The following is a 57,671-nucleotide window of genomic DNA, read 5'->3' on the forward strand; positions in this document are numbered from 1 at the left end:
GGAGTCCTACAACCCCAATGAGCAAGCTCATTGGTTTGGGCTTTTCCCGTTTCGCTCGCCGCTACTCAGGGAATCGAATTTTCTTTCTCTTCCTGCAGGTACTTAGATGTTTCAGTTCTCTGCGTCTACCTCGTATACGCTATGTATTCACGTATACGTAACATCCTATAAAAGATGCTGGGTTCCCCCATTCGGAAATCTCTGGATCATAGCTTACGTACAGCTCCCCAAAGCATATCGGTGTTAGTCCCGTCCTTCATCGGCTCCTAGTGCCAAGGCATCCACCGTGCGCCCTTATTCACTTAACCTTATCAACCTTACGGTTGGGTTTTGATCTTTCTTCTAGCGATAGAAGTCCAATCAAGAAAAATAAGCAATTGAACTTATTAAAAAACTCATTCAACGCGGTGTTCTCGGTTTGTATTACTTACATTTTTACTTCAATATCCAGTTTTCAATGAACAAGTATATAACAACATACGTTGTTAATGGAGCCTAGCGGGATCGAACCGCTGACCTCCTGCGTGCAAAGCAGGCGCTCTCCCAGCTGAGCTAAGGCCCCGGGTTAAATTTTGAGTAGACCTCTCAAAACTGAACAAAGTATCGACAAACGTGTGTAGTCTCCGTAATATTCCTTAGAAAGGAGGTGATCCAGCCGCACCTTCCGATACGGCTACCTTGTTACGACTTCACCCCAATCATCTATCCCACCTTAGGCGGCTGGCTCCAAAAAGGTTACCTCACCGACTTCGGGTGTTACAAACTCTCGTGGTGTGACGGGCGGTGTGTACAAGGCCCGGGAACGTATTCACCGCGGCGTGCTGATCCGCGATTACTAGCGATTCCGGCTTCATGTAGGCGAGTTGCAGCCTACAATCCGAACTGAGAGAAGCTTTAAGAGATTAGCTTAGCCTCGCGACTTCGCGACTCGTTGTACTTCCCATTGTAGCACGTGTGTAGCCCAGGTCATAAGGGGCATGATGATTTGACGTCATCCCCACCTTCCTCCGGTTTGTCACCGGCAGTCTTGCTAGAGTGCCCAACTAAATGATGGCAACTAACAATAAGGGTTGCGCTCGTTGCGGGACTTAACCCAACATCTCACGACACGAGCTGACGACAACCATGCACCACCTGTCACTTTGCCCCCGAAGGGGAAGCTCTATCTCTAGAGTGGTCAAAGGATGTCAAGACCTGGTAAGGTTCTTCGCGTTGCTTCGAATTAAACCACATGCTCCACCGCTTGTGCGGGCCCCCGTCAATTCCTTTGAGTTTCAACCTTGCGGTCGTACTCCCCAGGCGGAGTGCTTAATGCGTTAGCTGCAGCACTGAAGGGCGGAAACCCTCCAACACTTAGCACTCATCGTTTACGGCGTGGACTACCAGGGTATCTAATCCTGTTTGCTCCCCACGCTTTCGAGCCTCAGCGTCAGTTACAGACCAGAGAGCCGCCTTCGCCACTGGTGTTCCTCCATATATCTACGCATTTCACCGCTACACATGGAATTCCACTCTCCTCTTCTGCACTCAAGTCTCCCAGTTTCCAATGACCCTCCCCGGTTGAGCCGGGGGCTTTCACATCAGACTTAAGAAACCGCCTGCGCTCGCTTTACGCCCAATAAATCCGGACAACGCTTGCCACCTACGTATTACCGCGGCTGCTGGCACGTAGTTAGCCGTGGCTTTCTGGTTAGATACCGTCAAGGGGTGAACAGTTACTCTCACCCTTGTTCTTCTCTAACAACAGAGTTTTACGATCCGAAAACCTTCTTCACTCACGCGGCGTTGCTCGGTCAGACTTTCGTCCATTGCCGAAGATTCCCTACTGCTGCCTCCCGTAGGAGTTTGGGCCGTGTCTCAGTCCCAATGTGGCCGATCACCCTCTCAGGTCGGCTATGCATCGTGGCCTTGGTGAGCCGTTACCTCACCAACTAGCTAATGCACCGCGGGTCCATCCATCAGCGGCACCGTAAAGCGCCTTTCAAAACGAAACCATGCGGTTTCGATTGTTATACGGTATTAGCACCTGTTTCCAAGTGTTATCCCCTTCTGATGGGCAGGTTACCCACGTGTTACTCACCCGTTCGCCACTCCTCTTTTCCCGGTGGAGCAAGCTCCGGTGGGAAAAGAGGCGTTCGACTTGCATGTATTAGGCACGCCGCCAGCGTTCGTCCTGAGCCAGGATCAAACTCTCATAATAAAAGTTAGAACAATCTTTCGATTGTTAAGCTCAATTGTTTGCTAGCATATTGCTTGCTTGTTAAAAATGTTTGTTGTCTTGAATTGAATCAAGACGCCCTACACATTTGGTTTGTCTTACTTTGTTCAGTTTTCAAAGGTCTACGTGATAATTGAAACACAACTGCCTCAACTTATCGTTTGTGATTGCCGTAGTAACTTTTATATCTTAGCAAACTCTCGGATGATTGTCAACTATTTTTTAAAAGTTTTTTCAACTCGTTTTTCACGAGGTCGTTTTAGCAACTCACTTATAATAACTTGTTGTTTGTTATTTGTCAATCACTTTTTTTGTTTTTTTCTTTGCGAAACTAACTTCAATCAGTGAATCACTCCAAAGCAACTTCGTTATCTTATCATGTGTTAACAAACATGTCAATCACTAATTTTAAGAATCGATTTGTTTGTTTTCCGTTCTTTCGAACAAATAATAATATACCAACATCAATTTTGAAAGTCAACTAAAAAAAGGCTGATTTATCAACATTTTTAAGAGAGTCGATCATTAAAAACAGGAAGCACAAAATCATTCGTTTTTACGTGTTTTTTCTCCTGTTTAAACTAGTTCCACCGAGATAATGTTCATCTTTTAGTTTGTTTGATCAAATTTATTTTTTCTTACTATTGCTGTATAAGTGTTCTCAATTTATTACTTCGTTTAAATGATGTTTCTCCTTGATTTAAATCACTTTCTATTTTTGTTTCCTCCTTTATCTTAGGTTTCCACCTCTTCTACCCCCTCTTCTTCTAAAATTTTCCTTAACAAAGCGCTGCTTTTATCTATTTATCTTTTTTTTTGCTAAAATATTAAGAGTAAACACATTAATCGATGGAGGATCTATTTATGAAAATATTAATCGCAGATGACGACAAGGAAATTGTTGAATTACTTAGTATCTACGTACACAATGAAGGCTACGAAGCAGTAAAAGCCTATGATGGAAAAGAAGCATTATCAAAAGTACGAACAATCCCTGATATTGAATTACTTATTCTAGATATCATGATGCCTGAAATGGATGGCATGCAAGTAGTAAAAGAATTAAGAAAAGAATCACAAATCCCGATCATCATGTTAACAGCGAAAACGACTGATATGGATAAAATCAAAGGATTAGTAGCTGGAGCGGATGATTACGTAACAAAACCATTTAATCCTCTTGAAGTAATGGCTCGTGTGAAATCTTTGTTACGTCGCACAAAAATGCAAGTGACACCAGATCAACCGGATGTCCTAGAAGTAAATGCCTTGATCATCAATAAAGATTCCCATGAAGTCAAAACAATCGATGGAAAAGAAATCCAACTGACTGCCTTAGAATTTGGTATTCTATATCTCCTTGCAAGTCATCCTAACCATGTATTCAGTGCAGATGAGATCTTTGAACGTGTCTGGAAACAAGAAAGTATCGTTTCTGCTAAAACAGTAATGGTTCATGTTAGTCATCTAAGAGATAAAATTGAAGAAGCAACTGGTGGAGAAAAAGTCATTCAAACCGTTTGGGGAGTGGGCTATAAAATTGATGCAAGATAAAAAAGTGATCGAAAAACGACGCCGGATCAATCTGACATCTAAAGAAATCAGTGAATTATTAGCAGAAGGAATCATTACGATCATCCTTCTGCTTCTATTGAATGTAGCGATGTTGGTTATTATCAGTTCGATCATCAGTAGTTCACCTTCTTTGACAAACGCTATTTGGGATTCTAAAAATATCTTTGCCCAGCGTTTAGATAGTGATTTGTTTTGGAATGGCCGAAATTTTATTTTTCCTGTGTTCTTTCTATTAGATGTCGGTGTATTATACTGGCGATTGATTCGTCGCTACCGACAAATGCAATTACGACACATTATTAGTGAATTGCATTATATCGCTAATGGCAATTATGACCATCGTATCCCTTTCGAATTAAGTGGCGATCTTAGTCGTGTAGTCAAAAGTATCAATGGCTTAGTGGACAGTACGGTAGCGGCGATTGAAGACGAACGTAAAATCGAAAAATCAAAAGACGAACTGATTACAAACGTCAGTCATGATATTCGCACACCTTTAACATCAATTATTGGCTATTTAGGTCTTATTGAAGATGGTCAATATCAAACAGAAGAAGATCTGTTGAAATATACTCACACTGCTTATGTCAAAGCGAAACAAATGAAATCATTGGTAGAAGATCTGTTCGAGTATACCAAGGTACGTCAGCCGGCGGTTCCTGTGAATTTTTCTGCATTTGATTTGATCCAATTGATTGAACAATTGGCAGCTGATTTTGAACTAGAAGCTTCTAAAAAGGATATTCAAATTTTTGTTGAATCTCCAATCAATTCACTGATCATGGATGGTGATACCGAAAAGTTGGTTCGCGTATTCAATAATTTATTAACCAATGCCCTAAAATATGGCAAAGGAGCTACTAAAATCATCATTGAAATTGAACAACTTGGTTCAGAAGTCATCGTTGTTGTCAAAAACAATGGTGCCATGATTCCTCAACAAGCCATTGACAATCTATTTGATCGATTTTACCGTGTGGAAGAATCCCGTTCACAAGAAACTGGCGGGACAGGGCTTGGTCTAGCCATTGCACAAAGTATCGTAGCATTGCACGGTGGCTATATCTATGCGAAGTCAGATCAAGATTGGACGTCTTTTATCATGCATTTCCCGCTTAAAAAAAATGAAAAGTTAGTCGGCAATCTGACAGAACATATTGACGGAAACTAAATTTTTCGCTATTCTTAGAATACAAATAGAAGAAAACAGTGAACCCAGTACATTTTATTTTTTTCAAGAGAGCTGATGGTTGGTGCAAATCAGTAAAAAATAATTTCGAAGTTCCAGTTCACCCAATGTGCCTTTCGAAATAAGAAAGGTCGGTAACAGCCGTTATCTGTTTACAAGTGCAGTCTCGATAGACTGAACTTGGGTGGTACCGCGAAACTCAAACCAGTTCGTCCCAAGATATTTCTTTGGATGAGCTGGTTTTTTTTATACAAAAAAAGGAGGAAAAGAAATGTTAGATATTAAAATGATCCGTCAAAATGTTGACTATGTACAAGAAAAATTAACGTCACGTGGCGTTAAAAAAGAAGTCTTAGCGGAGTTTGTGGAGTTAGATGAATCTCGCAGAAAATTGTTGGTTGAAAGTGAAGAATTGAAAAAATACCGTAATGATGTATCTGCTGAAATCGCCCAATTAAAGCGTAATAAAGAAGATGCAACTGCGAAGATCGCTGAAATGAAAGAAGTCGGTGGGAAAATCAAAGCACTAGACGAAGAAGTTGCACAAGTGGATGAAAAATTACAACAAATCGCTACAACTCTTCCTAATTTACCTCATGATTCCGTGCCAGTAGGTAAAGATGAAGAGGATAACGTGGAAGCTCGTCGCTGGAGTGAACCTCGTCAATTTGCTTTTGAACCAAAACCTCACTGGGAAATTGCTGAAAATCTAGGTATTCTTGATTTTGAACGTGGGGCAAAAGTATCAGGAAGCCGCTTTGTTTACTATAAAGGATTAGGTGCTCGCTTAGAACGTGCCCTTTATAATTTTATGTTAGATCAACACGTCTATGAACATGGCTATACTGAAATGATGACGCCTTACGCTGTAAATAGCCAAGCCATGTTTGGTACTGGTCAATTCCCTAAATTTAAAGAAGATGTTTTCCAATTAGCTGATACAGATTTAACTTTGATCCCAACAGCTGAAGTTCCTTTAACAAACTACTACAGCAATGAAATCTTAGCAAAAGAAGATTTACCTGTTTACTTCACTGCACTTAGCCCAGCATTCCGTTCAGAAGCAGGTAGTGCCGGTCGTGATACTCGTGGATTGATTCGTCTTCATCAGTTCAATAAAGTAGAAATGGTGAAATTCGCTGATGCAGAACATTCATATGAAGAACTTGAAAAAATGACCGCTGACGCAGAGGACATTTTGAAAAAATTACACTTACCTTACCGTGTTATGACATTATCAACTGGAGATATGGGCTTTTCAGCAGCGAAAACGTACGATTTAGAAGTATGGATCCCTGCACAAAATACGTATCGTGAAATCAGTTCTTGCTCAAACTGTGAAGATTTCCAAGCGCGCCGTGCGATGATCCGTTACCGAGATGCAGATGGAAAAATCCATTATGCACATACATTGAATGGTTCTGGTTTAGCAGTTGGCCGTACGGTTGCTGCCATCCTTGAAAACTATCAAAATGAAGATGGTTCAGTCACAGTTCCAGAAGTACTCGTGCCTTACATGGGGAACCTAAAAGTAATCAAATAAACAATAAAGCAGCTAAGTGATTCGTTGGCACGAATTGCTTAGCTGCTTTTTTATGTTCAAGAAGTTTGATTATGATTCTACAGAATAGTTTGGTGCTTCTTTCGTAATTTGTACATCATGTGGGTGAGATTCTTTCAAACCACTGCCACTCATTTGAATGAACTGTGCATCATCTCTTAATTGTTTTAGGTTTGCAGAGCCAACATAACCCATCCCTGATTTTAAGCCACCGATCATTTGGAAGAGAATGTCTGCTACGCTTCCTTTGTACGCTACACGGCCTTCAATACCTTCTGGCACTAACTTATTGGCTTCATTCGTGCCACCTTGGAAGTAACGGTCTTTTGATCCTTTTTCCATGGCGCCTAATGAACCCATTCCACGATATGTCTTGAAGCGACGACCTTGATAGATTTCAAATTCACCTGGAGATTCATCGGTTCCTGCCAACATACTACCTAACATAACCGCATGACCACCCGCTGCTAAAGCTTTGACGATATCACCAGAATATTTGATCCCACCATCTGCAATAATGGTTTTTCCATATTGGCGCGCAACTGAAGCTGCATCGTAAATGGCTGTTAATTGGGGAACACCCACACCAGCAACCACACGTGTCGTACAAATCGAACCTGGTCCGATACCTACTTTCACCACGTCAACACCTACATCGTATAACGCTTTTGTTGCTTCTGCTGTTGCTACATTACCAGCAATCAATGTTGCATCTTTAAATGTTGTGCGAATTTCTTGGATTTTACGGATTACACCTGCGCTATGTCCATGCGCCGTATCAATGACAATGGCATCTGCGCCAGCATCAAGTAAAGCTTGTGCACGTTCAAAGGTGTCGCTAGTGACACCAACTGCGGCAGCTACCAACAAACGACCATGTTCATCTTTTGCTGCATTTGGAAACTCGATTACTTTTTCGATATCTTTGATCGTGATCAAACCACTTAATCGACCTGCATCATCAACGATCGGTAGTTTTTCGATTTTATGTTGTTGTAAGATTTTTTCTGCATCTTTTAGAGAAGTGCCTACTGGGGCTGTTACTAAGTTTTCTTTTGTCATGACTTCGCTGATTTCGATATGGAAGTCTGTAACAAAACGCATATCACGGTTTGTAATGATTCCTACTAATTTGCGATTTTCCAATGTTTCGACGATTGGAACTCCACTGATACGGTATCTGCTCATTAATTCTTCAGCATCTGCGACCAAGTGTTGTGGTGTCAAGAAGAATGGGTCGATGATTACACCACTTTCAGAACGTTTCACTTTACGTACTTCGTCTGCTTGTTCGCTGATTGTCATGTTTTTATGGATGACACCTAGACCACCCTGTCTTGCCATAGCAATCGCCATTTTGCTGTCAGTAACTGTATCCATACTTGCACTGATGATAGGAATATTCAATTTGATATTTTTTGCTAATTGTACACTCATATCCACTTCGTTTGGTAACACGTGACTTTCTGCTGGTATCAATAAGACATCATCAAAAGTAAATCCTTTTTTCGTGAACTTTGTTTCCCAGTTGGACATTTTTAGTACCACTCCTCTTGTTTAGTTTATCTACTAAAATAATCGATTTTCTTTTGTAAGTCAACAACTTCTACTAATCCCTTGTTTTTTCTAAGGAACTACTCAGTGAATCCTAAAAAAAGAACGTACCAGCATAATGAAGCGTCTCCTAATGTTTGATCAAAATCAAATGTTAGTTAACGCTTTCGTCTTACACTGCACGTTCTTTTTTCTTACTCAATATTTTTACTAAACTGAAACGAGTACACTTCAAGAAAGAAAAGATGCAATTCACTTTTTAAACATTTGCTTCGATCGATTCTTTGATCTTTTCAATTTCATTCAAATAATATAGTTTATAGGGAATGCTTAAGCCTTTTTTCTTCGTCTCTTCGTCAAGATACTTTTCATCGACATCTGTATACACAAATAAATCAGCAGTTAGTGTCTCTGGGTTTCTTGTATTATAGCTAATGAAATCCAGCTCGATTTCTGGCCCTAAAACAGACCGCATTTCTTTTTGAAACTTTTTTCCATGCCCAAGAATAAATTGTCCAGTTTTGATTCCGGCATAACCAAACAGAGGCACTCCGTCAGCATTGATAGAAAATATCCATTTGACTTTTTTCATATTCATTCACCCCTTATCGTTTAACTATCTCGCTCAACATATTTTATAACATCAGTGATCATCTCTATTATTTGATAATAACACTCTTTTATTATTTTTTATAATAATAAAAAAAACGTTTTGAGATCATGGTCGTCACTGTCAAATCAATAGAAATAAACAATAAAAAAGAGCACGTGCAGCGTAATGCTAACACATTCTCTTTTTTTTGTTCGTCTCGTAAGTCACATAATTTCTAAGTCCAATAAATTATCTTCTTGGAACAGAAAGACTGCCAACGATGCCATATTTTTTCTTTAAATAGTAACGCAACGCAAGAGCTGCTGCACCGATGATGATGATCACCACTGGATCTAATAACGGGTTAACGATTGGTGGCAACAAGGTTGTTGCTGAAAAAGCAATGACCCAGATCAATGTCGTTCCACCCAAAATCAACAAGGTTTTACCCATTCCAGGTTTTTTACTACGATCAGCACCTGGATACTCATACTGGTAAATATACTTGTACATCAAGTAAAAGACCCATCCACCAATAGCTGAACCTAGTACAAGTGTGGTGATTCCATAAGCAGGTGTTGTTTCACGTGAAAACAATCCAGTGATTGCGATCATGACACTCAATAATCCGAGTAAGAGTAAGGTATTGTCCAACCACATCAACGTTGGTGTCGAAGAAGTTTTCACTTCAACCGGTTTATTGATGATTGCTTCTGTTCTTTCAGATACCGTTCCAAATAATTGGCGGGCTGTTTTCCCACCTTTTTGTTCGGATACTAAAACGGGTAACATCTCATGCAAAGCCGTTACTTTTTCTTCTTCTGATAAATTCGCTGCTTCTAGCGACTTTTTTAAGTCAAAAATATATTGTTGATTACGTTTTGTTAGTTGTTCTTCTAACTGCGCATTTTCTTTTACAATTTCGCGTAACTGTTCTGCTTCCATTATTTTACAGTCCTCCTTAGACGCTGACGGTTGTCACAAAAGACATTTTAACATATCACATACACCGTATGATAGCCTTTTTATACATTAAAACGGAATAACATAACGTCGCCATCTTGAACGACATAGTCTTTCCCTTCTAATCGTACACGCCCGGCTTCTTTCGCTGCGTGCATCGTTCCGTATTGGTCTAAATCTTCAAATGAGACTGTTTCTGCACGGATAAAGCCACGTTCAAAATCGGTATGGATGATTCCTGCAGCTTGTGGCGCTTTGATTCCTTTTTTGAACGTCCACGCACGAACTTCTTGTTCACCTGCTGTAAAGTATGTTGCTAATCCTAATAGGTCATACGCCGCACGAATCAATTGATCCAACCCTGACTCTTCAATGCCTAATGCTTCAAGGAACTCTGCTTTATCTTCGTCGTCAAGCTCAGCAATTTCTTCTTCTGCTCTGGCGCTAACGACAATCACTTCTGCATTTTCTTCTGCAGCAAAATTGCGGACTGCTTGAACATATTCATTCGCATCTGCATTTGCTACTTCATCTTCTGCCACATTCGCAACATACAAGATCGGTTTTGTTGTTAACAAGAATAAAGATTTAACGATTTTTTGTTCTTCTTCTGTAAATTCGATCGAACGTGCTGAACGTCCATCTTCTAATACTGGTTTGATTTTCTCTAACACCGCTAATTCAGCGACTGCATCTTTATCTTTTGTTTTTGCAATTTTTGCCACACGTGTATAGCGCTTCGTCACTGACTCTAAATCTGCTAAGACAAGCTCTAGATTGATCGTATCGATATCTGCTAAAGGATCGACACGTCCTTCTACGTGTGTGATGTTGTCATCGTCAAAACAACGAACGACATGACAGATTGCATCTACTTGGCGAATATGACTTAAAAATTGGTTTCCTAATCCTTCACCTTTACTTGCACCCTTAACGATTCCAGCAATATCTGTAAACTCAAAGGTTGTTGGTACAGTTTTCTTTGGTTTTACTAATTCTGTTAAACGTTGTAAACGCCAATCAGGTACTTCAACCATTCCAATATTTGGATCAATAGTCGCAAAAGGATAGTTGGCAGCCTCTGCTCCCGCCTTTGTAATTGCATTGAACAAAGTTGATTTTCCTACGTTGGGTAAACCCACAATTCCAGCAGTTAATGCCATAAATTCATTCACTCTTTCTCTACATTTTTTTCAAGTACTTTTTTCATTTTTTTCTCAAATTCTCGACGGGTCATCATCACGATATGACCGCAATTCATACATTTGATTTTGATATCAGCGCCCATTCGGATGATCTCCCAACGGTTCGTTTGACAAGCATGAGGTTTTTTCATTTCTACGATATCATGTAAGTCGTACATAACATAGCCTCCCTCTGTTTATTCTTCATCAAATTGAATATTTAGAATATCAAGAATTCTAGTTAAATCATTTTGTGAAAGATATTCGATTTCGATTTTACCTTTCCCATTCTTTTCTTGGATGGCGACACTTGTTCCAAATTTATCCATCAAGCGATCTTCACTCTCACGGATATAATACGGTTTTTCCTTTGCTAAACGTGGGATTTTTTTCTTTTCTTGCCCATCATTTTGATTCAGCTCGGAAACGATCTGCTCTAATTGTCGAACCGTTAGATTTTCTGTTACGACACGATTGGCTAATTTTAATATCAATTGTTTATTTTTTAATCCAAGTAACGTACGAGCTTGTCCCATAGATAATCGTTGATCTTGGACCATTTCTTTCACTAAATCAGGCAATGTCAATAAACGCAAATAGTTTGCGATATAAGGACGACTTTTCCCTAAACGACTTGCGACTTCAGCTTGTGTCAACTTTAAGTTCTTCATCAACATCTCGTAAGCTTCTGCTTCTTCTAAAGGATTCAAGTCTTCACGTTGTAAGTTTTCTAAAACTGCAACTTGCATCATCGCTTCTTCGTCGAAATCTCTGACAATTGCAGGAATCGTTTCTTTGCCAGCTAACTTAGACGCCCGGAAACGACGTTCACCTGCGATGATCTCATAACCTTTCACCGACGAACGACGAACAATGATCGGTTGAAAGACACCGGAGTACTCGATCGAGTTCGCTAATTCTTGCAATGATACTTCTTCAAATGTTTTACGTGGTTGATACGGATTAGGACGCAATTCGTTTAGTGGCAACTGAATGACAGTTTCATCTTTCACGTTGACTGTTTCTAAATTTTCCAAATCTTGAAACAGCGCGTCGATTCCCCGGCCTAGTCCTTTACTTTTCTTCACGATCGACCACTTCCTTTGCTAATGCTTGATACACTTCAGCGCCTCTGGAACGCGGATCATAATCAATGATAGGTTTTCCATGACTTGGTGCTTCTGACAAACGAATGTTTCGAGGAATCACTGTGTCATACACTTTTTCACGGAAATACTTCCGTACTTCTTCCACCACTTCATTCCCTAGATTCGTTCGAGCGTCATACATCGTCAATAATACCCCTTCGATTTCCAATTCAGGGTTGAAGTGTTTTTGTACCAAGCGAACAGTATTCAGCAATTGACTTAACCCTTCTAACGCATAGTATTCACACTGCACAGGGATCAAAATCGAATCACTTGCAGTAAATGAGTTGATGGTTAGATGACCTAAAGATGGCGGGCAATCAATTAAAATGTAGTCATACTGATCGTTGACTTCAGCCAGTGAACTTTTTAAACGTGATTCTCTTGCCATCATTGAGGTCAATTCAATTTCCGCTCCCGCTAATTGAAGAGTGGCAGGCACAATACTCAAGTTTTCATGTTCAGTAGCAATTGTCGCTTCAGCAATTGGTAACTCATTGACTAATACATCATAAATATCTTGTGTCACATCAGGTTTACGAATGCCTACTCCGCTAGTGGCATTTCCTTGTGCATCCATATCTACAAGCAACACTTGTTTACCTAAACTTGCTAAACAAGCACCTAGATTTACAGTTGTCGTTGTTTTACCAACGCCGCCTTTTTGATTTGCAACGGATATAATTTGTGCCATCTCTTCTCCTCCTACTTGATTGGTTGCTTATTCGGCAACCCAGGTTTTCTTGGATACTTCTTCGGTGTTGGTTTCTTCTTCTGTATAATCAGAATGTGGCGTTTGTCCGAGATTTTAGGTAGTTCAATTGCTTGCTCTCCGATAAATTTACCACCTAATTGCGCAATCGCTGGTTTCGCTTCTGCCAATTCTTCTTCGCTTTTCGCAGCTTTCAGTGCATAGAAATAGCCCTCTTGTTTCACTAATGGTAAACACAGTTCCGTCAATACATTCAAACGTGCCACTGCACGAGCAGTCACAAAATCAAATGATGCACGGAATTGCGGATTTTGCCCAAATGTTTCTGCACGATCATGATAAAGAGATGCATCGATTTCTAATTGATTCGTTAACTCAGTTAAAAAAGTGATTCGCTTATTCAAGGAATCAACAATCGTTATTTGTAACTCAGGAAAAGCAATTTTTAAAGGAATACTTGGGAACCCAGCTCCTGAGCCGACGTCACATAAAGTCAGGCCAGTTGAAAAATCAACATCAAATGCCAACGTCAATGAATCATAAAAGTGTTTTAAATAAACTTCTTCTCGATCAGTGATCGCCGTCAAATTCATTTTTTCATTCCACTCCACTAATAAATGAAAATAACGGTCAAACTGCGCCATTTGCTTATCCGATAAATGAATGTCTTTTTCTGCCAAGACTTGGCGAAATTCTTCTGGTGTCATAATTTTTCCTTTCATTGTGAAACAGCTAATTGTTTCACAGAATCTCTTCCTACTTTAACGCAAAATGAGTCGAGTTGCAATCTTTCTATATATAAATTTAAAGGAGGTTATGCCAAATTCGGAAGTAGGTAAATTCTTGTTCTACAATAAAAAAATAATCCGCCCTCGGACAACACAAAAAGAGTGTGCTGCCCATTGCTCACACTCCTTTATTTTCTATTATTTAGTTAGACAACAATCACTTCTCAATAGTGCTTTTATCGATCGTTCACTTTTGTAGCAAGGGTTAGAACAATTGATTCGCTAATTCTTTGTCACGTGCCACCATTTCATTGATTTTTTGGGTGATTTCATCGGCGAGTGTTTGAAACTGTTCTGACATCTGATCGATCTGCCGGATTTTATCTCTAAATTCCTGTGTTGGCTCATCGACAATCTCCCATTTTGTACAATTAACTTCGGCTAATGTTTCAATTACCTCGTTGTACGTCAAATGTGGGGTATAATTGCGTACTCTTCCCAACCAGTCATTCCATAACTCTTCCAACTCCGTGATCCCGTTTTGGTAAATCACGCGAACATTGCTCATCGCCTCATCAAATTTACTTGCTGCGGTCCGTACTACAGCTAATGCTTGGCTATCCTCTAAATAAATTTTTTCTGATTGAGAAAGTCCGCCGCCACTTGCAGTCAGCTTCTTACCTAACTCTTTTAAGGTCAAGAATTCTTTGATTTGAACCTTGAGCCACTCATTTTCTTCTTTCACACGCTTGATTTCATCTAGCGTATGCTCGCCACTGACTGCTAGTAGTTTGATCATTGCTTCGTTTTCCAAAAGTGTTTGTTGCCACAAAGTTGGGGCTAACAAGATCCCCCCATTGCCATCGACGTATACGATGATCTGTCCATGCTTATCGATATAATTTCCCTCTTCATCTGTTCTGAATTGATCCAGCGAATGTCCAAATGTTTCCCAGCCCGAATTATCGATTCCAAAACTATTGATTGGAAGCATCCCTTTCCCACCAGTGAAAAGCCCACTCGTGACGACATCCGAAGTGTCGTAGATATTGATCAGGGTACCGTTGTGATTATCGAATAAGGCTTGTGCAAGCCCTGGTCCTGCCGCGCCGTACGTCACACTGTCATAACCATTGATCGCTGCGACAAAAAGTGCTTTAGCGCCACCTAACGAGTGCCCAGTCGTTGAGATCGTATAGCCATCTGATTTGGGATACTGCTTTTCAATTTCATGGGCATAGTTCAAGGCAGAAGCAAATGCACCATTTGAGTGTTTATTACTTCGACCAATTTCCTCAAGGTTAGTATACCAATCTTTGAGCGAAGTCGTGCCAGCGTAAGCAATCGTAAGGTTTTTGGTGATGACGGAGTCAGGGAAGCCAGGTACTTTTTTTAATTGCTCTTCATTGTACCCAAGATATTCCTCTTTTATTTTAGCAACTACCATTGCTTGCATACTATTTTTCTTTGGCTTAGATTCATTACCGATTTTTTCTTTATTTGTATCTACTGTTTTTATGACTATATAAGGGATTTCTTTTACTAGATGATTTACTTTTATCAATCCATCTTCAACTTTATACACAGAATCAGATAGCCACCTATTTTGATCCATCAATCTATCCCTCCTTCGTAATAGATAATTTGTTCATCTGCCATAATCGAATTAATTTTTTCTTTTCTTTTTGTAATATAATAAGGACCAGTTCCAGTGCTATCAGAAATCATGTATATAGGTTTATTTGTTTCTGCGGAAATAGTACTTAAACTTACTTCCTCCTCATATACTCCATTAACAGTGAAATAAATGGTCAAAAAATTCATCGGACTCACTGAATATCCAGTAAATTCAATTTTAGTTATCTCCTTATATTCTCTGACCTCTAACAATGCTTTCAAATATTCTTCCGTGGTCATTTCACCTTGTCCGCAGTCATACTTTCTGAAAATTTCTTCTTCTTTCTCCCGATTGTTTACATAGAGACGATAATTGTTATACACATAATTTGCCAGATCCTTCTGTATTTCCAGCAATTCTTGAAGATCTTCTTCTCTTTTATCCATGTAGATCTTTCCTCCGATTCCTCCTAAGATAATGATCACTAATACACCTAACCAAAGCCGTTTGTTCATAGATCCTCCTTTCAGTTAGCTACTATTTTTGTCAATGCTTCACAATAAGATACGTATATTTCATTTTATTCTGCGATCACATTTCAATATTAAGTTATTTTATGTATACTTATAGAGAGAAAGACAAGTGTTGTGACGTATATTTTTTATAAAGTTAATCTCAATTGATTATAACAAAAATAAGGAGGTTTTTTAGATCGAAAATAAAATTAAAATGTTATTTTTAAAATTTTTAATGCTACTTTCTTGCCTGCTTTTTTCTCGATGGTTTTTCATGCGTTATCTCTATTATTATTCTATTACGCTTTTTCCACCATCTGGCCCTGTCGATTTTTGGGTTCCTTTCTTCTTAGTGATAATCATTACGTTATTCCTTTATGTCAGTCTTCACTGTGCTTTCACAAGAAACATCTATCGGGAATAGCTGGTCTTTTTTTCTTTGCTGTACATCACCTTTCTTATTTATCTACTTTTCTTAAAAAATATCGGGATACGAGGCGTAGAATTTCAGCTATTTTCGTGGGTGAAGGATTTGATTTATGGAGATCCAATGATTGTTCTGTTTAATATTTTACTGTTTCTACCTTTAGGCTGGATTTTACCAGTAAGTTGGAAGAATACTATCTTAGTCCTTTCAGCTGTCTTAGGCGTTGAATGGATCCAATATTTCTTTTACCTAGGTATTTTTGATTTAGGGGATGTTTTTGTAAATACTTGTGGGTTTCTTATTGGTGCATGTATAAATAGGTGGCTGATCAGTCGATGGGATATTCAGGTTTCTTCTTTTTTACATAAGTAATTTACTCTATGTTCTTGCTAACAAAAAAAGAGCCAACGAATCAATCATTCGTCGGCTCTTTTTTTGTTTAGTGCTTTATTTAAGCAGATGTTTCCACTTTCGCAATCTTCCCTTGTTCGATATAGACCATCAAGATGCTTAGGTCCGCTGGATTGACACCGCTGATGCGGCTTGCTTGTGCGATGGTTTCTGGACGGATTTTTTGAAGCTTTTGTTTTGCTTCCGTTGCTAATCCGTTGATCGCAGCGTAGTCAATGTTTTCTGGGATGCGTTTGGCTTCCATCCGTTTTAGTTTTTCTACTTTTTCTAATGCTTTTTTGATGTATCCTTCGTATTTTAGTTGAATTTCAACTTGCTCGATTTCTTTACGTGTTAACTCCGCATTTTCTGGAATAAATCGTAATAGATCGGCATAGGTGATTTCTGGGCGACGCAAGAAATCACTTGCTAGCACACCATCTTTTAATGGTGCAGCATTTAATTCTGCTAAAAAGGCTTGGACTTCTGCTGTCGGTTTGATACGAACGTTCATCAAACGTTTGATTTCTTGTTCAACTGCTGCTTTCTTTTTCAAGTAAGCAGCATATTGATCTTCTTTTACTAAACCGATCTGGTGACCCATTTCCGTTAGGCGTAGATCAGCATTATCATGACGAAGAAGTAAACGATATTCTGCTCGGGACGTCAGTAAGCGATAAGGTTCATTCGTTCCTTTTGTGACTAAATCATCGATCATGACACCGATATAGCCGTCACTACGTTTGATGACTAATGGCTCTTTTCCTTGAACCTTCAATGCTGCATTGATTCCTGCAATCAGCCCTTGTCCCGCTGCTTCTTCATATCCACTTGTCCCATTGGTTTGACCGGCCGTATAAAGATTTTCTACGACTTTCGTTTCTAATGTTGGACGTAACTGGTGTGGTTCGACCACATCGTACTCAATGGCATAGCCCGTACGCATCATTTCTGCTTTTTCTAATCCAGCAATCGAATGCAACATATCCACTTGGACGTCTTCTGGAAGTGAAGTTGAAAGCCCTTGAACATACACTTCTTCTGTATTCAATCCTTCTGGTTCTAAAAAGAGTTGATGACGTGGTTTGTCTGCAAAACGGACGATTTTGTCTTCGATCGATGGGCAGTAACGTGCGCCGACGCCTTCAACGATTCCTGTAAACATTGGTGCGCGGTGAAGATTGTCACGAATGATTTGATGGGTCGTTTCACCTGTATAAGTCAACCAACAAGGTTCTTGTTCTAAGTTATAGGCACTGTCCGGTGTGGCAAAGCTAAAATGATTTGGCTCCTTGTCTCCCGGTTGTTCTTCTGTAACAGAGTAATCGATCGTACTTGATTTCACACGTGGAGGCGTTCCGGTTTTAAAACGATCAATGGCAAAACCTAATTCTTTTAAGTGATTGGCTAAACCAATTGATGGTTGTGAGTTATTCGGACCAGATGAATATTTTAATTCACCGATAATAATCTCACCACGTAATGCGGTACCTGCAGTGATAACGACTGCTTTTGAACGATAGCTTGCACCGGTTGAAGTGACTACACCATGACAAACCCCATCTTCAACGATCAATTCTTCAACGATTCCTTGTCTTAGTGTCAAATTCTCTTCTTTTTCAATTGTATGTTTCATTTCACTGGCATAGGCATGCTTGTCTGCTTGTGCACGTAATGCTCGGACAGCAGGTCCTTTCCCAGTGTTCAACATTCTCATTTGAATGTATGTCTTATCAATATTCTTACCCATTTCGCCGCCTAGTGCATCAATCTCGCGTACGACAACGCCTTTGGCTGGACCGCCGACGGAAGGGTTACATGGCATAAATGCCACCATATCTAAATTGATCGTTAATAGTAACGTTTTTGACCCCATACGTGCAGCAGCCAAAGCGGCTTCTGAACCAGCATGTCCTGCACCGACAACGATCACATCATATTCTTCTGCTTGATAATGATTCAAGAACTGTTCCTCCTTTATTTTCCAAGACAAAATTGACTAAACAATTGTGTGATCAGTTCATCTTGGACACTATCTCCTACGACTTCACCAAGGTAATCCCAACAGCGAGTCATATCCATTTGAACTAGGTCAACAGGCATACCCGCATCGATTCCTGCGATCACTTCTTGTAAAGAGATGGCCGCTTTTTCGAGCAAGGCAATATGACGGGTATTGGATACATAAGTTGCATCTCTTTCGCCAGTTTGCCCGCCAAAGAACAACTCAGAGATGGCCGTTTCTAATCGGTCTAATCCTTCATTATTGGCAACCGAAACAGCGAATACTGGTTCATCCTCGATCAATGATAAAAGCTTGTCTTCCTCTAATTGTTTCGGTAAATCAGTTTTATTCAATAGAATGATCCGTTTCAATCCTTTTGTTGCTTCCAACAACTGTTCATCTTCAATCGTCAACGGCTCGCTTTGATTCAAGACAAGTAAGATCAATTCAGATTCTGCCAAAGCTTTACGACTACGAGCAACACCGATTTGTTCCACGATATCTTCTGTTTCCCGAATACCTGCTGTGTCGATCAGTTTCAACGGTACGCCACGAACATTGACGTATTCTTCAATCACATCTCTTGTCGTTCCCGCAATATCTGTCACGATGGCTTTTTCTTCTCGTAATAAATGGTTCAGTAAGCTTGACTTACCAACGTTTGGACGACCGATGATGGCCGTACTTAATCCTTCTCGTAAGACCTTGCCTTGTTGTGATGTTGCTAAAAGAACTTCGATACGTTGTTGGATCATCTGCGCTTTTTCTAATAGAAGTTTTGTCGTCAATTCTTCGATATCATCATATTCAGGGTAATCGATATTCACTTCGACTTGTGCTAATGTCTCTAAAATTTCTTGTCGAAGGGAACGGATCAATGCAGACAGATTTCCATCTAATTGGTTCAACGCGACACCCATCGCCTTGTCTGTTTTCGCACGGATCAGGTCCATGACTGCTTCAGCTTGGGATAAATCAACTCGTCCATTTAAAAAGGCACGCTTTGTAAATTCTCCTGGCTCTGCTAAACGTGCGCCTTCTCTTAATAGAAGCTGTAAAATTTGATTGACGACAACGATGCCCCCATGGCAATTGATTTCTACAACATCTTCTCGGGTAAATGTTCGTGGTGCGCGCATGACGGATACCATGACTTCATCGACTAATTGTTCACTTTTGGGATCGACGATATGCCCATAATGAATCGTATGACTAGGAACATCCAACAACTGTTTATTGCCACTTTGATAGACTTTATTGGCAATGGTCAACGCTTGATCACCGCTTAAACGCACAATACTTATCGCCCCTTCACCTGGTGGCGTAGAGATTGCTGCAATCGTATCAAATTCTAAGGTTATTTCAGCCATTTTTTCACTTCCTTTTTCATTTTACGCACAAAAAAAGTGCCCACTTCACCCTTTGCAATAAATGGTGAACTTCGCACTTTGACTGCTTGTTCTGTTTAAATTCTGGTCATAGACTATCATATCTAATTCTAGTAATCAAGCTTTTTTATTTATTTTTATGAGAGTCACTAATCAATCTTAAACTTTTTCTGCACAGGGTTCTTTTGACTGAAACTATCATTAGATCACTCTCTATAGAAGTAAATCTACTCTTATATCTTTATCTTTGTTCCAAAAAACGTTACACTTAAATGGTAACGGTATCTACATACTTTTTCTTTACCGAAAGGAGCAAAAATTATGGCCCAATTTAAGCCTAGTGCAGTAGACGGAGTAGATGATCCACGAATCAATGAAGTGGTGTTATCGACAGGGAATATCAATCAAAAATATATCGTCAGAGATATCGTATTTGTCGCAGAATGTATTGAAGGAGACTTATTCGACCCTACATTCAATAGTGATGACATGTTCTTGACAACAAAACAAAAATTAAAAAAGAAAGTGTTAGATTATGGCGCAAATGCAGTCATCAATTGTCACTTTGAATATCAACAAAAACCCCGAGATGGCAAACAGATCATCGAACTTTTTGCTTACGGTACCGTGATCCAATTTGTCCAAACAACGATTGGCTGATCACAAAAAAACGTGCAGAGCTTTCGCTCTGCACGTTTTTTCTACCAAAGTAAAGACTACCATCGTATACTCCGATAAGAATGATTTCTAATAAAATATACTTTGTTTGGAAAAGTTTGTCAATCTGATCGCAAGATTTTGGTTCTTCTCTTCGTAATCGCTATCTAGCTGGTTCGACAACTAAGTAACGATATGGTTCATCACCTTCTGAGTGGGTTTGTACTCCCTCATGTTTACTTAATGCCGCGTGGATTTGTTTGCGTTCAAACGCAGGCATCGGTTCTAAAAATACAGGATGTCCCGTACGCAAGACTTTTTCTGCGGTGCGCTCAGCTAAACGTTGGATGATCTCTTGTCGTTTTTCACGATAGTTGCCCACGTTTACCACGACAGAGAGTTTATTACCGGCTACTCGATGAATGAACACTTGCGCCAAATATTGCAAAGCATTTAACGTTTTTCCATGTTTGCCGATCAACAGACCTTGTTTATCCGTTTCTAAATGGAAGACGATCAAGTTCGCTTCTCGTGTCATTTTTACTACAGCTGGTGCATTTAGTTGCTGGGAGAGCTCAGTGAGATAGGTTGCTAATTCCGATAAAGCTGCTTCGTCACCTAATTCACTTTTTTCTTCAATCAAGTCCTCAGGTTCGATTTCACCCGTATCTTCTGTTTGAACAGATGTTTCTTCCAACACTTCTTCTACGGTTTCTTCGATCGTTTCAGAGACAACTTCGCTGATATTCGGTTCGATTGAAAGTTTGGCATTTCTTTTTCCCATTCCGAGAAATCCTTTTTTTCCTTCATCAAGTATCTCAATAGCGACTTGCTCTTTTGCTAGTCCTAACTCATTCAATCCAATTTCAACAGCTTCATCTACGGTTGCAGCTTCATAAATCGGCATTTGCATTCCCTCCCTTATTTTTTACGTTTTTTCTTAGGACTTTGTGCCTTACGCAAAGCACGTTCTTTTTCACGGATACGTTGTGCTTCTTCTTCACGCTCACGTTTGATTTTAAATGGATTATTGATCAATAGTGTTTGGAACACTTGGAAAGCATTTGATACTACCCAGTATAATGAAAGTCCACTGGCTAAATTGACCCCCATAACTAAGATCATCACTGGCATCGCAAAATTCATGACTTTCAATGAAGCGTTCGATTCCACTTGGCTCATGCTTGATAAATACGTACTTGCAAATGTAAAGATGGCAGCCAACACTGGTAAAATAAAGGTTGGGTCAGCGTTCCCTAAGTTCAACCATAAGAAGTGACCTTGACTCAACGCAGGAACACGAGAAATTGATTGCCATAAAGCCATTAAGATTGGCATTTGTACTAATAAAGGCAAACAACCTGCATATGGATTTACACCATTTTCAGCATATAACCGTTGTTGTGCTTCTCTTAACTTACTTTGTGTTTCAGGATCTTTTGAACTATATTCTTGTTGGATCGCTTTTAGTTTTGGTTGAAGTTCTTGGGTCTTACGCATACTTTTTGTTTGGAAATGCATTAATGGTAATAAAATTACGCGAATGATGATCGTGAATAAAATGATCCCGATCCCAACATTTCCAAATGACAATGCTTTAATCGCTTCTGCAAAATAATAAACAATGTAGCGATCCCAAATTCCTGTACTTTGTGCGCTGACTTCTCCAGTTCCACAACCGGATAAGACGATGATCAGACCGACAAGTCCGGCCATCAAAAGTAAACGTTTGTATTTCTTCACTTACTCTTTTCCTCTCTGTCGATTATTTTTGCAAGCTTTAAGACATGGACTAAGTTGGAGCGAATCTCATCGTAAGTCAGTCCTTTGATGCTTGGTCTAGCAATCACAATAAAATCTAATTCCGGCTCGATCTCTTCTTTCAATGAATAGATCGCCGCACGGATTTTTCGTTTTACTTCATTGCGACATACAGCGTTTCCGACTTTCTTACCTACAGATAAGCCAACACGAAAATGCGGTTGTTCCTTCTTTTCTAAACGGTACACGACAAACTTACGGTTAGCAAAGGAAGCGCCGGTTTGAAACACCGCTTGGAACTCTCGTTCTTTTTTCACTCGATACGCTTTTTTCATTCGTTTTCTTTCCTTTTCTATCTCTCACTTACGCTCCCAATCATACCATATTTCCTATAAGTCTTTCACCTTTTCCTCTAAAAAAGGGCATAAAAAAAACCACTGTAACCCCAGTGGTCTAAGCTGAAAGAACTTTTCTTCCTTTACGACGACGGCTAGCTAAAACACGACGTCCATTTTTAGTACTCATACGTTTACGGAATCCGTGAACTTTTTGACGTTTACGTTTATTTGGTTGGTATGTTCTTTTCATCTTGTTCCACCTCCAGAAATTCTTATCTACATGTACATGAATTAAACACAGACATACTTTGATAGTATAACGAGTACTTAGGTGATTTGTCAATATAAAAAAAAGCTTTTATTCGAAAATAATTCTCTCATTTTATCCACAACGGTATTTTTCGCGCTGTGTTTTCAATGTGGATAAAGTTATACACAGAAGTTTTCCACAGTAATTTACCCTTGGTTTTTACACAGAATAAACAGCTGAAAATAAGTAATCCACAATTTCATAATTTCCTGTGCATTAATTTCTGTAAGTACTGTCATTATTACTTTTTTTATCCACAACCCACTGGGTAAATCTCTAGTTTTGCACCACTTATCCACCTGTTGATTACTCTTGTGGATATCTTTTTTTCCTCCCTGTGTTTTTCTTCTTTTTTTTTCTTCTGGATAATGTGGATAATTGTTATAAAAAATTTTTTTCTTTTCTTTCTGTGGAAAACTTTTGTAAAAAATGCTAAATTAGTACTAGCTATTTACTTTTAATGAAGGAGGAGGCCTTGTATGGTATCCCTCGATGCTTTATGGACTGAATTAAAAACGACTTATCAAAAAGAACTGTCTCCAGCAAGTTACAATACTTGGATTGAGACAGCACAACCTAAATCCTTAGAACAAAGCCAATTAGTGGTGACTGTTCCAAGCAAGATCCATAAGGAATATTGGGAAAAAAATCTCGCAACAAAGATTGTTGAGGTCGGCTACATGTTAACGGGAAAAGAAATCATTCCACGTTTTGTAACCGGTGAAGAAGCGGAACAAGAAGAAGTAGAAGAAATCAAAACAATGAAAGTTCCCCCAATCACACCAATCAAAAAAGCGATGTTGAATCCTAAGTATACCTTCGATACATTTGTAATCGGAAAAGGTAACCAGATGGCTCATGCCGCTGCCTTGGTAGTTGCTGAAGATCCTGGTTCGATTTATAATCCATTGTTCTTCTATGGTGGTGTCGGACTTGGTAAGACTCACTTGATGCACGCAATTGGTCATCAAATGTTGTTAAGTCAGCCAAATGCGAAGGTCAAATATGTAAGCAGTGAGACGTTTGCCAATGATTTTATCAATTCGATCCAAAATAAAACGGCCGAAGAATTTCGCCAAGAATATCGAAATGTCGACTTACTATTAGTCGATGATATTCAATTTTTTGCTGAAAAAGAAGCAACTCAAGAAGAATTTTTCCATACCTTCAATGCGCTCTACAATGAAGGAAAACAAATCGTCCTGACGAGTGATCGTTTACCAAACGAAATCCCAAAATTGCAGGAACGTCTCGTTTCTCGCTTTGCTTGGGGACTTTCAGTAGATATCACGCCACCTGACCTTGAAACAAGAACAGCTATTTTGAGAAAAAAAGCCGCAGCAGAACGCCTAGAAATCCCTGATGATACCTTAAGTTATATTGCAGGACAAATCGATTCCAACATTCGTGAACTAGAAGGCGCTCTTGTACGTGTTCAAGCATTTGCTACGATGAACAGTGAAGATATATCAACTAGTTTAGCTGCTGATGCTTTAAAGACATTGAAATCTGGCAAAGGTCACCCGCAACTCTCGATTTTGCAGATCCAAGAAGAAGTTGCAAAGTATTACCATATTCAATTAAAGGATCTAAAAGGAAAGAAACGCGTCAAATCGATCGTTGTTCCTCGTCAAATCGCTATGTACTTGGCTCGGGAATTAACCGATAGCTCGCTTCCTAAAATCGGCGCTGAATTTGGTGGAAAAGATCATACAACTGTCATCCATGCGCACGAAAAAATCCAGCAGCTGATCGATTCAAGTGTCAGCATGCAAAATGAAGTATCAGAAATCAAAAATTTCCTATTAAACTAAAAAGATGCTTGATAGAAAGAAAAACGCCTTGTGGATAAAATTAGAAATCATTCAAAAGTTATGCACATATTTTCCACAGCTGTTTTTTCTTTTCTCTTCTAGCATTTTTATAGTTTTCCACAGTATCAACAGTACCTAATACTTTTATTACTTTATTTACTAATAATAAAATAAATATATGGCAAAGGAGATCTACAATGAAAGTAACCTTAAACCGCGCAACATTTATGCAAGAATTGCAAACTGTTCAGCGTGCGATTTCAAGTAAAACGACAATTCCTATTTTGACTGGGGTTAAAATCACCCTCAATCAAGAAGGACTGACTTTAACAGGTAGTAATGCAGATATTTCAATTGAGACATTTCTATCTGTTGAAAACGAAAAAGCGCAAATGCAAATTGAAACAACAGGAGCCATTGTTCTACAAGCTCGCTTCTTCAGTGAAATCATTCGTCGATTGCCCGAAGAAACCTTTACGCTAGAAGTGTTAGAAAACAAACAAGTGGCCATTACTTCAGGGAAAGCGAATTTCTTAGTGAATGGGTTAGATGCGGATAATTACCCTCATCTTCCTGTTGTAGAAAGTCACAACCAGATGAAATTGCCTGTACATGTATTGACCAAATTGATCAATGAAACAGTGTTTGCTGTTTCTCAACATGAAAGTCGCCCAATTCTTACAGGTGTTCATTTCATTTTGAAAGACAACTCGTTATTAGCAGTAGCAACTGACTCACATCGTTTGAGTCAACGAGTGATTCCGATCGAACAATCAGCTGATCAATTCGATATCGTGATTCCTGGAAAAAGTTTGACTGAATTATCACGTTCATTGACAAATGAAGAAGAAATCGTAGAAATCAGTATTATGGAAAACCAAGTATTGTTCAAAACTGAAAATATGTATTTTTATTCACGCTTGTTAGAAGGGAATTATCCCGATACGAATCGTTTGATTCCTTCAAGTTTCAATACCGAAGTTGAATTTTCTGTCCCAAGCTTTTTAGCAGCGATTGAGCGTGCCTCTTTGCTCTCACATGAAGGACGCAACAATATCGTTCGTTTGTCGATCCAGCCTGATTCTGTTGTTCTATACGGTAATTCTCCTGAAATTGGAAAAGTAGAAGAAAGCTTGAATTATACGACTAGCACCGGTGATCCGCTGGATATTTCCTTTAATCCGGACTATATGAAAGCTGCTTTGCGTGCATTTGGCGATATGAGTATCAAAGTAAAATTCATTTCTGCCATTCGTCCATTTACGTTAGAACCAACGGAAGATGGGGTACAATTCATTCAATTGATCACTCCAGTACGCACAAACTAAAATACTAATTGAAAATAAACTGAAAAATAAACCATTTTAAACAGAAGGCCCTAAAATCAATTTTAAGGCTTTCTGTTTCTTTTTGTTCAAATCACCTTTTTTCATTTAAATCCGCTCATATGGAAAAATATATGGATAAATTTGTTTTCTTGCGAAAAAAAGGGTATAATAAAGTATACTTTTAATAATGAAAATGAGGGATGAAGAGTGAAACAACAAGTCATTCTAAAAACTGAGTTTATGACGTTGGGTCAAATGCTGAAAGAAGTCACAGTCATCGGCAGTGGTGGACAAGCAAAATGGTATTTAGCAGAAAACACGGTTTTGGTTGATGGCGAGCCAGAAAATCGTCGTGGACGAAAGCTTTATCCCGGTATGATGATCGAAGTTCCAGAAGCAGGAACTTTTTTTATGGTAAAAAAAGGGAATAACGATAATGAGGCTGAATAAGCTGCACCTCAAAAATTATCGAAACTATCAAGAATTGCAAATTGATTTTTCCAAAAACCTCGTGATTTTTTTAGGAGAAAATGCCCAAGGAAAAACGAATCTTTTGGAAAGTATTTATGTGCTTGCAATGACAAGAAGTCATCGTACAAATAGTGAACAAGAGTTGATTGGATGGAACGATGAGCAGTCGATGATCCAAGGGGAGATCACAAGAGGAACCTCTAAGATCCCGTTAGAGATCCAACTGTCTAAAAAAGGACGAAAAACAAAGATCAATCATATCGAACAAAAGAAGTTGAGTAGTTATGTTGGACAATTGAATGTCATTTTATTTGCTCCTGAAGATCTTTCTTTAGTGAAAGGAAGCCCACAGATCCGACGCAAATTTTTAGATATGGAATTAGGTCAGATCAATCCAATCTATCTTTACGATCTTGTCCAATATCAAGCAATCCTAAAGCAGAGAAATCAATATTTGAAGCAATTGAATGAGAAAAAACAAACGGATTTACTTTATCTTGATATTTTATCTGAACAACTAGCAGAATTTGGTAGCAAAGTACTAAAGGCAAGAGCGCAGTTTATCAAGCGTTTAGAATATTGGGCAAATTCTTTACATCAACAAATCACGCATCAAAGAGAACAGTTGGCAATCGAATATGTGACCGCCCTCTCTTCTTTAGACACTATGACAGTTCAAGAGATCCAGTCACAATTTTTAACGTTGCTCGAACAAAACAAAAAGAAAGATCTCTTTCGAGGGACAACGACTGTGGGTCCCCATCGAGATGACCTTTCTTTTTTTGTCAATGAAAAAAACGTGCAAAATTTTGGTTCTCAAGGTCAACAGCGAACAACGGCATTAAGTGTCAAATTAGCAGAAATCGATTTGATCAAAGAAGAAACAGGCGAGTATCCGATCCTATTACTGGATGATGTAATGAGTGAGTTAGACGACCAACGTCAACTCCATTTACTTGAAACGATTGAAGGGAAAGTACAGACATTCTTAGCTACTACCTCCCTGGATCACGTTAAAAATAAAATGACTGTTGAACCTGAGATTTTTTATGTTCAGCAGGGAGAAATAAAAGGAGAATAAACATACATGACAGAAGAAAGAAGTTTAGTCGAGCGCGCAAAAGAATATGATGCCAGTCAGATTCAAGTGCTTGAAGGTCTTGAAGCCGTTCGGAAACGTCCGGGGATGTACATTGGTTCAACAAGTTCAGAAGGACTTCACCACTTAGTATGGGAAATCGTCGATAATTCGATCGATGAAGTCTTGGCAGGATTTGCGACAAAGATCCAAGTCATCATTGAGGAAGACAACAGTATCACTGTCATCGATGATGGTCGTGGGATTCCGGTCGATATCCAAGCGAAGACCGGTCGTCCAGCTGTAGAAACAGTGTTTACTGTCTTGCATGCGGGTGGTAAATTTGGCGGAGGCGGCTACAAAGTATCCGGTGGTCTTCATGGGGTTGGTTCGTCCGTTGTGAATGCACTATCGACACTATTAGATGTCAAAGTGTACAAAGATGGCAAGATCTATTACCAAGAATATCGTCGTGGGGCGGTAGTCGATGATTTGAAAGTCATCGGTGACACTGATTTAAGTGGAACGACCGTTCACTTCATCCCAGACCCAGAAATTTTTACAGAAACGACAACTTTCGACTTTAATAAATTGGCGACTCGTATTCGTGAGCTGGCTTTCTTGAATCGTGGGATGAAAATCTCAATTGAAGATCGTCGCGAAGAAAAGCCTGTCGTGAAAGAATACCATTATGACGGTGGAATCAAAAGCTACGTCGAATATTTAAATGCGAGCAAAACAGTGATTTTCCCAGAACCTGTTTATTTAGAAGGGGAGCAACAAGAAATCACTGTCGAAGTTTCGATGCAATATACAGACGGTTATCATTCCAATATCATGAGCTTTGCCAACAATATCCATACGTACGAAGGCGGAACACATGAATCAGGATTTAAGACAGCTTTGACACGGGTCATCAATGATTATGCACGTAAGCAAAAATTGATGAAAGAAAATGATGATAATTTAACAGGTGAAGATGTGCGTGAAGGATTGACAGCAGTCATTTCGATCAAGCATCCAGATCCTCAGTTTGAAGGACAAACGAAAACAAAATTAGGAAACTCAGAAGTACGTACGGTCACTGATCGTTTGTTCAGTGAGCATTTCATGAAATTCTTATTGGAAAACCCAAGTGTGGGCCGTCAGATCGTCGAAAAAGGACTACTTGCCTCTAGAGCCCGCTTAGCGGCTAAACGCGCGCGTGAAGTGACGCGGAGAAAAGGAGCATTGGAAATCAGTAATCTACCTGGTAAATTAGCCGATTGTTCCAGCAATGATCCTGAAAAAAGTGAATTGTTCATCGTCGAAGGAGATTCAGCCGGTGGTTCAGCAAAGCAAGGACGAAGCCGTGAATTTCAAGCGATTTTACCGATCCGCGGGAAAATCTTGAACGTTGAAAAAGCAAGTATGGATAAAATTTTAGCCAACGAAGAAATTCGCTCACTGTTTACAGCGATGGGTACAGGATTTGGTGAAGATTTCGACGTGTCCAAAGCACGTTACCATAAATTAGTCATCATGACCGATGCCGATGTCGATGGTGCCCACATTCGTACGTTGCTATTGACGCTCTTTTATCGTTATATGCGCCCAATCGTGGAAGCCGGCTATGTTTATATCGCGCAACCACCGCTATATGGCGTTAAACAAGGAAAGAAAATCACATATGTCCAACCAGGGAAAAATGCCGAAGAAGAGTTGAGAAAAGTCATCGAATCACTACCAGCAACACCAAAACCAAGTGTTCAACGATACAAAGGGCTTGGTGAGATGGATGATCATCAACTATGGGAAACGACGATGGACCCAAGCAAACGTATGATGGCTCGTGTCAGTGTAGATGATGCGATTGCTGCCGATGAAGTATTTGAAATGTTGATGGGCGATCGAGTGGAACCTCGTCGTGCATTCATTGAAGAAAATGCTCACTATGTTAAAAATCTAGATATTTAATCATGAAGGAGGAAGAAAAATGAGTGAAGAAATCAGAGAAAACATCCATGATGTCAATCTAACTAGCGAAATGAAAGACTCCTTCATAGATTACGCCATGAGTGTCATTGTCGCTCGGGCTCTACCAGATGTTAGAGATGGATTAAAACCAGTTCACCGCCGTATTTTATATGGGATGAATGAACTAGGTGTCACACCAGACAAAGCACACAAGAAATCAGCCAGAATCGTGGGGGACGTCATGGGTAAATACCATCCCCATGGTGACAGTGCGATCTATGAATCAATGGTTCGGATGGCGCAGCCTTTTAGCTATCGCTACATGTTAGTAGATGGTCATGGAAACTTTGGGTCAGTTGATGGAGATGGCGCAGCTGCGATGCGTTATACTGAAGCCAGAATGAGTAAGATCGCGACAGAAATGTTACGTGATATCAATAAAAATACGGTCGATTTCCAAAGCAACTATGATGATACGGAAAAAGAACCAGTTGTCTTACCGGCACGTTTTCCTAACTTGCTAGTCAATGGTACGACAGGGATCGCAGTCGGAATGGCGACGAATATTCCCCCACATAATCTGACAGAAGTTGTAGCAGCGATTGATCTATTGATGGAAAATCCAGATGTGACAACCAATGAATTGATGGAAGTCTTACCTGGGCCTGATTTTCCTACCGGCGGATTAGTCATGGGGAAATCCGGCATTCGTCGAGCGTATGAAACAGGAAAAGGTTCAATCACTGTTCGAGCAAAAGTAGAAATCACGGAAATGCCAAATGGAAAAGAGCGGATCTTAGTCACTGAATTGCCATATATGGTCAATAAAGCGAAATTGATTGAGCGAATTTCAGAATTGCACCGTGACAAACGAATTGAAGGGATCACAGATCTAAGAGATGAATCTTCTCGTGAAGGAATGCGTATCGTGATCGATGTGCGTCGTGACGCGAGTGCCTCTGTCATTTTGAACAATCTCTACAAATTGACATCCTTACAAAACTCATTTGGTTTCAATATGTTAGCAATCGAAAAAGGCGTACCGAAAGTTCTAAGCTTGAAGCAGATCCTTGAAAATTATATTGAACACCAACGCGAAGTTATTACACGTCGTACGGTCTTTGAAAAAGATAAAGCAGAAGCAAGAGCACATATCTTAGAAGGACTACGAATCGCCTTAGATCATATTGATGAAATCATCGCGATCATTCGTGGGTCCAAATCAGATGAAGAAGCGAAAAACGCGATGATCGAGCGCTTCGATCTTTCTGACCGTCAATCGCAAGCAATCTTAGATATGCGTTTACGCCGTTTGACTGGTTTGGAAAGAGAAAAAATCGAAAATGAATACCAAGAATTATTGAAACTCATTGAAGATTTAGCTGATATTCTTGCTCGCCCTGAACGAGTAACAGAAATCATTCAAACCGAACTTGCTGAATTGAGTCAACGATTTGGCGACAAACGTCGTACAGAATTACTGGTCGGTGAAGTCTTGAGTTTAGAAGACGAAGATTTAATCGAAGAAGAAGAAATCGTGATCACATTGACGAATAATGGCTATATCAAACGTTTAGCCAACAACGAATTCCGCGCACAACGTCGTGGAGGTCGAGGCATCCAAGGAATGGGTGTTCATAACGATGATTTCGTGAAAAATCTTGTTTCTTGCTCCACACATGATACATTGCTGTTCTTTACTAATAACGGAAAAGTGTATCGTGCGAAAGGATACGAGATCCCAGAGTACGGACGTACAGCAAAAGGGATTCCGATCATCAACTTACTGGGCATTGATTCAAGTGAGAAGATCCAAGCCATCATCGCAGTAACTGGTGAAGCAGAGGAAGGGCATTACTTGTTCTTTACTACACGCCAAGGAACAGTCAAACGTACGACTGTCACTGCTTTTGCCAATATCCGTAGCAATGGGTTGATTGCGATTGGTTTGAAAGAAAATGATGAATTGGTCAACGTCTTATTGACTGATGGCCAATCAAACATCATCATTGGTACACACGATGGCTATTCTGTGACTTTTGCAGAAGATGCCGTTCGTGATATGGGACGTACAGCCTCTGGGGTTCGTGGGGTTCGTTTGAGAGAAGACGATTACGTCGTTGGAGCAGCCTTGATGAATGAGGATCATGAAGTCTTGATCATCACAGAAAAAGGTTATGGAAAACGTACCAAGGTTTCTGAGTACCCTGTCAAAGGACGTGGGGGTAAAGGGATCAAAACTGCGAATATCACTGAGAAAAATGGTCCATTAGCTGGATTGACGACGGTGACAGGCGAAGAAGATATTATGTTGATCACAGACAAAGGTGTCATCATCCGCTTCAACGTTTCAACGGTTTCTCAGACAGGTCGGGCAACGCTAGGCGTGCGCTTGATCAAGATGGAAGCAGAAACGAAAGTGGTGACCATGGCAGCAGTAGAACCAGAACCTGCGGAAGAAACGACTGTCGAAGCAGAGACAGTTGATGTGGAAACAGATCATACAGAAGAATAGAAATAGGCGTAAAGCAAAAGTGAACGTCTAAAATCAAAACTCCCAAGAATAGGTAAAACTATCTTTGGGAGTTTTTGGTCGTCTCAAAAGAAAAAATTTGGAAAACAAAGAACAGCAGCTTGCTTTTTTAGTGCATTGCGTGTATAATTGAGGATTGTGAGTAGTCTAATTTATTAGAAAACTCTCCTTGCTCTTGGGAAAGCTGAGAGCCGAAAGTCCATAGGGAGGTGAAAAATCAATGGAAAACACGAAATATGAAATCATGTATATTATTCGTCCAAACATTGATGAAGAAGCAAAAACTGCTTTAATCGAACGTTTCGATTCAATCTTGAAAGATAACGGAGCTGAAGTTATCGAATCAAAAGATTGGGAAAAACGCCGTTTAGCATACGAAATGAACGGTTACCGTGAAGGTATCTATCACATCGTTAAAGTATCTTCTCCATCATCAGCAGATGCAATCAACGAGTTTGATCGTCTTGCTAAAATCAATGACGATATCGTTCGTCACATGATCGTAAAAGAAGAAGCTTAATTATTGTTTCACATGGAACAATCAAACGATGAGAGGAGATGACCATTTTGATTAATAACGTTGTACTAGTTGGACGTCTGACAAAAGATCCAGATTTACGATATACATCAAGTGGCACTGCTGTAGCAACGTTCACTTTAGCTGTCAATCGTAACTTCACGAGCCAAAACGGCAACCGTGAGGCGGATTTTATTAATTGTGTGATTTGGCGAAAATCAGCAGAAACACTAGCAAACTATGCACATAAAGGAACACTTTTAGGTGTAACTGGTCGTATTCAAACGCGTTCTTATGATAATCAACAAGGACAACGTGTGTACGTAACAGAAGTAGTTGCTGAAAACTTCCAATTATTGGAAAGTCGTGCAGCATCTGAAAACCGTCAACAAAGCGGTGGCTACCAAGACACTGGTCAATCGACAAATAATTTTGGCGGAAACGGCGGAAACAATAACTATAATCAAACATCTCAATCATCCAACGGTATGCCTGATTTTGATCGTGATTCTTCTGATCCATTCGGATCAAGCTCAACGATCGACATTTCAGACGATGATTTACCATTCTAAACGAATTTGATAGGAGGGAAATAGAATGGCACAACAAAGAAGAGGCGGACGTAAACGTCGTAAAGTAGACTACATCGCTGCTAACCATATTGAATATATCGATTATAAAGATATCGAATTACTAAAAAGATTTATCTCAGAACGTGGTAAAATTTTGCCACGTCGTGTAACAGGTACAGGCGCTAAAAACCAACGTAAAATTACGATTGCAATCAAACGCGCACGTATCATGGGATTACTACCATTCGTTGGCGAAGAATAATTCGCTTTAGGAATGATTCTGTAGGAATACCCAATCGTTTCAAACCATTACAGAGGAAGTTATGACTACTGTCGTGACTTCCTCTTTTTGTTCCATTTAGGTGTTTAGTCGCTTACATGACATGAGTTATGGTAAAATTAGGCTAATCAGTTACGGGAGGAAAGACATGGATAAAGAAAAAATAAAAGTAAGCCCGAGCCCTCTGCTCATTCTTTTATTGATCCTTGCAGAAGTTTTGGTTGTATTATTGATGCCATTTCGCTTGATCAGTGCGTTGTTCATCCTGATCGTGAATCTATTTTGTATTCGTTATGGTTTAAAGATGAAACGGTGGTTGACTCTAAGGAATCGTGATAAGATCCAACAAGCTTCCACAGTTGCGGAATCCAATTTGAATTATGTTTCTGAAATCATGCCAGTCGGAATCATCTCTTACCAACCAGCGACACAAACCATTGATTGGCTGAATCCTTTCGCATTGAATGTGAAAGACCAAAGCTCTTTATTGGAAGCAGACTTGTTAGAAACTTTTTTTTCAGCAAAAGAAAAAAAGAAAAATCAAGTCTATTTAGCTGACAAAACGTTTCAATTTGAATTGGATACGGTGAAAGGGGTCGTTTATTTTATTGACGTGACCCAGAACCAACTACTGAAGATCCATCAAGTGAATAGCCAGCCAATCATCGGGATTCTTTCAATCGATAACTATGCAGATACGGTCGATAAATTGGATGAAAAAGAAGTTTCTTATTTGAACTCCTTCATTACGACACTGATTTCTGACTGGATGAATGAATATCATGTGTTTTTTAAACGAATCAATTCAGAGCGCTTTTTCTTTTTTGGACAGATGAGTGACTTAAAGAAAATGATGGATAAGAAATTTGATCTCTTAGATCGCTTACGAGCAGAAGCTGAAAGACAAAACCATCCGTTGACCCTTAGTATGGGAATTGCCTATGGACAACAAACACTAGAAGAAATCGGTAGCGAAGCTCAAAATAACTTAGATATCGCTTTGGTTCGTGGTGGGGATCAGGTCGTGGTGAAAGAAGTTCGTGAAGGAGCGAAACCTACTTACTATGGTGGGAAATCAGCAACGACCATCAAACGTACGCGCGTTCGTTCACGGGCGATGAGTACTGCTTTACGCAAAATTTTTGATGAAACAGGCGATGTATTTATTATGGGGCATCGCTTCCCTGATATGGACGCTATCGGTTCAGCCGTTGGAGTCAGTTGTCTGGCGCGCTTCAATCAGAAAAAAGCCTATATCGTCATCGATGAAAAAGAAATCATTCCAGATGTGGAACGCTGTTTAACAGAAATCCATAAAGAACCAGAGTTGGAGATGCAATTGATTACGCCAGAACGCGCAATGGAGCTTAAGAAAGACAAGGATCTACTCGTAATGGTCGATTACCATAAACCATCGCTATCGATCTCTCAGAGCCTTTACGAGCAATTTGATAAGATCGTGATCATTGACCATCATCGTCGAGGCGAAGAGTTTCCAAGCAAACCGCTCTTAACGTATATTGAATCTTCTGCGTCTTCTGCCTCTGAATTAGTCACAGAATTAATCCAATACCAAAGTAGCCGAACCAATCGGATCAGCCGTTTAGAGGCGACGTTGTTGTTAGCTGGCATGACCGTTGATACGAATAACTTCAATGTGCGAACGACAGCACGTACGTTTGATGTTGCAAGCTATTTAAAGACTTGTAGTGCGGACGCATCCTTAGTACAATATTTATTGAGCTCTGATTTAGCCACTTATTTAGAAATCAGCCACTTGATCGCCCACAATGAACAAGTGACGGAGGATATTGTGGTGGCAGCAGGGACGGATGAAAAAGAGTATAATAGTGTTATCGCAGCAAAAACAGCAGATACGTTGCTCTCAATGGTCAATATCAATGGCGCTTTCGTCATTACGAAACGGACGGATGGCTTAGTTGGTATCAGTGCCCGCAGCACAGGAACGATCAATGTCCAATTGATCATGGAATCCTTAGGCGGTGGCGGACATTTCACCAATGCGGCAACACAACTGGAAAATGTGACTGTAGAAGAAGCAAAACAACAACTGCTCGCTGCTATCCAAGAAAATATGAATCAATTATATAAAAAGGAGTAGATGAGATGAAAGTCATTTTCTTACAAGATGTTAAAGGCAAAGGCAAAAAAGGCGATGTCAAGGAAGTTCCTACAGGCTATGCGCAAAATTATTTGATCAAAAACAATCTGGCAAAAGAAGCAAATAAAAGCAGCATCAGTCAGTTAGAAGGACAGAAAAAAGCCCAAGAAAAACAAGAAGCAGAAATTCTTGAAGAAGCCAAAAAATTAAAAGAATTTCTTGAAAAAGAAGAAACAGTCGTGGAATTAAAAGCCAAAGCAGGAGAAGATAGCCGTTTATTTGGCTCGATCCCATCGAAACAAATCGCTGAAGGCTTGAATAAGCAATACAAAGTAAAATTAGACAAACGTAAAATTGAGTTGAACAACCCAATTCGTACGTTAGGCTATACCAACGTACCTGTGAAACTACACCATGAAGTAACTGCAACGATCAAGGTACACGTTGTCTCTGAATAAACGAAAAGAACATGTGACGAAATCACTTCGATAAATCAGCCGCAGAGGACAAAAATCGCTTTCGATTATTTTTGACTTTTGCGGCCTATTTTCGAAGGAAGAGCTTTTGGAACAGATGTTCATTTTAGGGATGACTTTTCTGCCATTTTCTTGTAAAATGAAGCAATTGAAAGCAAGGAGCGATAGAATATGAGTGAAGTGTGGCAGGATCGAATTCCACCGCAAAATATTGAAGCTGAACAAGCGGTTCTAGGTTCTGTTTTTCTAGACGCTGAAACGATCATCGATGCCATGGAGTACATAGAACCGAAAGATTTTTATCGTCGGGGACATCAAATCATTTTTGAAATCATGATCGAATTGAATGACCGTAGTGAAGCGATTGATGTCGTGACCGTCAAAGATCGTTTGGAGCAACGAAATCTCTTGGAAGATGCTGGTGGAGTCAGTTACTTATCTGATTTAGCTTTAGCTGTACCAACGGCAGCGAACATTGTCTACTACGCAAAAATCGTGGAAGAAAAATCATTGCTCCGTAATTTGATCCAAACAGCAACAGGGATCGTGACTAGAGGATTTGAACAAGGAGAAGAAGTCCAATCCATCTTAGATGATGCGGAACGTAGCATCCTTGAAGTATCAGAAAAACGTAACCGTAGCGGGTTCTTATCTATTGCGGAAGTCTTGAATTCTACGATTGAAAATATTGACCAACTCGCGCAAAACAATGAAGAGATCACAGGTTTGCCAACTGGTTACCAAGGATTAGATAAAATGACTGCTGGCTTCCAAGCAGAAGAGCTGATTATTTTGGCTGCACGTCCGGCAGTAGGGAAAACAGCCTTTGCCTTGAATATTGCCCAAAATGTTGGTACAAAAACGGATCGTTCTGTAGCGATCTTCAGTCTAGAGATGGGGGCAGAATCACTGGTCAACCGGATGCTTTGTGCGGAAGGTTCGATTGAAGCGAGTCACTTACGTACGGGACAGCTGTCCGAAGAAGAATGGTCCAATTTGATTGTTGCGATGGGTAGTTTATCGAAAGCAAATATCTTTATTGATGATACACCAGGGATCAAAATCTCTGAGATACGAGCAAAATGTCGGAAACTTGCACAAGAAAAAGGAAATCTAGGCTTGATACTCATCGATTACTTGCAGTTGATCGAAGGAAATGGGAAAGAAAACCGTCAACAAGAAGTATCCGATATCTCACGTCAATTGAAAAAACTAGCGAAAGAATTAAAAGTTCCCGTCATTGCTCTTTCCCAGCTTTCTCGTGGAGTGGAACAACGCCAAGATAAACGACCTGTCTTAAGTGATATCCGTGAGTCTGGTTCGATTGAGCAGGATGCGGATATCGTGGCATTCTTATATCGTGATGATTACTACGAACGTGAAGGTGGCGAAGATGGTGATGCGCCAGAACCACAAAACGATAATGTGATCGAAGTCATCATTGAAAAAAACCGGAGTGGAGCAAGGGGAACGGTCGAATTGCTCTTTATCAAAGAATACAATAAATTTTCCTCGCTTTCTCCGCGAGAAGAATATTAGGACGAATAAATCTGAATAAATCAAACATCGAGGTCGGGACAGAAGTGTTTAGCCTCGAGAAATAAGGTGCCAGCCACGAAAATTGTTCTTCAAATTTTTGTGGCTGGCGCTTTATTTTTCAAAGAGGTTATTTCTATTCCCACCGTTTATTCGATTTTTGGTGGTGCGAGAGGACGAATGTCCGAAGATGGTTTTTCAAACTCAGTCAGGTCAGGCGCCTACTTGTTAGTAACCAATGGAACATAGAAAATTATAATGTTCGCTTTTTAAACGTTTTCTCTAAAATATATTAAATATCATTCGATTTTAGTTGAATAAAGTTTGAAGTATTGTTACAATAATTCAGGATTAAATAATATTAAATGAGGTGTTCAAATGTCATCTGTAGTAGTAGTGGGTACACAATGGGGCGACGAAGGGAAAGGAAAAATTACTGACTTTCTTAGTGAAAATGCTGAAGTGATCGCACGGTACCAAGGTGGCGACAATGCGGGACACACAATTAAATTCGATGGTGTTACGTATAAACTGCACTTGATTCCTTCGGGGATTTTTTACAAAGATAAAATCAGCGTGATCGGGAATGGTGTAGTAGTCAATCCGAAATCTTTAGTCAAAGAATTGGCTTATTTACATGAAAAAAATGTGACGACAGATAATTTACGTATTTCTGATCGTGCGCATGTGATTTTACCGTATCATATCAAATTAGACCAATTGCAAGAAGATGCAAAAGGAGAAAATAAAATCGGTACGACCATCAAAGGGATTGGCCCTGCTTATATGGACAAAGCCGCTCGTGTCGGTATCCGTGTAGCCGATTTATTAGATAAAGAAATTTTTGAAGAGCGTTTACGAGTGAATCTAGACGATAAAAACCGTCAATTTGTGAAAATGTTCGATTCAGAGCCAATTGAATTTGAAGAAATCTTTGAAGAATACTACGAATATGGACAACAAATCAAACAATACGTGACGGATACATCAGTTATCTTAAATGATGCGTTAGATTCAGGAAAACGTGTTTTATTTGAAGGCGCACAAGGTGTGATGTTGGATATCGATCAAGGAACGTATCCGTTTGTTACCTCATCAAATCCAGTGGCTGGTGGTGTGACGATCGGTAGTGGTGTCGGACCTTCAAAAATCAATAAAGTGGTCGGTGTATGTAAAGCTTACACTTCACGTGTGGGAGATGGCCCATTCCCTACTGAATTGTTTGATGAAACAGGTCAACAAATTCGTGAAGTCGGTCGCGAATATGGTACAACGACTGGACGTCCACGTCGTGTCGGCTGGTTTGATACAGTCGTGATGCGTCACTCAAAACGTGTGTCAGGTATCACGAATCTATCATTGAATTCGATCGATGTCTTGAGCGGTTTGGAAACAGTGAAAATCTGTACAGCATACGAATTAGACGGTGAACGAATCTATCATTATCCAGCGAGTTTGAAAGAATTGAACCGTTGCAAACCAATCTACGAAGAATTGCCAGGTTGGTCAGAAGACATTACTGCTTGTCGCACACTAGCTGAATTACCAGAAAATGCTCGTAACTATGTAAGACGTATCTCAGAGCTTGTAGGCGTGCGTATTTCAACATTTTCAGTAGGTCCTGACCGAAACCAAACAAATATCTTAGAAAGCGTGTGGGCGCAAATCTAAGCCTTTCAGTGATGATTCGCTAACAGGAACATTCTTTAAGAATGAGTGGACCACTGAAATCACGAGAAATAAATGAAATCGGGACAGAAGTGTTTAGCCTCGAGAAATACGGCGACAACCACGAAAATTGTTTTTCTAATTTTTGTGGTTGTCGCTTTATTTCCCAAGAGATTACTCCTCTTGCCATTATTTATCGGTTTTAGAGCGACACACAAAAATGAATGTGACTTTTGTTTTAGACTGATCGTATTCATTTAAGCGTTCGCTTGATTGGCTTGTACCAAGTACAACGAATATAAGAGCTGAAGTTATTTAAAATTAAAGGAGTTTGCTATAATAGACTGCGATGAAAAGTGGAGAAAAAAAGGAGTTGGAACGAATGTATCAAATAGTCACAGATTCATGTTGCGATCTGCCCTATCAAGTGTTGGCAAATGCAAATGTTGATTTTTTATCCATGGAGATCCAGATTGGTGAGGAAATACGAATCGATGATCTGGGAAAAACATTTGATTATGAAGGGTACATCCAACAGTTACGTGAAGGAGCAATGCCTACGACCTCACAAATCAATGTGGGTCGCTATTTGGAGTTCTTCCGTAGCTATGTGGAGAAAGGTATCCCAGTCTTGTACGTTGCTTTTTCGAGTGGCATGAGTGGTTCTTACAGCAGTGCCTTACAAGCAGTCGAATTATTGAAAGAAACCTATGAGGACCCGCAAGTTCATGTGTTTGATACGAAAGCCGCAAGTATCGGGGAAGGACTACTTGTATTAGAAGCTGTTCGTTTGAAAGAATCGGGTTATTCTTTGGAAGAAACATTGGCTTGGTTACAAAATAATTACCTCAAAGTTCATTCTTGGGTAACCGTTGATGATTTAAAACATTTAGAACGTGGAGGACGCATCTCTAAAGCAAGTGCTGCTATTGGTAGTCTGTTAAGCGTGAAGCCGATCATTACCGTTGAACCAAGTGGTCATTTGAAGAATGTCGATAAAGTGCGTGGTAGAAACAAATCCATTCAGAAAATCGTGGAGGAAACGGTCAAAACGATCGTAGCTCCATTGGAACAAACGGTGTATATCGCTTATGCCGGAGACCTAGAAAGTGCTGAGAAAGCCAAAAAATTATTAGAAGAAAATATCAAAACAAAAGAAATCAAACTCTATCCCTTAGGACCAACGATCGCCAGTCATACAGGCTATGGGTGTATCGCCATCTTTTCAATGGGTGTGAGTCGATAAAAAAGAAAAACAGCTGTACAACGTAAGATTACTCACGTTGTACAGCTGTTTTTATAGTTATTTTTGGAATATTTAGTTCCACAATTGTTCTAATTGTTTTTGGATGTCTTTGTTCTCTAAGAATTCATCATATGTCGTATCTGCACGATCGATCACGCCTTTATCAGAAACAGCAATGATACGATTTGCTAACGTTTGGATGAATTGGTGGTCATGAGAAGCAAATAGGATCGAACCTGAAAATGCCATCAAACCATCATTCAATGCAGTAATTGATTCTAAATCTAAATGATTCGTTGGGTCGTCTAAGACAAGGACGTTTGCTTTTGAAAGCATCAATTTAGAAAGCATGCAACGCACTTTTTCGCCCCCAGAAAGAACATTCACGGGTTTTAGTACTTCCTCTCCAGAAAACAACATACGACCTAAGAAGCTACGTAAGAACGTATTGTCGTCTTCTTCTTTACTTGCATATTGACGTAACCAATCAAGAATCGTTAAGTCCGTATCGAATTCCTTCGTTGTATCCTTTGGTAGATAAGCATTGCTAGTTGTTACACCCCAACGGACAGTACCGGTATCAGGTGTTAGATCGCCCATGATAACTTTAAATAGCGTTGTAGTTGTTATATCGTTTTCGGCAACGAATGCTACCTTGTCTTCTTTGTTTAATGTAAATGATATATCATCTAAAATCTTTTTACCATCTATTGTCACACTAACGTTTTCTACCTGTAGTAAGTCATTTCCAATTTCACGCTCTGGTTTGAATCCAACGAAAGGATAGCGACGTGAAGAAGGTTGGATATCATCCAATGTGATTTTTTCTAACATTTTTTTACGGGATGTCGCTTGTTTTGATTTTGACGCATTTGCACTGAAACGTGCGATAAAGTCTTGTAATTCTTTGATTTGTTCTTCTTTTTTCGCATTGGCGTTTGCTTGTAACTTAGTTGCTAATTGGCTTGATTCTAACCAGAAATCGTAGTTTCCTACATAAAGCTTGATTTTTCCAAAGTCTAAATCTGCCATGTGGGTACATACTTTATTCAAGAAATGACGGTCATGGGAAACAACGATCACTGTATTCTCAAATTCGATCAAAAATTCTTCTAACCAGTTGATCGATTGGATATCTAGTCCGTTTGTCGGCTCATCTAAAAGTAAAACATCTGGTTTACCGAATAGCGTTTGTGCAAGCAACACTTTCACTTTTTGGCCACCAGTTAGTTCGCTCATCAATTGATGATGCAACTCTTCAGGAATATTTAATCCTTGGAGTAAAACGGCTGCTTCTGGTTCTGCTTCCCATCCGTTTAATTCTGCAAATTCGCCTTCTAATTCTGCCGCACGAATCCCATCTTCATCTGTGAAATCTTCTTTCATATAGATGGCATCTTTTTCTTTCATTACTTCATATAAACGTTTATGACCCATGATTACTGTTTCCATCACAGTATATTCTTCATAGTCATAGTGGTTTTGTTTCAAAACAGCCATACGTTCATCTGGACCTAATGTGACAGAGCCTGTTGAAGGTTGCAAGTCACCTGATAATACTTTAAGGAATGTTGATTTACCTGCGCCATTTGCTCCAATTAAGCCATAACAATTGCCGGGAGTGAATTTTATATTAACATCATCAAATAGTTTGCGATCTGAAAAGTGCAAACTTACATCATTTACAGTAATCAATTTTTTTCCTCACTTTATGTTTATAATATTTGCCAAGTCTTCTAGAATTATATAGGGGAATGTTGAAAGTTTCAAGGAAATCAGTAATTCTTTACGTTTCACGTGAAACAATCAAAAGAAGAAAAGAGATAAACCGTTTTTTACAACTAAAGCATTTTCATAAATGCTAAATTTTTGAAGTTATTTAAATGGGGGCGTAAGATAGAAATAGATTAGAAGAAAGTAGGGATTAAAATGAAAGAAAGTAGAAAAATTGATTGGGGTTCACTTATTTTGGGGATACTATTTGTTTTAGTTTCCTTGATTTCTTTTCGCGATCCAGTAGGTAACTTAGTTGCTATCGTTATTGTATTTGCTATTTTTGCGATCCTAAAAGGATTATTTGAGTTATTTCTACGTAGTCGAGTAAAAGAACTGACAGGATATAAAGGGAAGATGCCGATAGTGATTGGGATCATTGATTTATTGATTGGGATCTTTTTCATTTTCAATATTGGTGCGGGGGTAGTTGCACTACCATTTGTCTTCGCTGTTTGGTTTATTATTGATTCTGTTTTGGCTTTATTTACTGCTGATTTATTCAGAGGAATAAGCGAAGGACATTATTGGTTTACAGTGGTCATCAATGTATTGGGTATCTTACTAGGTATTATTTTATTATTCAATCCTTTATCCTCTGCGTTGACGCTAAGTTTTTTAGTTGGATTTTATTTTATGGTCGTTGGGATCAATCAGATCGTTTATGCGTTTAGATGATTAGTAATAAAATAAGTGTATGAAATTTGAAAAAGATCCACCTCAAATCCTATCAATTTGAGGTGGATCTTTTCTCACTAAGTTGTGGTTTACTGGACTTTTACAACTGTTTAGAAAGATGATGCGTATATATTTCATGAAGCACCGGCATATCATGTACTTCGTATTTTTCTTTGAAGCGCTCAATTTCTTCTTCGCTATACTTTCTTGGGTCTAAGTGTAAGTCTTCGACAGGTAAGGGCCGTTTGTTGGGGATCTTGACGTCGATCACGACTGGTCGATCAGATTTCGCCGCAGCATCTAAGGCAGGGCGTAATTGTTCGTAGTGTGTGATCGTGAAGCCATCGGCACCTAAGGCTTCGCAGGCTTTCCCAAAATCAGCTTGTTCAAGGGAAACACCAAATTTTTGTTGTTCAGTATCTTCTTGTTCTGCTTCGATAAATCCGAATGAATCATTTGAGAAAACGACATTGATGATTGGCAACTGATAGCTGACTTGAGTCAAGATATCTTGCATCACCATGGCAAAACCGCCGTCTCCGCTCAAAGTAAAGACTTGTCTCTCCGGAAAGCTTAATTTAGCGGCGATTCCGCCGGGTATACCATTTCCCATCGTCGCAAACCAACCCGAAGTAGTGTGTAACTGCTCACCAGTCATGTTCAGTAAACGAATCGAATGAATGGTCGTATTTCCAACATCTGTCACAAAAATAGCATCACGTTCGGCAATTCGGTTGATTTCTTTATAGACCGCTTCTGGTCGAATCGATTTCTCCGTGGGTTCTTCAAAGGACGTTAACCAACGCCGCCAATTGCGAAGATTTTCTTGATTGGCTAGATACCAAGCATCTTCTGTGCGTTCGTTCCCCAATTCAATCAGTTTTTCTAACGTTGTTTTACCATCCCCTAAAATAGCTAAATCGGTATGATGACGGCGGCCGAATTTGGCGGCATCAATATCGACTTGGATAAAAGCAGCTTCTGGATTGAAAAAGGTTCGCCCAAAAGGAAAGTCACTTCCTACAAATAAAATCAAATCGGCTTCTGCTAATGCTTCATTCGCAGGTTTTGTCGCTACCCGACCTGCAAATCCAAGAAAATTTTTGTCTTCATCTGGCACGATTCCTTTTGCTAAAACAGAGGCAACCACGGGCATTTTGAAATATTCGGTAAATTTCTTGATCTGATCATAGCCATGACGAACACCTTGACCTATGAACAAGACAGGTTTTTGAGCTTGTTCGAGATAAGGAAGGGCTGCTTTCACGTCTTCAATCTCAGGGAGGATCACCCCTGTTTTGTACGTAGAAGCATTAGAAACATCCTGCCACTCGATTTCTTCAAAACCAAAATCAACTGGGATCGTCACAACAGCGACTCCTTGATGTGCATAAGCTGCCTTGATCGCTTCATCAACGACATAAGGTAAACTTTCAGGTGTCATGACTGTCCGATTATAAACACTAACATCAGCGAAAATTGGATTTTCATTTAATTCTTGAAAGGCAGTATAATTCATAGAAGTCGAAGCCACTTGCCCTAAAAGGGCGACAACTGGGACGTGATCCATTTGAGCATCGTAAAGTCCGTTGATCAAATGAGTGGCTCCAGGACCAGCTGAGCCAAAGACAGCTCCGACTTTTCCTGTTAATTTGGCATCCGCTGCGGCAGCTAACGCGCCTACTTCTTCATGACGTACTTGGATATAATCGATTTGGTCTTTTTCATGGTACAACGCATCCATAATGGAATTGAACGAACCACCCGGAATCCCATAAATATGATCAACTCCCCAGCTTTCAAGCACTTTTACCATGGCAATACCGGCATTTATCGTTGACATTTTGATCCACTCCCTAAAAAAACAAATTATATTTATTGTCTAAAGTATAAATCTTCCTTATCAAAAGCCCAACTAAAGCGACTTTCAACCAAGTAGAGTGAAGTGCCAGTAATGTGTGAAACTATGTTATAGTGGATTCAAAATGTTAGGAGGAAGAGTATGCTGAAAATCGGTATTATGAGCGGTGCTTCGATCGTGCCACGTGTTGTGGAGGGGATCAAAGAAAGTGGCGTGGCACAAGCTGTAGCGATTGCGACACGTCGCTTAGAAAAGGCGCAACAGTTAGCCACAGAGTTAGGCATTCCAAAAGCGTATGGCAGTTACGAAGCGTTACTTTCTGACAACGAGATAGAACTGATTTATATTCCATTGATCAATCACTTGCATTTTTCAGCCGCGAAAGCCGCGATCCAAGCAAAGAAACATGTGCTTTTAGAGAAGCCTTTTACGCTACATTCGGAGCAAGCACAAGAACTCTATGCCTTGGCTAAGGAGCACAAGGTTTTTCTCATGGAAGCACAAAAAGCCCTATTTCTACCTGCGATCGAAGACGTAAAAAAAACCATTGGATCAGGAAAAATCGGTCAAGTAAAATTAGTCGATATTCGTGATGCTCGACCGGGTTCTGAAAAAATCCCTTGGTTTTGGAAGATGGAACAAGGAGGTGGCGTATTGATTTCCAACGCCTCTTACCCATTAAGTGTCAGTCAATATTTATTTGGTACAGGATTTGATGAATATAACGGCTTATGTGTAGAACATGGAGAAGGTCTGACGGATGAAGAGTGTATGGTCAGCCTGAAGAAGAAAGACCTTTTCATCAGTTTATTCCTTACGACAAAAATGGATTTTACTAGTACGTATACCATCGTTGGAGAAAAAGGCACGATCATCATCCCTAACTATTGGAAAACAGACCATTATACGATCCAGATGAACAACGGAAAAGTGTTAACAAAAGATTTTCCAATGGATAGTGAATTTGTCTTTGAGATCCGTCATGTCGCCGATTTACTTTCCTCAGGTAAGAAGCAAGATACGGTGGTCGATCCAAACATGACGATTACAAATGTTCAAGTCGTTGATGATCTTTACCATAAGTGGTTTGGGAATGATTGGAAAAACGTGAGGGGATAACCGCTTAGAATAAAGGATCATCAGATTAATAGTAGAATAGTAGTCACATTTTTGGCAATATGCTAGAGTAAGAATAAAAAGGTGAAAGGGGAATTGTATGGTTGATTGGTTACTGAAGCTAGAACCTTGGCAGCAAGCGTTGACGGGTACGGCGTTTACTTATTTTATGACTGCGCTTGGGGCTGGCTTAGTTTTTTTCTTTAAAGAAATCAAAAAAGATGTACTCAATTTGATGTTAGGTTTCGCTTCGGGTGTGATGATCGCCGCCAGTTTTTGGTCTTTATTAGATCCGGCAATCACAAAAGCAGAAGAAAATGGTGATATTGCTTGGCTTGTGGTGAGTATTGGTTTTGGGCTAGGGGGATTATTTTTATACATTGCCGACAAAACCTTACCACACATGCATTTTGGTCCAGCACACGAAAAAGAAGGCTTACCAACACATTTAAAACGCACGATTTTGCTTGTCTTTTCCATTACCTTGCATAATATTCCAGAAGGTTTAGCAGTAGGTGTTGCATTTGGTGCAGCGGCAACTGCAGATAATCCAACGACTGCGGTGCTAGCAGCGATCTCTGTTGCGTTAGGGATTGGTATTCAAAACTTTCCAGAAGGTGCGGCTGTTTCGATTCCTCTCCGACAAGAAGGATTAAGTCGAACAAAAGCCTTTGTCTATGGGCAAGCTTCAGGAGTGGTTGAACCGATTGCTGGAGTCATCGGGGCAATCTTAGTGACAAAAGTTGCAGTCTTACTGCCTTATGCCTTAGCTTTTGCTGCGGGTGCAATGATTTACGTCGTCGTGGAAGAACTGATTCCTGAAGCGCAACAAACACTTTCAAGTAAACGACACTATGCAGTTTTTGGTGTTATGACTGGTTTTATTATCATGATGATCTTAGATGTAGCATTAGGTTAAATGATATATCATTTAAAAGAAGTAAAAAAAGAGGCAGAAATTTTCTGCCTCTTTTTGTTTTTCATTTAGGAAAATAGTATTAGTAGTATTTTCTTTGTTGCGTGGTGCGAGTGATCCAACGGACTAACCAAATCGCAATGGCTACTGGAATCAACAATTTAATACCTAACCATAATAAACCACTGATCACGCCAACGAATAGATTGAGGACAAAGCTAGCTACGACGAAACCTACCACTAATAGAATGATTGTTTGAAACGTATTTCTTTTTTGCATGATGATCGCCTCTTTTCTCGTTTGATAAACTTCTCAATAGAAGTTACGCTTGCTGTTTTCTATATAGTAAGTATAGCAAGGATTGATTGACTTAACCTCCACCCAGAGCCCGATTTCTACTTGCTACTTTGGTGTGAAAAGGTTGCTTTTTTGCCCTTATTACGAATAAAATGAAGCGAAAGGAGAGGAAAGTCATGCCGAAAAATCGACTAGAGGCCTTTACAGACGCCGTGATCGCTATTATTATGACGATTTTAGTGTTGGAGCTACATGAACCACACTCAGATACCTTGGAAGCGCTAGTTGCACTTGCGCCACGTTTTTTTATTTATATCATTAGTTTCTTTACCCTGGGCATTTATTGGAATAACCACCATCATTTGTTTCAAGCCGTCCACAAAGTGAATGGGCGAGTGCTCTGGGTGAATAGCTTTTTTATTTTTTTCCTGTCGCTGTTTCCATTCGTTACTTCATGGATCAGCGAATACAGTAACAGTCTTGTTCCTGAAATGACCTATGGTATAGTGATATTAGGAGCTAATCTCACGTATTATTTGTTAGCAAGGACATTAGTTGCCTCAGAGGAAGACGAGAATGCATCTATCAAAGAGTTGTTTGGCAATTATCGTAAATCCTACGTATCTATTGGTTTGAATGTCGTGGGATTGATTCTCGGATATTTGATCGCGCCCATCGCAGTACTAATAGTCAATGTCTTGATTTTGGTTACTTGGTTGATCCCAAGTCGTAAAATTGAAGCATACTATCGCTAGATACTTGAATAACATAGTCAATCAAAAGACACAGAATAGTTAGGAAATACTCCTTTCCTGTTCTGTGTTTTTTTTGTATGCTTTTGACTCTTTTAACGATTATAAAAAAATTTAACAGAAACATAAGTAAAAAATAAAAAAACAATCGAATTTTTTAGGCACAATGATAGTTAAAGAGGGATGCATATGAGAAAACGAAAAAAATTTTATCCAGCAATCATTACAAGTTTTATTACCGTACTTATTTATGTAGAGCAATCGAGGTGTAATTTGCTCGTTCTCCTGTTGTCAGTTTTACTTACTGTCATCGTCACGCTTAAAGGATAGACGATACAAAGAAGTAAACAAACTTGAGCTCGATCGGTCACAAGGTCAAAGATGACGGATTTTGTGGACAAATAGAAAGAGCTAATGAGTTATCCACTGTGGACAACTCATTATTAAATCAAAAATTTAGATAACAAGCACATTTATTTTTTGTTGTTATTTTAAATAACATAGATAAAACGATACTAAAGGATGGACAGATATTCGTTGGATCTCAAAAAAAAGCAAACTGAAAGGAAGAGGAATTTCTTCGTTTCAGTTTGCTTTTTTGTAGTATAAATATAAATCTATATTTACCCCCACAGGGTATGTCAGCGTGTGTTGTAAGGTTCTCCTTCAATGGATACATTGTTTTTATAGGCAAAGTAGCGATCATTTTTTTTCGCAATGCCAAATGTATCAGAAACATGAATGTTTTGTGGAGAGAATTTTATTGCTGGAATCGAGAACGATTGCTCTTTTGGATCAGTTACTCTGATTTCAAACGATAGTTCATTTTCATCTTCTTTTGTTAGTACGATATGAGGTGTATCATTAAAATTGATTTCTGTTACTTCGTAGATGCCTAAAAAATCGACCGAGTCACCAATGCTTTTCAATAACTGATTTTTTGTAGGAACATATTCCATTTTAATTTCGTCTGTTTGGATCATTTCAGCTTTGGAGGTAACATCTCGAACAGGAGAATTCAAAAAATGAATAAAAGAAAATAAACCGACACATGCAAACAAGCTACTGATAATTACAATAATTTTCTTCATTTTCCTTACTTTTTGTCCTTTCTGTGTTCTCCAACGTATATGTCTGATGTTAAAATCAAAAAAACTTTATGTAACAATAAATTTTATTTTTTTTTTGTTATTAAAAATGATTTCTTTCATAGTATAAATTTAAAATACAAAAAAATAAAGCAGATTTCACAAATTCTTTGACTAGATGAAAAGCTTTTAATTTTAGATAGCTAAAACTATCTATATTATTACAAATAATGGTGGTTATTATTAATTAATTATAATATTTAATTAGTTATTTAATGATTGATGGGAATTTCTGTCTGTTTAAGCGATGAAAATTGGTGTTATACTAGATAAAGTAAATTCGTTTAAATTTTTCTCTGGAAAACTCTCCTTTTACTTCTAATAGTTGATTTCTTTGATACTTCTTATAATAGACAAGACATCCTTAAGGCGAAAACGATTTTTATATACATTTCAAAATAAGGAGGTTTTTTATGGTTAAATCTTATTTTACATTTAACAAAATTCAAGAAAATCCATTTCGTATCATGAATCTGATGGTGCTGATCTTTCTCGTTTTATGGATCGGTTACATCAATCATAATTTTTTGATTTCAAGTTTCTCTTCTCTAGGTATCTTTACCTTCTTTTACTACCAGAACATTCCGATGAAGCAATTACTAAAGCGCCTATTTTTGATTGGTTGCGGTCTATTACTGGCTTTTACATTAGGGCTATTGTCGACGTATGTCATCTGGCTTGAACCATTTGCTGTTGGAGCAGTTGCTTTTTTCAGTCGGTTTATTTTGCGTTTGTTCCATATTTCTAAACCAGGGGGCTTATTCTTTGCGATGTTAGCGGCTATGGGAACGAGTATGTCCGTTCCATTTTCTCATTTGCCGACAGTAGCTTCTTTTTTCTTTATGGGTGTTGTGTTTGCTTTGATTGCTGCATTTCTAACGAAAAAAATGGATTCGCGCCCGGAACAGGAAGTGATAAAGGTATCTTTGAAGGAGCGTTTTCACCAAGAACCTTTAGTGATCATTGATTCGATTTTTTACAGCGCTGCATTATTCCTTTCCGTTTATGTGAGCCATGGCTTGAACATGAAAAATCCTTATTGGCTGACACTGTCTTGTGCCTCGATTTTATTAGCTGAGAATTTAGATGCGATGAAACATCGGCAAGTGCAATATTTGATTGGTTCGATGTTAGGGTTGTGTTTATCGGCTGTCTTATCACTGATTCCTTTTTCCCAACTTGAAACGATTTTTTTAATTACGTTTCTTTATGGTATTTCTCAGTTTTTAGTTGCCCGAAATTATGCAGTGGCGAATATTTTCTTGAACCCCATGGCATTGATGCTTTCGACATTGGTCAGGAACACGTACTTGATCTCATTGATCGAGTATCGTTTTATTGGTATCGTCATCGGTAGTTTCATTGGTCTAGGTGTAGCCTGGGTAATGAATATCGGTCTGCAACATTACTTAGCAGTTGTGAAAGAAAAATATGAAACATAACAAAGAAAGGCGGTCACGACAATGAAGTCGGATCGCCTTTCCTTGTTCGTTACTAAAGCTGTTCCCCATTGGTTTCAATCACTTGTTGGTACCAAGCAAAGGAATCTTTTTTCAAACGTTGTAAGGTTCCTTTACCGGTATTATCCTTATCGACATAGATCATGCCATAGCGTTTTTCCATTTCACCACTGCCAAAGCTGACGATATCGATGATTCCCCAAGGTGTGTAACCAATTAATGGTACGCCATCTTCAACTACTGCTTTTTTCATTTGTTCGATGTGTTCTCTTAAATAATTGATCCGGTAGTCATCATGGATCTCATTTGAATCAGTTAACTGATCGTAGGCACCAAAACCATTTTCAACGATAAACAGGGGGAGATCATAACGCTGGTACACCGTGTTCAATACATAACGTAACCCAACAGGATCAATCGGCCAGCCCCAGTCAGAAGCAGTAATATAAGGATTTTTAACTAGTTTTGCTGAAGGAATATCTTCTGTTTGTCTGCCCTCAACATCGGGAAGAGTTGTGATCGTTCCCGACATATAATAGCTAAAACCGATATAGTCAACAGTTCCTTGACGTAAAATTTGTCGTTCTTTCTCGCTAATATCGATTGTGAGCCCTTTTTGTTCCCAATACTTTTCTGTGTAGGTAGGGATTTCTCCGCGTACATGGACATCACTGTAGAAGAAACGACGTTCATTTGCTTTGACTGAAGCAATCATATCTTCTGGCGCACAGGAGTAGGGATAGATTGGAACGTAAGCCATCATACAACCAATCTGAAAATTGGGATTGATCTTTTTCCCTTCATTGACAGCCCAAGCACTGGCAATCAGTTCGTTGACCCCTGCTTGAAATACTAAGGCCTCTTTATCTTGGTCATCTTCAATGATCATGGCTGAATTGGTCCAAACATGAACGGGCTCTTGTCCGTCCGCCTGATTATTGATTTCATTGAAGGTCATCCAGTAAGTTACTTTGTCTTTGTAACGGTCAAATACGCACTGAGCAAATTTAACAAATAAAGGAATGACCGCTTTATTGGCAAAGCCACCAAAATCTTCATAAATGGCATAAGGAATCTCAAAATGAGACAACGTAACTACCGGTTCGATCCCGTTTTTTAAGCATTCATCAAAAAGATCATCGTAAAATTTTAATCCTTGTTCATTCGGTGTTTCTTCTTGACCAGTAGGAAAGATCCGACTCCATGAAATGGAAGTGCGTAGACATTTTAAGCCTAGTTCTTTAAATAATTGGATGTCTTCTTTGTAACGATGGTAAAAATCAATGGCCTCGTGATTTGGGTAATATTCCCCTTCGATGATGCCTTTAGTGATCTTCCGCGGAATCCCATTTCCGCCAGCAGTCATAACATCAGCGATACTTGGACCTCGTCCATCAATATTCCAAGCACCTTCTGCTTGATGAGCAGCAATTGCGCCTCCCCATAAAAAATCTTTGGGTAACTCTCTATTCATACAAATTCCTCCTAAGTTTCAGTGATTCTCAAGTTATATCTCTGTGCGTTGTGCGCGGTTGGAAGCCATGACAAAAGGTAGGTAAATCAAAACGGAAATCGCTAAACAAAGTACGCCTATTACAATTCCCATGATATTCCCACCAGTTCCTAAAAACAAATTGATGATCCCTGGGGTGGTCCAAGGTAAACCAATCGCTGGTGATGGCATGATTGGCCAGACGACTGTGACGAAGTAACCGACCAGAATATTGACCATCGATGTTAAAACAAAAGGAATGATCATAATTGGATTTAAGACGATCGGTAGTCCAAAAATCATCGGTTCATTGATTTGAAAAATACCTGGTACAAAAGATAGTTTGGCGATTTCGCGATATTCAGGTCGTCGTGAAGCAATAAAAATCGCAATGATCAAGCCTAAGGTCATACCCGTTCCACCCATGTTTGCAAACATATCGTTCAAGATGCCCCAAGTTTCCTTGTAAGGGACATCCCACAGCGAACCACCATCATTGATGAATTGGAGATTGGCTAAGTCTTGCTCGGTAAAAATCGCTGAACGAACAGCATTCAATGTGTTTGGACCATGAATACCAATAGAAAATAGCAGTGTCTGAATAAAAGCTAAGAGTAGGACACCAAACACATTCCCACCTAAGTCACGTAAAGGTGCTTGGATACCGGCATAAATCAACTCGTTGATTCCTTCAGGCGCGATCATCAAGACGAAGAAGTTGATCAAAGCTGACATAGAAACAACGATAATGATTGGGATCATTCCAGAAAAAGAGCGAGAAACAGCTGGTGGAACGAGTTCAGGCATCTTGATTTGTAATTTCTTAACTTTGAATAATTTCGGTAAGAATTCGCCAACCAAGCAAGCGACAATCATCGCAACGAATAAACCTTGAGCACCCAAATATTGCGTCGAGATGACATTCATTTCATCGACTGCAAAAGAAGTAGGGTAAAAAATCATAAAGCAAGCGACACTAGTTAGCCCAACTAAGGTTGCATCAGCTTCGAAATGTTTTGCCAACAGCTGAGCGACTAAAAAAGCAATAAACAAACTCATGATATTGATTGTGCCATTTGCTACAGAAGCAAGGACTTGTTGTGCACTTTCTAAATTTGGAAAAATACGTGAAAGTTGAAATAATTGCACGATAAAACTGTCTTTTGAAAATAAAATATTATTGACTAGGATGACTAATGAAGAAGAAATCGTCAATGGAAAAATAAGCATGAATGCATCTCGAACGGCTGCAATATGTCGTTGGTTGTTTAACCGTGTTGCAATAGGAACAAGACTTCGATCTAATAAATCATTGAATTTTTGCATAAGAATAACACCTTTCGCTATATGATGGATTCATTATAGCGAAAGGTGTGAAAGAAAAGTAAGCGCATTCTTATTTAGGATAAAAATTTGGAACAATGAAAATTATTTCGTGGTAGGAACATAGTGTTCCAAATTGAGTGGTGAATCATTCATCCTCTAAATAACCGATCAGTGTTTCAAGGATCGCCATGGAAGGTAGCTGACTAGTCAAATCAAGAAAGATGTCTTTCCGTTCTTCTTTAATGGCATAGTCAATTGAGTAATCACACAATTGGGCCAATGAACTTTCTTTATGAGCGGTAATACAATACTTATGCACGCTATCCGCATGAGCTAAACCTGAAATTACTTCGATCAGTTCTTTTGTTTCACCTGAAACACTCAAAAAGACTAACGCATTTTTTTGATCTGGACGCAAAAAGCTACGAATCGGATAAGTCAGTTCATCTAAGCTAATACAAAAGTAACCGATATTCGCTAATTTTCGTGCCACATATTGCGCTAATGCTCCCGAAGCCCCCATGCCCATAAATAGGATAAAATCAGCTTGACGCAATGTTTTTGCCATTTTTTTGATTTGATATTCAATATCGGGATGAAAAATCGTCATGTTCAACTGATTGATTCGTTCTTCTAACATTAATTGCTTGTCATCTGTTTCATAATGGGCTTTTTCCAAATGATTTTTAATATAAAAACGAAATTCCGGAAATGAATCAAAGCCGACTTTTTGGATAAAACGAAAGACAGAGGTTGACGAAACATGCGCATCCGTCGCAATATCTCGTACCCGCATATAAGGTATTTTCTCAAGGTTATTAACGATAAAGCGGTAAATCTCTTGTTCAACGGCAGACAATTTATTTAAGTTAAGACTTTCAAAGATAGCCATGTGTTTACCTCAAGATTCTTTTTCTTTAGAGTATAGCACGATGGAAAGGGTTTTTCTAAAAAAATTGGAAATGGCATCGTGAGAAGACTACATATTGAACCGCTTCTCTAGTTTTTGTTTGTGGTGATGAATGATTTCTTCGAAGGATAGGTCATATTTATCAGCAAGAATCAGAACATTATCTAAGACATCACCCAATTCCTCCATCAGATTTTCCTTGTAAAAATCAATTGTTTGTATAGATTCATCCGGACGATCACGACCGATTTCGAGACTTCGAACCGCTCTTGAAACTTCGCCAACTTCTTCAGTTAAAAAGCCGATACGGATAAATGGATCGTAGTCGTACCACTTTCTTTTTTTATAAAAATCAACCACCCAGTCGTTGTATTCTTTTATGTTCATGTTGAGGTTAACCACCTTTCAATTATATAATAGCATAAGCTGAAAAAAATTTGGAAGGGGTTTCGGAAATAAAGATTGCAGTCTATTGCGGAGCAAGTAAAGGGAATTCTCCAGAATTTGAACGAGTAACGAGAAGCTTAGGTGAGTGGATCGGGAAGAATGAGTATCAGTTGGTTTATGGTGGTGGAAACGCTGGTTTGAAGGGGATTATTGCTGATTCAGTACTAGGATCTGGAGGGAAAGTGACAGGTATCATGCCTGACTTTTTGGCAAAACGAGAACTAGCAAAAAAGATGGCACCTCTTTGATGATCGTGTCGTAGATGCACGAACGGAAACAAAAAATGATTGAATTATCAGATGTCTATATTGCGTTACCAGGTGGCCCAGGAACCATCGAAGAAATTACTGAAGTAATCTCTTGGGGGAGGATCGGGCAACATGTCAATCCGTGTGTGTTAATGAATTACAAAGAATTTTTCGATCCTTTTAAGCAGCAGTATCAAGCCATGGTCAATCAAGGCTTTTTAACAAGAGAAGAGTTCGATAAAATTTTGTTTGCGGATGCGTTGACAGAAATTCAACCTTTTGTAGATCAGTATATCCCGCCTAAAATCAGGGAGTATAAATAAAATCAATTACATGAATGCTCCTCTTTCACAACGACTAAAATAGTTGGCTGCGCCATCCAGGAATATTTCTCCCGTTTAGAAAAAATTACTTTGATGTCCCATTATTTTATAGGTATGCTTCTTTTACGATCGTTTTATATTTACCAGAGAAAAATTGACAATTACTGGTATGTCCTATAGAATGAAACTACAAATTTAACAGAAAAAGGTGATGAATCCGGCATATCAGATGTTATATAATCAGTAACATGGGTATGACTGGAAGCGAGTAAATAAAATCAATTCAATAGGTAAAAAATTTAGCTGAGACACAGCTTTATTTAGCGTACCTATGTATTTGATTTTATTTTACTCGCATCTTCGCCTTATGCAGGGAAGCCGTAGAGTAAAATCTACGGCTTTTTTCTTTTGTTCAAATTTATAAAAAAATGAGGAGATGGAAAACAATGATTGAAACACTTTTAAACAAACCAACACTTTATCAACAAACGAAAGGCGCATTTTGGGATGATCGTCACATCTCAAAACAAATGTTACAAGCACATCTTGACCCTGAATTTGAAGGCGCAAGTCGAAAAGCTGGGTTTATTGATGAATCTGTTCGTTGGATCAATACAGTAATCCCGCCGAAAGCCTATCCAACGTTATTAGATATTGGCTGTGGTCCGGGAATCTATGCAGAAAAATTTAGTCGATTAGGGTATGAAGTAACGGGGCTTGATTTTTCTAAGCGTTCGATAGCATATGCCAAAAAATCTGCGGAAGACCAACAGTTACCGATTACGTACCATTACGCAGATTATCTGACAATGGATTTAGATAAACAATACGATAGCATCACAATGATCTATTGTGACTTTGGAGCGTTATCAGCGAGTGATAGAAAAAGATTATTAGAAAATATTTATCAGCATCTAAAACCGACGGGGAAAGTTTTATTGGATGTTTTTTCGATGGCAAGTTATCAATCATTTGAAGAAAAGCGAGTTTGGGATACTTGTCCAGACGGAAGATTCTGGACAGATGAACCTCATGTAGCATTACAATATAATACAAAATACAACGAACATGTAACTTTAGAACAAACGACGATCCTTACCGATTATGAAAACAAAAATTATTATCTATGGATGACGTATTTTACAAAAGAAACTCTGCAAAAAGAAATGGAAGCTGCTGGTTTTGTTGTTAGTGGGTTTTACGGGGATGTAAAAGGAAGTCCTTATGATGAGAACTCGCCGACACTAGCAGTAGTGTTAGAAAAGAAAGAATAACAATTTTACTATTAGTCCAAAAGGAAAATATCTAGCGTAGATAAAAGCAGGAATCCACAAAAGTCGTTCATCGGATTTTTGTGGATTCTTACTTGTTTTTTGAAGAGGACGGAGGATAGATCTATACAATCGTTTCTACACGAGAAGAGATTTGAATGAACTTATTGGCAAAATTTTTATTTTCCTTGTCATGAGAGGTGAATAAAATGATTTTATTTTGTCTTACGTTCATGAGTGTGTCAAAGATGGCATCCGCAGAGTCTTTGTCGATACTACTCGTACTTTCATCTAGAATCCATATCCTACTGTCTTGGAGTATCATACGGGCAATGAACACGCGTTGTTTTTCGCCCCCCGACAGGTTTGCGCCATTATCAATGATTAAAGAATCCCAGTCTTTGTTTTTAAAAATCGGAGCAAGAAGTGTTGAATTTCTCAGCGCTTCTTTTTTTTCTTCTGAAATCGGTTGACCAAGAGTGATATTGTATTCAAGTGTATTTGAAAAGAGCAAAGTTGTTTGAGAAAGATAAGTGATTTGTTCTCTGACTTGCTTCCCATTCAACTGATCAAGAGGGAAGTCGTTGATATAGATACCATTACTTGCATAAAAGCTCAAGATGGCTTTTATCAGCGTCGATTTTCCAGAACCTGAAGGGCCTTCGATATAACAAATATCTCCTAAATTCAGTGTTTCAGTCAATGACAAATGGATTCTTTTCGCATTTAATGCCATCGTGATTTGCGGATCGGTAAATTTGATGCTAGTGATTGGATCAATTGGTGTGCCGGATAAATCTTCTTGATGTAGTTCTAAGTTTTCTTGAACAAATTGTTGGTTTGCCACGACTGTTCGATAATCGACATTGATTTTGGATAAGTCAGAAAGGGAAGTGAAGAAAACGGGCATTAATATACTAACTACCATCATATTATTCAACTGGAGCTGTTGGTTATACACCAAGTAGCTGATCGTTATAAAAATAATATTTTGAGAAAGTTGGTTGATGAATGAGACAGTATAACTAGTGATTTGAGCAAATTTATTTGTTGCTGCCAAACTTGTGTACATTTTTTTGAGGGTTTTTGAAGTTAGTTGTTTGACAGTATCAAAGCTAGGTAACATTTTAAATTGTTCTGGATTACCCAAGAGCAAAATCAAATCTTTTTGAGCATTGGCATTTTCGTCTTGCATCGTTTTGATTCTTTGATTGAGTGTTTT

The 57,671-nt window shown here is 39.1% G+C and carries 51 protein-coding genes, 1 tRNA gene, 2 rRNA genes, 1 pseudogene and 1 other annotated feature (2 of these 56 cut by a window edge); of the genes and pseudogenes, 27 read left to right on the forward strand and 28 right to left on the reverse strand.

The genetic code is table 11. The features are described 5' to 3' along the window. The 3 genes from HZ311_RS07395 to HZ311_RS07405 all read right to left on the reverse strand — a co-directional run. A 23S ribosomal RNA gene (locus HZ311_RS07395) occupies nucleotides 1–308 on the reverse strand (it extends 2,607 nt beyond the left edge of the window). A gap of 181 nt (nucleotides 309–489) precedes the next feature. Further along, nucleotides 490–562: transfer RNA gene (locus tag HZ311_RS07400), tRNA-Ala, on the reverse strand. Between the two features lie 77 nt (nucleotides 563–639). Next, nucleotides 640–2,200 (reverse strand): 16S ribosomal RNA (locus HZ311_RS07405). The 16S and 23S rRNA genes sit together here with 1 tRNA gene alongside, the layout of an rRNA operon. Before the next feature lie 882 nt (nucleotides 2,201–3,082). Between HZ311_RS07405 and croR the strand changes: the two genes are divergently transcribed. The 3 genes from croR to serS all read left to right on the forward strand — a co-directional run bounded on the left by croR (nucleotide 3,083) and on the right by serS (nucleotide 6,525). Continuing rightward, nucleotides 3,083–3,772 (forward strand): response regulator transcription factor CroR, encoded by a 690-nt coding sequence (gene croR, locus HZ311_RS07410; protein WP_010734587.1) that lies wholly within the window; start codon nucleotides 3,083–3,085, stop codon nucleotides 3,770–3,772. Next, nucleotides 3,759–4,964: a sensor histidine kinase gene (locus HZ311_RS07415; RefSeq protein ID WP_023520586.1), complete on the forward strand. Its 1,206-nt coding sequence runs from the start codon at nucleotides 3,759–3,761 to the stop codon at nucleotides 4,962–4,964. The genes croR and HZ311_RS07415 overlap by 14 nt, the downstream gene beginning before the upstream one ends. Before the next feature lie 32 nt (nucleotides 4,965–4,996). Further along, nucleotides 4,997–5,202 (forward strand) — a binding site (T-box leader). 51 nt (nucleotides 5,203–5,253) lie between these two features. Further along, complete coding sequence (serS, locus tag HZ311_RS07420) at nucleotides 5,254–6,525, forward strand: serine--tRNA ligase (protein WP_023520587.1); 1,272 nt, start codon at nucleotides 5,254–5,256, stop codon at nucleotides 6,523–6,525. Nucleotides 6,526–6,594: 69 nt separating this feature from the next. Here serS and guaB read toward each other — a convergent pair whose 3' ends face one another. The 10 genes from guaB to HZ311_RS07470 all read right to left on the reverse strand — a co-directional run bounded on the left by guaB (nucleotide 6,595) and on the right by HZ311_RS07470 (nucleotide 15,557). After that, complete coding sequence (gene guaB, locus HZ311_RS07425; protein WP_010734584.1) at nucleotides 6,595–8,079, reverse strand: IMP dehydrogenase; 1,485 nt, start codon at nucleotides 8,077–8,079, stop codon at nucleotides 6,595–6,597. Between the two features lie 277 nt (nucleotides 8,080–8,356). Continuing rightward, nucleotides 8,357–8,689, reverse strand: a complete 333-nt coding sequence (locus HZ311_RS07430) for a hypothetical protein (protein ID WP_023520588.1) — start codon at nucleotides 8,687–8,689, stop codon at nucleotides 8,357–8,359. A gap of 249 nt (nucleotides 8,690–8,938) precedes the next feature. After that, nucleotides 8,939–9,634: a DUF1129 domain-containing protein gene (locus HZ311_RS07435; protein ID WP_019722878.1), complete on the reverse strand. Its 696-nt coding sequence runs from the start codon at nucleotides 9,632–9,634 to the stop codon at nucleotides 8,939–8,941. Nucleotides 9,635–9,714: 80 nt separating this feature from the next. Beyond that, nucleotides 9,715–10,815 carry a redox-regulated ATPase YchF gene (ychF, locus tag HZ311_RS07440; RefSeq protein ID WP_010734581.1) on the reverse strand — a complete coding sequence of 367 codons (1,101 nt, stop codon included), beginning with the start codon at nucleotides 10,813–10,815 and terminating at the stop codon, nucleotides 9,715–9,717. Between the two features lie 8 nt (nucleotides 10,816–10,823). Beyond that, entirely contained in the window at nucleotides 10,824–11,015 is a 192-nt protein-coding gene (locus tag HZ311_RS07445; RefSeq protein ID WP_010734580.1) for a DUF951 domain-containing protein, read from the reverse strand. 18 nt (nucleotides 11,016–11,033) lie between these two features. Next, entirely contained in the window at nucleotides 11,034–11,924 is an 891-nt protein-coding gene (locus HZ311_RS07450; RefSeq protein WP_010734579.1) for a ParB/RepB/Spo0J family partition protein, read from the reverse strand. Beyond that, entirely contained in the window at nucleotides 11,911–12,678 is a 768-nt protein-coding gene (locus HZ311_RS07455) for a ParA family protein (RefSeq protein ID WP_010734578.1), read from the reverse strand. Before HZ311_RS07455 ends, HZ311_RS07450 begins: the two co-directional genes overlap by 14 nt. Nucleotides 12,679–12,689: 11 nt before the next feature. Next, the gene (gene rsmG, locus HZ311_RS07460; protein ID WP_010734577.1) at nucleotides 12,690–13,403 is read right to left on the reverse strand and encodes a 16S rRNA (guanine(527)-N(7))-methyltransferase RsmG; all 714 of its coding nucleotides are present in this window, start codon (nucleotides 13,401–13,403) and stop codon (nucleotides 12,690–12,692) included. A gap of 286 nt (nucleotides 13,404–13,689) precedes the next feature. Further along, nucleotides 13,690–15,039: a lipase family protein gene (locus tag HZ311_RS07465; protein ID WP_023520589.1), complete on the reverse strand. Its 1,350-nt coding sequence runs from the start codon at nucleotides 15,037–15,039 to the stop codon at nucleotides 13,690–13,692. Continuing rightward, entirely contained in the window at nucleotides 15,039–15,557 is a 519-nt protein-coding gene (locus HZ311_RS07470; protein ID WP_023520590.1) for a hypothetical protein, read from the reverse strand. Before HZ311_RS07470 ends, HZ311_RS07465 begins: the two co-directional genes overlap by 1 nt. Before the next feature lie 439 nt (nucleotides 15,558–15,996). On the opposite strand from HZ311_RS07470, the gene HZ311_RS07475 reads away from it, so the two are divergent. Continuing rightward, complete coding sequence (locus HZ311_RS07475; protein WP_224434384.1) at nucleotides 15,997–16,356, forward strand: VanZ family protein; 360 nt, start codon at nucleotides 15,997–15,999, stop codon at nucleotides 16,354–16,356. Between the two features lie 79 nt (nucleotides 16,357–16,435). Here the strand turns inward: HZ311_RS07475 and mnmG are convergent, their stop codons facing one another. Beyond that, complete coding sequence (gene mnmG, locus HZ311_RS07480; RefSeq protein WP_137073068.1) at nucleotides 16,436–18,337, reverse strand: tRNA uridine-5-carboxymethylaminomethyl(34) synthesis enzyme MnmG; 1,902 nt, start codon at nucleotides 18,335–18,337, stop codon at nucleotides 16,436–16,438. A gap of 14 nt (nucleotides 18,338–18,351) precedes the next feature. After that, a complete protein-coding gene (gene mnmE / locus HZ311_RS07485) occupies nucleotides 18,352–19,749 on the reverse strand; it encodes a tRNA uridine-5-carboxymethylaminomethyl(34) synthesis GTPase MnmE (RefSeq protein ID WP_178946562.1) in 1,398 nt (465 codons plus the stop codon). Nucleotides 19,750–20,088: 339 nt separating this feature from the next. Between mnmE and HZ311_RS07490 the strand changes: the two genes are divergently transcribed. Beyond that, a complete protein-coding gene (locus HZ311_RS07490) occupies nucleotides 20,089–20,427 on the forward strand; it encodes a heavy metal-binding domain-containing protein (protein WP_010734567.1) in 339 nt (112 codons plus the stop codon). A 160-nt stretch (nucleotides 20,428–20,587) separates the two neighbouring features. Here HZ311_RS07490 and jag read toward each other — a convergent pair whose 3' ends face one another. From jag to rpmH, 4 genes are all read right to left on the reverse strand, one after another. Continuing rightward, on the reverse strand, nucleotides 20,588–21,331 hold the full coding sequence (gene jag / locus HZ311_RS07495; protein WP_010734566.1) for an RNA-binding cell elongation regulator Jag/EloR: 744 nt from the start codon (nucleotides 21,329–21,331) through the stop codon (nucleotides 20,588–20,590). A 14-nt stretch (nucleotides 21,332–21,345) separates the two neighbouring features. Next, nucleotides 21,346–22,167 (reverse strand): YidC/Oxa1 family membrane protein insertase, encoded by an 822-nt coding sequence (locus tag HZ311_RS07500; RefSeq protein ID WP_010734565.1) that lies wholly within the window; start codon nucleotides 22,165–22,167, stop codon nucleotides 21,346–21,348. After that, a complete protein-coding gene (gene rnpA / locus HZ311_RS07505) occupies nucleotides 22,164–22,520 on the reverse strand; it encodes a ribonuclease P protein component (RefSeq protein WP_010734564.1) in 357 nt (118 codons plus the stop codon). The genes HZ311_RS07500 and rnpA overlap by 4 nt, the downstream gene beginning before the upstream one ends. Nucleotides 22,521–22,638: 118 nt before the next feature. After that, entirely contained in the window at nucleotides 22,639–22,773 is a 135-nt protein-coding gene (gene rpmH / locus HZ311_RS07510; protein ID WP_002293121.1) for a 50S ribosomal protein L34, read from the reverse strand. Nucleotides 22,774–23,312: 539 nt separating this feature from the next. Between rpmH and dnaA the strand changes: the two genes are divergently transcribed. The 14 genes from dnaA (at nucleotide 23,313) to HZ311_RS07580 (ending at nucleotide 40,430) form a co-directional block, all read left to right on the forward strand. Next, nucleotides 23,313–24,647: a chromosomal replication initiator protein DnaA gene (gene dnaA / locus HZ311_RS07515; protein ID WP_023518857.1), complete on the forward strand. Its 1,335-nt coding sequence runs from the start codon at nucleotides 23,313–23,315 to the stop codon at nucleotides 24,645–24,647. A 197-nt stretch (nucleotides 24,648–24,844) separates the two neighbouring features. Further along, nucleotides 24,845–25,975 (forward strand): DNA polymerase III subunit beta, encoded by a 1,131-nt coding sequence (gene dnaN, locus HZ311_RS07520; protein ID WP_023518858.1) that lies wholly within the window; start codon nucleotides 24,845–24,847, stop codon nucleotides 25,973–25,975. A gap of 207 nt (nucleotides 25,976–26,182) precedes the next feature. Further along, entirely contained in the window at nucleotides 26,183–26,425 is a 243-nt protein-coding gene (gene yaaA / locus HZ311_RS07525; protein ID WP_019723041.1) for a S4 domain-containing protein YaaA, read from the forward strand. After that, on the forward strand, nucleotides 26,412–27,527 hold the full coding sequence (gene recF, locus HZ311_RS07530) for a DNA replication/repair protein RecF (RefSeq protein WP_178946563.1): 1,116 nt from the start codon (nucleotides 26,412–26,414) through the stop codon (nucleotides 27,525–27,527). Before yaaA ends, recF begins: the two co-directional genes overlap by 14 nt. A gap of 6 nt (nucleotides 27,528–27,533) precedes the next feature. Beyond that, nucleotides 27,534–29,480, forward strand: coding sequence for a DNA topoisomerase (ATP-hydrolyzing) subunit B (gyrB, locus tag HZ311_RS07535; RefSeq protein WP_010734559.1), 1,947 nt, complete (start codon nucleotides 27,534–27,536; stop codon nucleotides 29,478–29,480). 19 nt (nucleotides 29,481–29,499) lie between these two features. Further along, nucleotides 29,500–31,995, forward strand: coding sequence for a DNA gyrase subunit A (gene gyrA, locus HZ311_RS07540; protein WP_023518859.1), 2,496 nt, complete (start codon nucleotides 29,500–29,502; stop codon nucleotides 31,993–31,995). A 238-nt stretch (nucleotides 31,996–32,233) separates the two neighbouring features. Beyond that, nucleotides 32,234–32,533: a 30S ribosomal protein S6 gene (rpsF, locus tag HZ311_RS07545; RefSeq protein ID WP_019723039.1), complete on the forward strand. Its 300-nt coding sequence runs from the start codon at nucleotides 32,234–32,236 to the stop codon at nucleotides 32,531–32,533. Nucleotides 32,534–32,580: 47 nt separating this feature from the next. After that, entirely contained in the window at nucleotides 32,581–33,102 is a 522-nt protein-coding gene (ssb, locus tag HZ311_RS07550; RefSeq protein ID WP_010734556.1) for a single-stranded DNA-binding protein, read from the forward strand. Nucleotides 33,103–33,127: 25 nt separating this feature from the next. Continuing rightward, nucleotides 33,128–33,364: a 30S ribosomal protein S18 gene (rpsR, locus tag HZ311_RS07555; RefSeq protein ID WP_010734555.1), complete on the forward strand. Its 237-nt coding sequence runs from the start codon at nucleotides 33,128–33,130 to the stop codon at nucleotides 33,362–33,364. Nucleotides 33,365–33,530: 166 nt separating this feature from the next. Beyond that, on the forward strand, nucleotides 33,531–35,504 hold the full coding sequence (locus HZ311_RS07560; RefSeq protein ID WP_010734554.1) for a DHH family phosphoesterase: 1,974 nt from the start codon (nucleotides 33,531–33,533) through the stop codon (nucleotides 35,502–35,504). Between the two features lie 5 nt (nucleotides 35,505–35,509). Then, the gene (gene rplI, locus HZ311_RS07565; protein ID WP_010734553.1) at nucleotides 35,510–35,962 is read left to right on the forward strand and encodes a 50S ribosomal protein L9; all 453 of its coding nucleotides are present in this window, start codon (nucleotides 35,510–35,512) and stop codon (nucleotides 35,960–35,962) included. A 189-nt stretch (nucleotides 35,963–36,151) separates the two neighbouring features. After that, nucleotides 36,152–37,519 carry a replicative DNA helicase gene (gene dnaB, locus HZ311_RS07570; RefSeq protein ID WP_010734552.1) on the forward strand — a complete coding sequence of 456 codons (1,368 nt, stop codon included), beginning with the start codon at nucleotides 36,152–36,154 and terminating at the stop codon, nucleotides 37,517–37,519. A gap of 375 nt (nucleotides 37,520–37,894) precedes the next feature. Continuing rightward, nucleotides 37,895–39,187 carry an adenylosuccinate synthase gene (locus HZ311_RS07575; RefSeq protein WP_023518860.1) on the forward strand — a complete coding sequence of 431 codons (1,293 nt, stop codon included), beginning with the start codon at nucleotides 37,895–37,897 and terminating at the stop codon, nucleotides 39,185–39,187. A 379-nt stretch (nucleotides 39,188–39,566) separates the two neighbouring features. After that, nucleotides 39,567–40,430 (forward strand): DegV family protein, encoded by an 864-nt coding sequence (locus HZ311_RS07580; protein WP_010734550.1) that lies wholly within the window; start codon nucleotides 39,567–39,569, stop codon nucleotides 40,428–40,430. A 72-nt stretch (nucleotides 40,431–40,502) separates the two neighbouring features. Here HZ311_RS07580 and HZ311_RS07585 read toward each other — a convergent pair whose 3' ends face one another. Next, nucleotides 40,503–42,125, reverse strand: coding sequence for an ABC-F family ATP-binding cassette domain-containing protein (locus HZ311_RS07585; RefSeq protein ID WP_010734549.1), 1,623 nt, complete (start codon nucleotides 42,123–42,125; stop codon nucleotides 40,503–40,505). Nucleotides 42,126–42,359: 234 nt separating this feature from the next. Between HZ311_RS07585 and HZ311_RS07590 the strand changes: the two genes are divergently transcribed. Further along, entirely contained in the window at nucleotides 42,360–42,881 is a 522-nt protein-coding gene (locus HZ311_RS07590; RefSeq protein WP_010734548.1) for an HdeD family acid-resistance protein, read from the forward strand. A gap of 100 nt (nucleotides 42,882–42,981) precedes the next feature. On the opposite strand, the gene spxB is transcribed toward HZ311_RS07590, so the two are convergent. Continuing rightward, the gene (gene spxB, locus HZ311_RS07595) at nucleotides 42,982–44,724 is read right to left on the reverse strand and encodes a pyruvate oxidase (protein WP_010734547.1); all 1,743 of its coding nucleotides are present in this window, start codon (nucleotides 44,722–44,724) and stop codon (nucleotides 42,982–42,984) included. A 159-nt stretch (nucleotides 44,725–44,883) separates the two neighbouring features. Between spxB and HZ311_RS07600 the strand changes: the two genes are divergently transcribed. Both HZ311_RS07600 and HZ311_RS07605 read left to right on the forward strand, forming a co-directional pair. Next, entirely contained in the window at nucleotides 44,884–45,861 is a 978-nt protein-coding gene (locus HZ311_RS07600) for a Gfo/Idh/MocA family protein (protein WP_178946564.1), read from the forward strand. A 97-nt stretch (nucleotides 45,862–45,958) separates the two neighbouring features. Further along, entirely contained in the window at nucleotides 45,959–46,777 is an 819-nt protein-coding gene (locus tag HZ311_RS07605; RefSeq protein ID WP_019722681.1) for a ZIP family metal transporter, read from the forward strand. A 79-nt stretch (nucleotides 46,778–46,856) separates the two neighbouring features. Here the strand turns inward: HZ311_RS07605 and HZ311_RS07610 are convergent, their stop codons facing one another. After that, nucleotides 46,857–47,054 carry a hypothetical protein gene (locus HZ311_RS07610; protein ID WP_010734544.1) on the reverse strand — a complete coding sequence of 66 codons (198 nt, stop codon included), beginning with the start codon at nucleotides 47,052–47,054 and terminating at the stop codon, nucleotides 46,857–46,859. A 194-nt stretch (nucleotides 47,055–47,248) separates the two neighbouring features. Between HZ311_RS07610 and HZ311_RS07615 the strand changes: the two genes are divergently transcribed. Together HZ311_RS07615 and HZ311_RS07620 are read left to right on the forward strand one after the other, a co-directional pair. Continuing rightward, nucleotides 47,249–47,827 carry a TMEM175 family protein gene (locus tag HZ311_RS07615; RefSeq protein ID WP_023518863.1) on the forward strand — a complete coding sequence of 193 codons (579 nt, stop codon included), beginning with the start codon at nucleotides 47,249–47,251 and terminating at the stop codon, nucleotides 47,825–47,827. Between the two features lie 186 nt (nucleotides 47,828–48,013). After that, nucleotides 48,014–48,154 (forward strand): hypothetical protein, encoded by a 141-nt coding sequence (locus tag HZ311_RS07620; protein ID WP_153830006.1) that lies wholly within the window; start codon nucleotides 48,014–48,016, stop codon nucleotides 48,152–48,154. 311 nt (nucleotides 48,155–48,465) lie between these two features. On the opposite strand, the gene HZ311_RS07625 is transcribed toward HZ311_RS07620, so the two are convergent. Further along, a complete protein-coding gene (locus HZ311_RS07625) occupies nucleotides 48,466–48,915 on the reverse strand; it encodes a hypothetical protein (RefSeq protein ID WP_023518864.1) in 450 nt (149 codons plus the stop codon). 470 nt (nucleotides 48,916–49,385) lie between these two features. Here HZ311_RS07625 and HZ311_RS07630 point away from each other — a divergent pair, with 470 nt between their 5' ends. Further along, entirely contained in the window at nucleotides 49,386–50,414 is a 1,029-nt protein-coding gene (locus HZ311_RS07630; RefSeq protein WP_023518865.1) for an FUSC family protein, read from the forward strand. 52 nt (nucleotides 50,415–50,466) lie between these two features. Here the strand turns inward: HZ311_RS07630 and HZ311_RS07635 are convergent, their stop codons facing one another. From HZ311_RS07635 to HZ311_RS07650, 4 genes are all read right to left on the reverse strand, one after another. Continuing rightward, nucleotides 50,467–51,906, reverse strand: coding sequence for a 6-phospho-beta-glucosidase (locus HZ311_RS07635; protein ID WP_010734539.1), 1,440 nt, complete (start codon nucleotides 51,904–51,906; stop codon nucleotides 50,467–50,469). Between the two features lie 33 nt (nucleotides 51,907–51,939). Continuing rightward, nucleotides 51,940–53,250 (reverse strand): PTS sugar transporter subunit IIC, encoded by a 1,311-nt coding sequence (locus HZ311_RS07640; RefSeq protein WP_178946565.1) that lies wholly within the window; start codon nucleotides 53,248–53,250, stop codon nucleotides 51,940–51,942. A 145-nt stretch (nucleotides 53,251–53,395) separates the two neighbouring features. Continuing rightward, entirely contained in the window at nucleotides 53,396–54,142 is a 747-nt protein-coding gene (locus tag HZ311_RS07645) for a MurR/RpiR family transcriptional regulator (RefSeq protein WP_019722675.1), read from the reverse strand. Nucleotides 54,143–54,229: 87 nt separating this feature from the next. Beyond that, nucleotides 54,230–54,547: a MazG nucleotide pyrophosphohydrolase domain-containing protein gene (locus HZ311_RS07650; RefSeq protein ID WP_010734535.1), complete on the reverse strand. Its 318-nt coding sequence runs from the start codon at nucleotides 54,545–54,547 to the stop codon at nucleotides 54,230–54,232. A 68-nt stretch (nucleotides 54,548–54,615) separates the two neighbouring features. Between HZ311_RS07650 and HZ311_RS07655 the strand changes: the two are divergent. Together HZ311_RS07655 and HZ311_RS07660 are read left to right on the forward strand one after the other, a co-directional pair. Then, nucleotides 54,616–55,178, forward strand: a pseudogene (locus HZ311_RS07655) (LOG family protein). 446 nt (nucleotides 55,179–55,624) lie between these two features. After that, nucleotides 55,625–56,452: a class I SAM-dependent methyltransferase gene (locus HZ311_RS07660; RefSeq protein ID WP_023518869.1), complete on the forward strand. Its 828-nt coding sequence runs from the start codon at nucleotides 55,625–55,627 to the stop codon at nucleotides 56,450–56,452. A 121-nt stretch (nucleotides 56,453–56,573) separates the two neighbouring features. Here the strand turns inward: HZ311_RS07660 and HZ311_RS07665 are convergent, their stop codons facing one another. Beyond that, nucleotides 56,574–57,671: the 3' portion of an ATP-binding cassette domain-containing protein gene (locus HZ311_RS07665; protein ID WP_010734530.1), read on the reverse strand. It continues 498 nt past the right edge of the window; 1,098 of the gene's 1,596 nt are visible here — the last part of the coding sequence; its start codon lies beyond the right edge, outside the window; the stop codon is at nucleotides 56,574–56,576.

It is taken from the genome of Enterococcus mundtii (assembly GCF_013394305.1).
GTDB classification, from domain to species: domain Bacteria; phylum Bacillota; class Bacilli; order Lactobacillales; family Enterococcaceae; genus Enterococcus_B; species Enterococcus_B pernyi.

What these genes read in the sequence shown, in the direction of transcription:
- croR (WP_010734587.1), top strand. Translation starts at nt 3,083, where the DNA reads ATGAAAATATTAATCGCAGATGACGACAAGGAAATTGTTGAATTACTT.
- serS (WP_023520587.1), top strand. Translation starts at nt 5,254, where the DNA reads ATGTTAGATATTAAAATGATCCGTCAAAATGTTGACTATGTACAAGAA.
- guaB (WP_010734584.1), bottom strand. Translation starts at nt 8,079, where the DNA reads ATGTCCAACTGGGAAACAAAGTTCACGAAAAAAGGATTTACTTTTGAT.
- HZ311_RS07430 (WP_023520588.1), bottom strand. Translation starts at nt 8,689, where the DNA reads ATGAAAAAAGTCAAATGGATATTTTCTATCAATGCTGACGGAGTGCCT.
- HZ311_RS07435 (WP_019722878.1), bottom strand. Translation starts at nt 9,634, where the DNA reads ATGGAAGCAGAACAGTTACGCGAAATTGTAAAAGAAAATGCGCAGTTA.
- ychF (WP_010734581.1), bottom strand. Translation starts at nt 10,815, where the DNA reads ATGGCATTAACTGCTGGAATTGTGGGTTTACCCAACGTAGGAAAATCA.
- HZ311_RS07445 (WP_010734580.1), bottom strand. Translation starts at nt 11,015, where the DNA reads ATGTACGACTTACATGATATCGTAGAAATGAAAAAACCTCATGCTTGT.
- HZ311_RS07455 (WP_010734578.1), bottom strand. Translation starts at nt 12,678, where the DNA reads ATGGCACAAATTATATCCGTTGCAAATCAAAAAGGCGGCGTTGGTAAA.
- rsmG (WP_010734577.1), bottom strand. Translation starts at nt 13,403, where the DNA reads ATGACACCAGAAGAATTTCGCCAAGTCTTGGCAGAAAAAGACATTCAT.
- HZ311_RS07465 (WP_023520589.1), bottom strand. Translation starts at nt 15,039, where the DNA reads ATGGATCAAAATAGGTGGCTATCTGATTCTGTGTATAAAGTTGAAGAT.
- HZ311_RS07470 (WP_023520590.1), bottom strand. Translation starts at nt 15,557, where the DNA reads ATGAACAAACGGCTTTGGTTAGGTGTATTAGTGATCATTATCTTAGGA.
- mnmE (WP_178946562.1), bottom strand. Translation starts at nt 19,749, where the DNA reads ATGGCTGAAATAACCTTAGAATTTGATACGATTGCAGCAATCTCTACG.
- HZ311_RS07490 (WP_010734567.1), top strand. Translation starts at nt 20,089, where the DNA reads ATGGCCCAATTTAAGCCTAGTGCAGTAGACGGAGTAGATGATCCACGA.
- jag (WP_010734566.1), bottom strand. Translation starts at nt 21,331, where the DNA reads ATGCCGATTTATGAAGCTGCAACCGTAGATGAAGCTGTTGAAATTGGA.
- rnpA (WP_010734564.1), bottom strand. Translation starts at nt 22,520, where the DNA reads ATGAAAAAAGCGTATCGAGTGAAAAAAGAACGAGAGTTCCAAGCGGTG.
- rpmH (WP_002293121.1), bottom strand. Translation starts at nt 22,773, where the DNA reads ATGAAAAGAACATACCAACCAAATAAACGTAAACGTCAAAAAGTTCAC.
- dnaA (WP_023518857.1), top strand. Translation starts at nt 23,313, where the DNA reads ATGGTATCCCTCGATGCTTTATGGACTGAATTAAAAACGACTTATCAA.
- dnaN (WP_023518858.1), top strand. Translation starts at nt 24,845, where the DNA reads ATGAAAGTAACCTTAAACCGCGCAACATTTATGCAAGAATTGCAAACT.
- recF (WP_178946563.1), top strand. Translation starts at nt 26,412, where the DNA reads ATGAGGCTGAATAAGCTGCACCTCAAAAATTATCGAAACTATCAAGAA.
- gyrB (WP_010734559.1), top strand. Translation starts at nt 27,534, where the DNA reads ATGACAGAAGAAAGAAGTTTAGTCGAGCGCGCAAAAGAATATGATGCC.
- gyrA (WP_023518859.1), top strand. Translation starts at nt 29,500, where the DNA reads ATGAGTGAAGAAATCAGAGAAAACATCCATGATGTCAATCTAACTAGC.
- rpsF (WP_019723039.1), top strand. Translation starts at nt 32,234, where the DNA reads ATGGAAAACACGAAATATGAAATCATGTATATTATTCGTCCAAACATT.
- rpsR (WP_010734555.1), top strand. Translation starts at nt 33,128, where the DNA reads ATGGCACAACAAAGAAGAGGCGGACGTAAACGTCGTAAAGTAGACTAC.
- HZ311_RS07560 (WP_010734554.1), top strand. Translation starts at nt 33,531, where the DNA reads ATGGATAAAGAAAAAATAAAAGTAAGCCCGAGCCCTCTGCTCATTCTT.
- rplI (WP_010734553.1), top strand. Translation starts at nt 35,510, where the DNA reads ATGAAAGTCATTTTCTTACAAGATGTTAAAGGCAAAGGCAAAAAAGGC.
- dnaB (WP_010734552.1), top strand. Translation starts at nt 36,152, where the DNA reads ATGAGTGAAGTGTGGCAGGATCGAATTCCACCGCAAAATATTGAAGCT.
- HZ311_RS07575 (WP_023518860.1), top strand. Translation starts at nt 37,895, where the DNA reads ATGTCATCTGTAGTAGTAGTGGGTACACAATGGGGCGACGAAGGGAAA.
- HZ311_RS07580 (WP_010734550.1), top strand. Translation starts at nt 39,567, where the DNA reads ATGTATCAAATAGTCACAGATTCATGTTGCGATCTGCCCTATCAAGTG.
- HZ311_RS07590 (WP_010734548.1), top strand. Translation starts at nt 42,360, where the DNA reads ATGAAAGAAAGTAGAAAAATTGATTGGGGTTCACTTATTTTGGGGATA.
- spxB (WP_010734547.1), bottom strand. Translation starts at nt 44,724, where the DNA reads ATGTCAACGATAAATGCCGGTATTGCCATGGTAAAAGTGCTTGAAAGC.
- HZ311_RS07600 (WP_178946564.1), top strand. Translation starts at nt 44,884, where the DNA reads ATGCTGAAAATCGGTATTATGAGCGGTGCTTCGATCGTGCCACGTGTT.
- HZ311_RS07605 (WP_019722681.1), top strand. Translation starts at nt 45,959, where the DNA reads ATGGTTGATTGGTTACTGAAGCTAGAACCTTGGCAGCAAGCGTTGACG.
- HZ311_RS07610 (WP_010734544.1), bottom strand. Translation starts at nt 47,054, where the DNA reads ATGCAAAAAAGAAATACGTTTCAAACAATCATTCTATTAGTGGTAGGT.
- HZ311_RS07615 (WP_023518863.1), top strand. Translation starts at nt 47,249, where the DNA reads ATGCCGAAAAATCGACTAGAGGCCTTTACAGACGCCGTGATCGCTATT.
- HZ311_RS07620 (WP_153830006.1), top strand. Translation starts at nt 48,014, where the DNA reads ATGAGAAAACGAAAAAAATTTTATCCAGCAATCATTACAAGTTTTATT.
- HZ311_RS07625 (WP_023518864.1), bottom strand. Translation starts at nt 48,915, where the DNA reads ATGAAGAAAATTATTGTAATTATCAGTAGCTTGTTTGCATGTGTCGGT.
- HZ311_RS07630 (WP_023518865.1), top strand. Translation starts at nt 49,386, where the DNA reads ATGGTTAAATCTTATTTTACATTTAACAAAATTCAAGAAAATCCATTT.
- HZ311_RS07635 (WP_010734539.1), bottom strand. Translation starts at nt 51,906, where the DNA reads ATGAATAGAGAGTTACCCAAAGATTTTTTATGGGGAGGCGCAATTGCT.
- HZ311_RS07640 (WP_178946565.1), bottom strand. Translation starts at nt 53,250, where the DNA reads ATGCAAAAATTCAATGATTTATTAGATCGAAGTCTTGTTCCTATTGCA.
- HZ311_RS07645 (WP_019722675.1), bottom strand. Translation starts at nt 54,142, where the DNA reads ATGGCTATCTTTGAAAGTCTTAACTTAAATAAATTGTCTGCCGTTGAA.
- HZ311_RS07650 (WP_010734535.1), bottom strand. Translation starts at nt 54,547, where the DNA reads ATGAACATAAAAGAATACAACGACTGGGTGGTTGATTTTTATAAAAAA.
- HZ311_RS07660 (WP_023518869.1), top strand. Translation starts at nt 55,625, where the DNA reads ATGATTGAAACACTTTTAAACAAACCAACACTTTATCAACAAACGAAA.